The sequence below is a fragment of the Burkholderia sp. LAS2 genome (genome assembly GCF_018417615.1).
Classification (GTDB): Bacteria; Pseudomonadota; Gammaproteobacteria; order Burkholderiales; family Burkholderiaceae; genus Burkholderia; species Burkholderia sola.
On the sequence record NZ_CP071052.1, the window covers coordinates 4,388,435 to 4,444,269 of the forward strand.

Annotated in this window: 55 protein-coding genes (1 of these 55 cut by a window edge); 25 read left to right on the forward strand and 30 right to left on the reverse strand. The window is 68.4% G+C overall.

The features are described from left to right. Positions 1-39: 39 nt before the first annotated feature. A complete protein-coding gene (locus JYG37_RS20050) occupies positions 40-1,512 on the reverse strand; it encodes an efflux RND transporter periplasmic adaptor subunit (RefSeq protein ID WP_050014484.1) in 1,473 nt (490 codons plus the stop codon). A 34-nt stretch (positions 1,513-1,546) separates the two neighbouring features. Further along, entirely contained in the window at positions 1,547-2,857 is a 1,311-nt protein-coding gene (locus tag JYG37_RS20055) for a TolC family protein (RefSeq protein ID WP_050014482.1), read from the reverse strand. 358 nt (positions 2,858-3,215) lie between these two features. Here JYG37_RS20055 and JYG37_RS20060 point away from each other — a divergent pair, with 358 nt between their 5' ends. Next, on the forward strand, positions 3,216-3,686 hold the full coding sequence (locus JYG37_RS20060; RefSeq protein WP_080334287.1) for an OmpA family protein: 471 nt from the start codon (positions 3,216-3,218) through the stop codon (positions 3,684-3,686). A 163-nt stretch (positions 3,687-3,849) separates the two neighbouring features. On the opposite strand, the gene JYG37_RS20065 is transcribed toward JYG37_RS20060, so the two are convergent. The 6 genes from JYG37_RS20065 to JYG37_RS20090 form a co-directional block, all read right to left on the reverse strand. Beyond that, complete coding sequence (locus JYG37_RS20065; RefSeq protein ID WP_089489061.1) at positions 3,850-5,040, reverse strand: phosphotransferase enzyme family protein; 1,191 nt, start codon at positions 5,038-5,040, stop codon at positions 3,850-3,852. Positions 5,041-5,072: 32 nt separating this feature from the next. Continuing rightward, the gene (gene pnuC, locus JYG37_RS20070) at positions 5,073-5,705 is read right to left on the reverse strand and encodes a nicotinamide riboside transporter PnuC (protein WP_050014479.1); all 633 of its coding nucleotides are present in this window, start codon (positions 5,703-5,705) and stop codon (positions 5,073-5,075) included. A gap of 59 nt (positions 5,706-5,764) precedes the next feature. Beyond that, positions 5,765-7,996 (reverse strand): TonB-dependent siderophore receptor, encoded by a 2,232-nt coding sequence (locus JYG37_RS20075; RefSeq protein WP_213345765.1) that lies wholly within the window; start codon positions 7,994-7,996, stop codon positions 5,765-5,767. A 627-nt stretch (positions 7,997-8,623) separates the two neighbouring features. Continuing rightward, positions 8,624-8,827 (reverse strand): DUF2970 domain-containing protein, encoded by a 204-nt coding sequence (locus JYG37_RS20080; protein ID WP_050014477.1) that lies wholly within the window; start codon positions 8,825-8,827, stop codon positions 8,624-8,626. A 120-nt stretch (positions 8,828-8,947) separates the two neighbouring features. Beyond that, on the reverse strand, positions 8,948-11,011 hold the full coding sequence (locus JYG37_RS20085) for a pyridoxamine 5'-phosphate oxidase family protein (protein WP_213345766.1): 2,064 nt from the start codon (positions 11,009-11,011) through the stop codon (positions 8,948-8,950). 35 nt (positions 11,012-11,046) lie between these two features. Next, positions 11,047-11,691, reverse strand: a complete 645-nt coding sequence (locus JYG37_RS20090; RefSeq protein WP_023475046.1) for a glutathione S-transferase family protein — start codon at positions 11,689-11,691, stop codon at positions 11,047-11,049. Positions 11,692-11,817: 126 nt separating this feature from the next. Here JYG37_RS20090 and JYG37_RS20095 point away from each other — a divergent pair, with 126 nt between their 5' ends. Further along, positions 11,818-12,777 carry a LysR family transcriptional regulator gene (locus JYG37_RS20095; protein ID WP_124630827.1) on the forward strand — a complete coding sequence of 320 codons (960 nt, stop codon included), beginning with the start codon at positions 11,818-11,820 and terminating at the stop codon, positions 12,775-12,777. Positions 12,778-12,801: 24 nt separating this feature from the next. Here the strand turns inward: JYG37_RS20095 and JYG37_RS20100 are convergent, their stop codons facing one another. The 3 genes from JYG37_RS20100 to JYG37_RS20110 form a co-directional block, all read right to left on the reverse strand. Continuing rightward, positions 12,802-13,131, reverse strand: coding sequence for a type II toxin-antitoxin system RelE/ParE family toxin (locus tag JYG37_RS20100; RefSeq protein WP_050014473.1), 330 nt, complete (start codon positions 13,129-13,131; stop codon positions 12,802-12,804). Beyond that, positions 13,128-13,400 (reverse strand): type II toxin-antitoxin system Phd/YefM family antitoxin, encoded by a 273-nt coding sequence (locus JYG37_RS20105; protein ID WP_050014516.1) that lies wholly within the window; start codon positions 13,398-13,400, stop codon positions 13,128-13,130. The genes JYG37_RS20100 and JYG37_RS20105 overlap by 4 nt, the downstream gene beginning before the upstream one ends. 90 nt (positions 13,401-13,490) lie before the next feature. Further along, on the reverse strand, positions 13,491-14,147 hold the full coding sequence (locus JYG37_RS20110; protein ID WP_213345767.1) for a TetR/AcrR family transcriptional regulator: 657 nt from the start codon (positions 14,145-14,147) through the stop codon (positions 13,491-13,493). Positions 14,148-14,234: 87 nt separating this feature from the next. Between JYG37_RS20110 and JYG37_RS20115 the strand changes: the two genes are divergently transcribed. From JYG37_RS20115 to JYG37_RS20125, 3 genes are read left to right on the forward strand one after another with little or no spacing between them, the layout of a single operon-like run. Then, positions 14,235-15,137: an SDR family NAD(P)-dependent oxidoreductase gene (locus JYG37_RS20115; RefSeq protein WP_213345768.1), complete on the forward strand. Its 903-nt coding sequence runs from the start codon at positions 14,235-14,237 to the stop codon at positions 15,135-15,137. Next, positions 15,134-16,735, forward strand: coding sequence for a flavin-containing monooxygenase (locus JYG37_RS20120; RefSeq protein WP_089489055.1), 1,602 nt, complete (start codon positions 15,134-15,136; stop codon positions 16,733-16,735). Before JYG37_RS20115 ends, JYG37_RS20120 begins: the two co-directional genes overlap by 4 nt. Before the next feature lie 7 nt (positions 16,736-16,742). After that, positions 16,743-17,726: an alpha/beta fold hydrolase gene (locus JYG37_RS20125; protein WP_209933364.1), complete on the forward strand. Its 984-nt coding sequence runs from the start codon at positions 16,743-16,745 to the stop codon at positions 17,724-17,726. Positions 17,727-17,783: 57 nt separating this feature from the next. Here JYG37_RS20125 and JYG37_RS20130 read toward each other — a convergent pair whose 3' ends face one another. Then, positions 17,784-18,182: a carboxymuconolactone decarboxylase family protein gene (locus JYG37_RS20130; RefSeq protein ID WP_050014467.1), complete on the reverse strand. Its 399-nt coding sequence runs from the start codon at positions 18,180-18,182 to the stop codon at positions 17,784-17,786. 364 nt (positions 18,183-18,546) lie between these two features. Here JYG37_RS20130 and JYG37_RS20135 point away from each other — a divergent pair, with 364 nt between their 5' ends. Together JYG37_RS20135 and JYG37_RS20140 are read left to right on the forward strand one after the other, a co-directional pair. Further along, the gene (locus JYG37_RS20135) at positions 18,547-20,532 is read left to right on the forward strand and encodes a collagen-like triple helix repeat-containing protein (protein WP_080334286.1); all 1,986 of its coding nucleotides are present in this window, start codon (positions 18,547-18,549) and stop codon (positions 20,530-20,532) included. Positions 20,533-20,659: 127 nt separating this feature from the next. Beyond that, entirely contained in the window at positions 20,660-21,943 is a 1,284-nt protein-coding gene (locus JYG37_RS20140; protein WP_213345769.1) for an isoprenylcysteine carboxylmethyltransferase family protein, read from the forward strand. 327 nt (positions 21,944-22,270) lie between these two features. Here JYG37_RS20140 and JYG37_RS20145 read toward each other — a convergent pair whose 3' ends face one another. Next, positions 22,271-22,519 (reverse strand): hypothetical protein, encoded by a 249-nt coding sequence (locus JYG37_RS20145; RefSeq protein WP_162484454.1) that lies wholly within the window; start codon positions 22,517-22,519, stop codon positions 22,271-22,273. Here JYG37_RS20145 and JYG37_RS20150 point away from each other — a divergent pair. Together JYG37_RS20150 and JYG37_RS20155 are read left to right on the forward strand one after the other, a co-directional pair. Next, complete coding sequence (locus JYG37_RS20150) at positions 22,518-23,222, forward strand: histone acetyltransferase (RefSeq protein WP_213345770.1); 705 nt, start codon at positions 22,518-22,520, stop codon at positions 23,220-23,222. The genes JYG37_RS20145 and JYG37_RS20150 overlap by 2 nt on opposite strands. Positions 23,223-23,274: 52 nt before the next feature. Further along, complete coding sequence (locus JYG37_RS20155; RefSeq protein ID WP_050014460.1) at positions 23,275-23,847, forward strand: NADPH-dependent FMN reductase; 573 nt, start codon at positions 23,275-23,277, stop codon at positions 23,845-23,847. Positions 23,848-23,880: 33 nt separating this feature from the next. Here the strand turns inward: JYG37_RS20155 and JYG37_RS20160 are convergent, their stop codons facing one another. The 5 genes from JYG37_RS20160 to JYG37_RS20180 all read right to left on the reverse strand — a co-directional run bounded on the left by JYG37_RS20160 (position 23,881) and on the right by JYG37_RS20180 (position 29,832). Further along, positions 23,881-24,498: a DUF2894 domain-containing protein gene (locus JYG37_RS20160; protein WP_213345771.1), complete on the reverse strand. Its 618-nt coding sequence runs from the start codon at positions 24,496-24,498 to the stop codon at positions 23,881-23,883. Then, complete coding sequence (locus tag JYG37_RS20165; protein WP_050014458.1) at positions 24,495-25,139, reverse strand: OmpA family protein; 645 nt, start codon at positions 25,137-25,139, stop codon at positions 24,495-24,497. The genes JYG37_RS20160 and JYG37_RS20165 overlap by 4 nt, the downstream gene beginning before the upstream one ends. A gap of 3 nt (positions 25,140-25,142) precedes the next feature. After that, complete coding sequence (locus JYG37_RS20170; RefSeq protein WP_213345772.1) at positions 25,143-27,950, reverse strand: DUF802 domain-containing protein; 2,808 nt, start codon at positions 27,948-27,950, stop codon at positions 25,143-25,145. Positions 27,951-27,960: 10 nt separating this feature from the next. Next, entirely contained in the window at positions 27,961-28,767 is an 807-nt protein-coding gene (locus JYG37_RS20175) for a DUF3348 domain-containing protein (protein WP_213345773.1), read from the reverse strand. A gap of 426 nt (positions 28,768-29,193) precedes the next feature. Further along, positions 29,194-29,832, reverse strand: coding sequence for a LysE family translocator (locus JYG37_RS20180; protein WP_050014453.1), 639 nt, complete (start codon positions 29,830-29,832; stop codon positions 29,194-29,196). 114 nt (positions 29,833-29,946) lie between these two features. On the opposite strand from JYG37_RS20180, the gene JYG37_RS34830 reads away from it, so the two are divergent. The 3 genes from JYG37_RS34830 (at position 29,947) to JYG37_RS20195 (ending at position 32,332) form a co-directional block, all read left to right on the forward strand. Next, complete coding sequence (locus JYG37_RS34830) at positions 29,947-30,141, forward strand: hypothetical protein (RefSeq protein WP_235356239.1); 195 nt, start codon at positions 29,947-29,949, stop codon at positions 30,139-30,141. Positions 30,142-30,187: 46 nt separating this feature from the next. Beyond that, a complete protein-coding gene (locus tag JYG37_RS20190) occupies positions 30,188-30,766 on the forward strand; it encodes a hypothetical protein (protein WP_124554464.1) in 579 nt (192 codons plus the stop codon). Positions 30,767-30,952: 186 nt separating this feature from the next. Next, entirely contained in the window at positions 30,953-32,332 is a 1,380-nt protein-coding gene (locus JYG37_RS20195) for an FAD-containing oxidoreductase (RefSeq protein ID WP_050014451.1), read from the forward strand. Positions 32,333-32,413: 81 nt separating this feature from the next. On the opposite strand, the gene JYG37_RS20200 is transcribed toward JYG37_RS20195, so the two are convergent. After that, a complete protein-coding gene (locus JYG37_RS20200; protein WP_050014515.1) occupies positions 32,414-33,307 on the reverse strand; it encodes an SDR family oxidoreductase in 894 nt (297 codons plus the stop codon). Between the two features lie 95 nt (positions 33,308-33,402). On the opposite strand from JYG37_RS20200, the gene JYG37_RS20205 reads away from it, so the two are divergent. Next, a complete protein-coding gene (locus JYG37_RS20205) occupies positions 33,403-34,260 on the forward strand; it encodes a helix-turn-helix transcriptional regulator (RefSeq protein WP_050014450.1) in 858 nt (285 codons plus the stop codon). A gap of 166 nt (positions 34,261-34,426) precedes the next feature. Here the strand turns inward: JYG37_RS20205 and JYG37_RS20210 are convergent, their stop codons facing one another. Next, positions 34,427-34,810, reverse strand: coding sequence for a hypothetical protein (locus tag JYG37_RS20210; protein ID WP_050014449.1), 384 nt, complete (start codon positions 34,808-34,810; stop codon positions 34,427-34,429). A 359-nt stretch (positions 34,811-35,169) separates the two neighbouring features. On the opposite strand from JYG37_RS20210, the gene JYG37_RS20215 reads away from it, so the two are divergent. Both JYG37_RS20215 and JYG37_RS20220 read left to right on the forward strand, forming a co-directional pair. Next, on the forward strand, positions 35,170-35,691 hold the full coding sequence (locus tag JYG37_RS20215) for a GNAT family N-acetyltransferase (RefSeq protein ID WP_050014447.1): 522 nt from the start codon (positions 35,170-35,172) through the stop codon (positions 35,689-35,691). A gap of 161 nt (positions 35,692-35,852) precedes the next feature. Then, positions 35,853-36,800 (forward strand): GlxA family transcriptional regulator, encoded by a 948-nt coding sequence (locus JYG37_RS20220; RefSeq protein ID WP_050014446.1) that lies wholly within the window; start codon positions 35,853-35,855, stop codon positions 36,798-36,800. Between the two features lie 104 nt (positions 36,801-36,904). Here the strand turns inward: JYG37_RS20220 and JYG37_RS20225 are convergent, their stop codons facing one another. The 4 genes from JYG37_RS20225 to JYG37_RS20240 form a co-directional block, all read right to left on the reverse strand. Beyond that, positions 36,905-37,378, reverse strand: coding sequence for a YybH family protein (locus tag JYG37_RS20225; protein ID WP_050014445.1), 474 nt, complete (start codon positions 37,376-37,378; stop codon positions 36,905-36,907). A 67-nt stretch (positions 37,379-37,445) separates the two neighbouring features. Continuing rightward, a complete protein-coding gene (locus tag JYG37_RS20230; RefSeq protein WP_050014444.1) occupies positions 37,446-38,300 on the reverse strand; it encodes a DJ-1/PfpI family protein in 855 nt (284 codons plus the stop codon). 152 nt (positions 38,301-38,452) lie between these two features. Further along, the gene (locus JYG37_RS20235) at positions 38,453-39,199 is read right to left on the reverse strand and encodes an SDR family oxidoreductase (protein ID WP_050014443.1); all 747 of its coding nucleotides are present in this window, start codon (positions 39,197-39,199) and stop codon (positions 38,453-38,455) included. Between the two features lie 271 nt (positions 39,200-39,470). Next, positions 39,471-40,367 (reverse strand): IclR family transcriptional regulator, encoded by an 897-nt coding sequence (locus JYG37_RS20240; protein WP_050014441.1) that lies wholly within the window; start codon positions 40,365-40,367, stop codon positions 39,471-39,473. 294 nt (positions 40,368-40,661) lie between these two features. Between JYG37_RS20240 and JYG37_RS20245 the strand changes: the two genes are divergently transcribed. From JYG37_RS20245 to JYG37_RS20275, 7 genes are read left to right on the forward strand one after another with little or no spacing between them, the layout of a single operon-like run. After that, positions 40,662-41,744, forward strand: coding sequence for an ABC transporter ATP-binding protein (locus JYG37_RS20245; protein ID WP_050014439.1), 1,083 nt, complete (start codon positions 40,662-40,664; stop codon positions 41,742-41,744). Beyond that, positions 41,745-42,725, forward strand: a complete 981-nt coding sequence (locus JYG37_RS20250; RefSeq protein WP_050014438.1) for an ABC transporter permease — start codon at positions 41,745-41,747, stop codon at positions 42,723-42,725. Then, a complete protein-coding gene (locus JYG37_RS20255; RefSeq protein WP_050014437.1) occupies positions 42,722-43,516 on the forward strand; it encodes an ABC transporter permease in 795 nt (264 codons plus the stop codon). Before JYG37_RS20250 ends, JYG37_RS20255 begins: the two co-directional genes overlap by 4 nt. Next, positions 43,516-43,863: a (2Fe-2S)-binding protein gene (locus JYG37_RS20260; RefSeq protein ID WP_213345774.1), complete on the forward strand. Its 348-nt coding sequence runs from the start codon at positions 43,516-43,518 to the stop codon at positions 43,861-43,863. The genes JYG37_RS20255 and JYG37_RS20260 overlap by 1 nt, the downstream gene beginning before the upstream one ends. Continuing rightward, positions 43,860-45,302, forward strand: a complete 1,443-nt coding sequence (locus JYG37_RS20265; protein WP_213345775.1) for an FAD/NAD(P)-dependent oxidoreductase — start codon at positions 43,860-43,862, stop codon at positions 45,300-45,302. The genes JYG37_RS20260 and JYG37_RS20265 overlap by 4 nt, the downstream gene beginning before the upstream one ends. After that, on the forward strand, positions 45,295-46,446 hold the full coding sequence (locus JYG37_RS20270; RefSeq protein WP_213345776.1) for an NAD(P)/FAD-dependent oxidoreductase: 1,152 nt from the start codon (positions 45,295-45,297) through the stop codon (positions 46,444-46,446). The genes JYG37_RS20265 and JYG37_RS20270 overlap by 8 nt, the downstream gene beginning before the upstream one ends. After that, positions 46,443-47,489: an ABC transporter substrate-binding protein gene (locus tag JYG37_RS20275; RefSeq protein WP_124554454.1), complete on the forward strand. Its 1,047-nt coding sequence runs from the start codon at positions 46,443-46,445 to the stop codon at positions 47,487-47,489. The genes JYG37_RS20270 and JYG37_RS20275 overlap by 4 nt, the downstream gene beginning before the upstream one ends. A 148-nt stretch (positions 47,490-47,637) precedes the next feature. Here the strand turns inward: JYG37_RS20275 and JYG37_RS20280 are convergent, their stop codons facing one another. From JYG37_RS20280 to JYG37_RS20290, 3 genes are read right to left on the reverse strand one after another with little or no spacing between them, the layout of a single operon-like run. After that, positions 47,638-48,528, reverse strand: coding sequence for a hypothetical protein (locus JYG37_RS20280; protein ID WP_249746018.1), 891 nt, complete (start codon positions 48,526-48,528; stop codon positions 47,638-47,640). Beyond that, positions 48,494-48,805, reverse strand: a complete 312-nt coding sequence (locus tag JYG37_RS20285; RefSeq protein ID WP_089489708.1) for a hypothetical protein — start codon at positions 48,803-48,805, stop codon at positions 48,494-48,496. Before JYG37_RS20285 ends, JYG37_RS20280 begins: the two co-directional genes overlap by 35 nt. A 17-nt stretch (positions 48,806-48,822) precedes the next feature. Then, complete coding sequence (locus tag JYG37_RS20290) at positions 48,823-49,005, reverse strand: PAAR domain-containing protein (protein ID WP_239468954.1); 183 nt, start codon at positions 49,003-49,005, stop codon at positions 48,823-48,825. 235 nt (positions 49,006-49,240) lie between these two features. On the opposite strand from JYG37_RS20290, the gene JYG37_RS20295 reads away from it, so the two are divergent. Further along, positions 49,241-50,578, forward strand: a complete 1,338-nt coding sequence (locus tag JYG37_RS20295; protein ID WP_050014430.1) for an MFS transporter — start codon at positions 49,241-49,243, stop codon at positions 50,576-50,578. Positions 50,579-50,697: 119 nt separating this feature from the next. Here JYG37_RS20295 and JYG37_RS20300 read toward each other — a convergent pair whose 3' ends face one another. Beyond that, positions 50,698-51,708, reverse strand: a complete 1,011-nt coding sequence (locus JYG37_RS20300) for a 3-hydroxybutyryl-CoA dehydrogenase (protein ID WP_124594108.1) — start codon at positions 51,706-51,708, stop codon at positions 50,698-50,700. Next, positions 51,705-52,811 (reverse strand): NAD/NADP-dependent octopine/nopaline dehydrogenase family protein, encoded by a 1,107-nt coding sequence (locus JYG37_RS20305; RefSeq protein WP_050014428.1) that lies wholly within the window; start codon positions 52,809-52,811, stop codon positions 51,705-51,707. Before JYG37_RS20305 ends, JYG37_RS20300 begins: the two co-directional genes overlap by 4 nt. A gap of 149 nt (positions 52,812-52,960) precedes the next feature. Here JYG37_RS20305 and JYG37_RS20310 point away from each other — a divergent pair, with 149 nt between their 5' ends. Both JYG37_RS20310 and JYG37_RS20315 read left to right on the forward strand, forming a co-directional pair. Then, on the forward strand, positions 52,961-53,935 hold the full coding sequence (locus tag JYG37_RS20310; protein WP_050014427.1) for an AraC family transcriptional regulator: 975 nt from the start codon (positions 52,961-52,963) through the stop codon (positions 53,933-53,935). Next, positions 53,932-54,963: a LysR family transcriptional regulator gene (locus JYG37_RS20315; protein ID WP_050014426.1), complete on the forward strand. Its 1,032-nt coding sequence runs from the start codon at positions 53,932-53,934 to the stop codon at positions 54,961-54,963. The genes JYG37_RS20310 and JYG37_RS20315 overlap by 4 nt, the downstream gene beginning before the upstream one ends. A 38-nt stretch (positions 54,964-55,001) precedes the next feature. Here JYG37_RS20315 and JYG37_RS20320 read toward each other — a convergent pair whose 3' ends face one another. Next, positions 55,002-55,835 carry the 3' portion of a porin gene (locus JYG37_RS20320; protein ID WP_213345777.1) on the reverse strand. It continues 285 nt past the right edge of the window, so the window shows 834 of its 1,119 coding nt (coding positions 286-1,119); its start codon lies beyond the right edge, outside the window; its stop codon occupies positions 55,002-55,004.

Consider the following 55,835-nt stretch of genomic DNA (forward strand, 5'->3'; position numbering starts at 1 on the left):
CGGGCCGCCAGTCGCGCCACGGCGCACGCGTATTGCTGTTCATTCATGTTCAGCGCTCCCCTTGCCGAGTTCCGCCTTCAGCACGAAGCTGTTCGACGCCGCGTATTCCTGGCCGGGCTTGAGTCCCTTCAGCACTTCGGTCGCGCGTTCGTCGCGCCGCCCCGTTTCGACGGCCTGCGCGACGAAGCCCTTCGGCGAGCGCACGAACACCGACGGCGCACCATCGACGTCCTGCAGCGCGTCGCTCGCGACCGCGAGCAGCACGCGTTGCGTGCCCGCGTCGACCGACACGTTCACGAACATCCCCGGGCGCCACACGCGGTCGGGGTTCGGCAGCACGACGCGCGCCGGCGCGGTGCGCGTCTGCTCGCCGAGCAGCGAACCCACGTACGCGATCGGGCCGCTCGAACGCGATTCGAACGCGGTCGCGATGACCGTTGCATCGCGACCGACCCGCACATCGTTCAACCGCTGCGCCGGCACGGCCATCTCGGCCCATACCGTCGACAGGTCGGAGATCACGAACATGCTGGCGTCGGCGGCGATCGCTTCGCCCGGCGTCGCGTGCTTCTCGACGATCGTGCCCGCGAACGGCGCGCGCAGTTCGTAGCGATTCAGCGCGCCCCCGCCGACCGGCGCATTCAGCGCGGCGAGCTTCTGCCGCGCGTTCTGCACGGCGATCTCGGCTTCACGCAACTGCACCTGCGCCTGCTGGTAGTCCTGCTCGGCCGAGATGCGCTCCTGCCACAGCGTGCGTTCGCGCTCGTAGGTCGCGCGGGCGCCCGACAGCCGACGCTCGGCCGTCAGCAGCTCGCTGCGCCGGTCGGCGAGATCGGTGCTCGCGATCACGGCCAGCACCTGCCCCTTCGCAACGTTCTGCCCGAGCGACACCGATACCTGCTCGACGATGCCGGCCACGCGCGGCACCACGTGCGCGGTGCGATCCTCGTTGAACTTGATCTCGCCGGGGAGCTGGAACGGCGTCGCGATCTGCGCGGGGCCGGCCTTCGCCAGCGCGATCTTCGAGGTCGCCAGCTGCGCGTCGGTCAGCGCGATCGCGCCGTCGGCGCGGGCGAACGGGAACGACGCGGCTTCATTGCCCGCCTTCACGTCGATCGTCGCGTCGAACACGTGCGGCTTGCCGATCGACTGCGCGGACACGAACTTCTGGCCGGCCGCGTCGAAACGCAATGGTTCGTGCGTGCGGTCGTAGCGAACCAGCGTGCCGGACACGGTGACGCCCTTGTCGGCCGGCTTGCCGTCGACGAACGGATAGACGATGAGGCGCGCATCGCCGGGCTTCTCCGTCATCACGATCTCGACGGACAGCCTGCCGCGCTTGAGCACGACGCCGCCGCGCTCGCCGGCGGCTTCGGCGGACGAGGCGGCGGCAGCCGCCGATGCGGACGCGCCGTTGCCGCCGCCGTTGCGCGTGACGCCGAGTGCGCCGATGACGATCCCGGCACTGCCGAGCACGACCGCCGCGATGATCAGGATTCTGTTGCGTGACATGGTGATCCTTCAGGTAAAAGAGGCGTCCGTTGCGCTATTGCGCGACCGGTGCAAGCGATGCGAGCGGCGTGCCGACGAGCCGGCCGATGTCGGCGCGGGCTGCATGGGCGTCGGCGAGCGCACGCACGTATTGCGACTGACCCTGGAACAGCGTGCGCTGCGCGTCGAGCACGTCGAGGAAGTCGAACTTCCCGAGTTCGTAGCCGCGCGACATCGCATCGAGCGCGAGACGCGCGGCCGGCAGGATGTCGGACTTCAGCCGCTGCGCTTCCTGTTCGGCGGCCTCGAAATTCGCGTATGCCTGCGTCAGCTCCAGCCGCAAGCGCGTGCGTTCGCGATCGAGATCGGCGTTCGCGCGCGTGGCCTTGTGCGTCGCCTCGAGCAACGCACCCTTGTTCGTGTCGAACAGCGGGATCGGGATCGACACGCCGACCACCGCCTGGTTGTCAGGCACGCCGCCCGTGGTCACGCGCTTCACGCCCACGCTGACCGTCACGTCCGGCATGCGCCGCGCACGCTCCAGCGACACGGCCGCGTTCGAGCGCAGCATTTCGGCGCGCGCGACCCGCGCGAGCGGAGCATCGTCGAGCTGCGCGGTCAGCGCGGACAGCGGCTCGACCGGCGGCACGGTTTCCAGGTCGCCGCGCGCCGCGAGTCGGTCGTTGCGCGCTTCGCCCATCACCGCGTTCAGCTTTTCGCGCGCGACGTCGACACGGCCGCGCGCGGTCACGACTTCGATCTGCACGCCGGTCGCCGCCACCTGCGCCTTGGTCGCCTCGACGGGCGACACCTTGCCGGCCTGCGCGCGGCGTCCTGCAAGCTCCGCGGAGCGCGCGGCGATCGCGGCCGACTCCTCGGTCACCTGAAGCTGGCGCTGGGCGGCGAGCAGCCCGTAGAACGCGGCGATCACATCGGCGCGCACGGCCGCGCCCTGGTCGTCGAGCGATGCGTTGGCCGCCTCGCGGCCATACGATGCGACGTCGAGCCGCGCGCGGCGCTTGCCGCCCAGTTCGATGGTCTGGTTGATCAATGCGGTCGACGTGCGTTCCGCGCGGCTGAAACCTTCCTGCAGGAACGAGATTTCGGGATTGGGGCGCGCGCCGGCCTGCATCAGTGCGCCGGCCGATGCATCGACGTCCGCGCGCGCGCCGCGCAGCGCCGGATTGTTTTGCGCCGCGGCCGCGAGCGCCTCGGATAGCGTCAGTGACGATGCTGGAAGTGCGTCGGATGGCGGTGCGCCGATCGGCGCGGCGGCGGCAGCCGGAGCCGGCGACAGCGCGGGCTGCGCATGAGCCGTCGCGGCCATCGCAAAGACGATGGCCGCGGCGAGGTTGAGCTTGAGCATGTTCGGTTCTGCGGTAACGGTTCGCGACCGATGCTACGGACCGGCCGCAGTGCGAACATGAGGCGAAGATGATATTTCCGTCATGTTGGGCGCGGTGTATTCGCCGAACCGGCGTGCATATCCGCTCGGATGGTCACGTCAGCATAAAAAATATGCTTCGAAATTTAGAACTAGTTCTATAGACGTATTCGCTCGAAAAGATGACTGTTCAAGGTCCCGGCAACACGAACGAAATCATGCTGCTTTATGACCTCAAGGTCGTGCTGCCTCCTTGAAAACCTACGAATCGAGACTTTGAATCAATGAAAAACCTCTTCGATCACGACAAGTATGACTTTGACGCTGACGAAGACAAAGAATGGTTTCTCGTTCACTCCCCATGAGAATTTTTATTACTTCACTAACCGTAAATATCGCAGCGTCGCTCCTTTTCCCGGCAAGCTCTGCGGCGGAATGTCAGGGGTCACAAAATCTGCCGTCACAGCAATTTTTCGTAGCCTTCCCCCACAACAGCCACGAGATCTCCGAATCCGAGCAAATACGAATTGGACGATGGGTTTCGGCAATGAATTCCGATTATCCAATACAAAACTGGATCACTATAATTGGGAGCGCTTCCAAGATTGAGGCCGATCCGGAACGACTTGCAACGATGCGCGCTTCCGCGACGGCGAAAGTCGTCATCGACGACGGGCTGATAAACGCACCGTTTCAGATAAAAACGCAAATTTATCCAGCCAACAGTGCAGCCGGATCGACGTCGGAAACCCGTGAGGTCACCATTCAAGTGAGCCCCGGCTGCCTCGACAACTGCTGTACCGGCCATTGACATGAAGTCGGCTCATTTACCGCCGCCGCGCTTGCGTTGACCCGTGTACCTCCAACGCTCGCGCGCGACGGTCCATCGAATCCATCCGGACGAGAGTTCGATGTTCGATTCGAACGATATGTCAATCGCCGAACCCGGGAAACTATCCGCGTATTCTCGAAAATCAAACGCGCCCTTGCTTCCCCCGCCGCCGCTGCACGAGCCAGTCGAGCAGTTGCCGCCCGTCGCGTTCGCCGAACCAGCGAGCATGCCCGATCAGGTAACTGTCGTACGCGATATCGACGATCCCCGGCGCATCGATGATGCAGCCGAAATACGCAACCTCCGACAGCGCGAACTCCGTATGCACGATCGGCAGCAGCGCGACCAGCGCCGCATACGCATCATCGCTCAGCGGTTCGAGCGATTCGTAGCCGTCGAGCAGCGCGTCGATCTGGTCGTATTCCACGCGCCGCGCATCGGCCGGCGCCATCCAGTCGACCGTATTGCGCTCGATCGCCAGCGCGACGTCCATCACCGCGCAAGTGCGGTCCGACAAGCCGAAATCGAGCACCGTCCGCACCTGCGCACCAGGCCCCGCATCGGTCCACAGCAGGTTCGACGCATGCCAGTCGCCGTGCGTCCACAGCGGCGTCAACGTGGGCAGCAACGGCACGAGGCGCGCGTGATACGGCCCGATCGCGTCGGCCACATCGCCGCGCCAGTCACGCGAGCCGAGCGCGCGCACGAGCAACGGCTGCGCATCGACCCAGCGTTCGAGCGCACCCGCCAGATCGGCGGACGACAGCACGCGAAAACTCGACAGCAGCGTCCGCACCGGCCGCGCGGGCGCATCGTAGCCGGCCGCCGCGCGATGCAGTTCGGCCAGCGCGCGGCCGGCCGCGTACGCATGCGACGGATGCGTGAACGGCTGCCACGACATCACGCCGCGATACGGATCGACACCGGGCGCGAGCACATGCACCTCGTACGTCCACTCGTCGGATGCAAACGCGGTCGCACCGTGACGATCGGCCAGCACGTCCACCACCGGCATCCCGCGTTCGCGCAGATGCGCGATGAAACGATGCTCTTCCTCGAGCCCCTCGACATCGCGCAGGCTTGCGTGATGTCGCTTGACGAACAACCCGCGGCCGTCCGCCATCCGCACGAGCACCGCTGCCGCGAACTGCCGCGGGCTGTGCCACGTCAGCCGCACCGGCTCGCCCACGCCGTCGATCCGCGCGAGCACGGCCGCCACTTCGTCGTGCGTGATCAGCGGCCAGTCGCGTTCGGCTTGCTCGCCGTCCACGCCGAATTGCGGCGGCGCGACGTCGCGCGACAGGGCGCCGTCCGGCTCGAGGGGGAATGACATGAACGGCGTTGCTCCGTGGTTGAATCCGTGAATCAGCGTGTGCCGCCGCCCGACGCGAGCGGGCCGCCCGATGCTGCCCGCAACGCGGCGGCCGTCCGGCTCCAGTCGCGCCAGCCGACGACGGCCAGCCCGATGAACAGCGCATACAGGCCGGCCGTCAGATACAGTTCCTTGAACACGAACATCCCGACGTACACCACGTTCACGACGATCCACAGGCCCCACGACGCGATGTAACGCCGTGCGGTCCAGTATTGCGCGACGAGGCTGAACGCGGTCAGCGACGCATCGACGAACGGCAGCGCCGCATCGGTCCAGCGCGCCATCATCCCGCCGAGCAGCGCGCTGCCGATGACCGCCGCGATCAGGTCGGGCAGCATCGTGAGTGGCCGCACGCCGGTGACAGGCGCGACATCGCCGGCAGGCGCCGCCTCGCCGCCGGCCTCGCTCGCGCGCTGCGCGAGCCAGCGCTGCCAGCCGTACACCTGCAGCACCGCGAACGCGCCCTGCAGCAGCATGTCCGAGTACAGCTTCGCATCGAAGAAGATCCAGCCGTACAGCGCGACCGACGCGAGGCCGACCGGCCAGCACAGCATGCGCCGCTTCGCGGTCAGCCAGATCGCGAGCGCGCTGACGATCACGCCGGCGATTTCGAGTGGGGACATCGTCTGTGCTCTCCTGGTGGGCTGCCGGGGCCGCGCGTCACGCGGCCGGTTCCGGTCGGTCAGAAATCATAGGTCAACGATATGCGCGCGGTGCGCGGCGCACCCGGGAACAGGTATGCATCGCCCTGCTGCTCGCCTGCGTCGCGCCAGTAGAACTTGTTGAACAGATTGTCCACCGACACGCGCAACACCGTACGATGGCCGCCGATCTTCGTCGTATAACGCGCGCCGAGATTGAACACGAACCACGACGGCACGCGCGCTGTGCCTTCCTCGTTCGCGTTGCGCGCCGCGCTGTATTCCACGCCGCCGAGCACGTTCAGGCCCGCGACGCCCGGCACCGCGTAGTCCGCATACAGCGACGCGCGCAGCGCGGGCACGTTGATGATCTGGTGCCCTTCGTAGGCGGGCGACCCCGAATCGTAGGCCCGGGCGCGAATCGCCGCGACGCTGGCCGTGAGCCCCAATCGCTCGGTCACGCGCCCGGCCGCGCCGAGTTCGATCCCCTGGTGCCGCTGCGTGCCGCGCTGCACGAACGTGTACGACGTGCCCGACGCATCCGGGTCCGCGAACTGGAACGGCTTGCTGATCGAGAACACGGCGGCCGTGAGGCTCAACCGGTCGAGCCAGTCGTATTTCGCGCCGACCTCGATCTGGTGCGATTCGACGGGCGGCAGGAACGCATACGCGTTGGTCGCGCGCACCGGCGCCTGGTCGCCGAGCGACAGCGCCTTGCTGTACGACGCGTACAGCGACAGCACGTTCACCGGCTTGTAGACGAGCGCGACTTGCGGCAGGAACACCGAACGGTCGGTATGCGTCGTCTCGCCGTCGAGGCTGCTCCAGCTGCGCTGTCGCAGCAGCACTTCCTTGCCGCCCGCGAGCACCTGCCAGTGTTCGCCGAGGCTGATGCGGTCGAGCCCGAACACGCCGTACTGCCACGCATCGAGGCGCGGATACGACGACCCCGGCGCATTCTGCGACGGCGGGAAAGTCAGGTCCGGCCCGTAGATATTCTCGCTGCCCACATAGTCGTACACGGCGTCGGCCATGTGCACGACGCGGCGCTGCACGCTCACGCCGAGCGTCAGTTCGTGCCGCAGCGGCCCCGTCGCGAACTTGCCGGTCGCGACCGCGCGCAGATCGTCGTTGCGCCGGTATTCGCCGGGGCTGCGGAAGTCGTACACGTCGTAGTCGCCGTTCGCGCCGAAGAAGAACGGCGACGTCGCGCCGGCCGCGCAGCTCGCCGCGTACGAGCAGCCGTACGCGAACGCGCTGTTGTCGTCGATCATCGTGCGGCTGCGACCCGCGGCGATGTATGCCTTCCAGTCGTCGTTGAACTGGTAGTCGAAACGCGCGTTCAGGTTCAGCGCATCTGTCGTCACCGGTTTCGCCCACGGCTGCGTGCCGAGCGCCTTCGACGTCGTCTTCACCGACGGCACGACGGTGCCGCCGAGCAACTGGTAGCCGGGTGCGGAACGCTGGATCCACTGCTGGAATTCGGCGTTCAGCTGCAGGCTCGCGCGGGGGCTGATGTCCCAGTCGGCGGCGATCGAGCCGAACGTGCGTCGTCCGTTCGTGCCGTCGATATACGAGTGCATGTTCTCCTTCGCCGCATTGATCCGGAACCCGAACTGATTGTCCGGGCCGAAGCGGCGGCCGAGATCGACGGCCGCCGACGTCGAGCCGCGGCTGTCGACGCCGCCCGTCACGCTCGCGACGTTCGCGGAGCGCTTGGTCACGAAGTTGATCACGCCGCCCGGCGCGACGACGCCGCTGTCGATGCCCGCGAGCCCCTTCAGGATCTCGACGCGCTCCTTGTTCTCGAGCGGCACGTTCTGCTCGCCGGACACCGTCAGCCCGTCGATCCGGATTGCGCTCGCGAGATCGACCGGAAAGCCGCGGATCGCGAAGCCCTCGAAATAGCCGACCGGCGCATAGTCGTTGACGACCGACGCATCGTTGCGCACCACGTCGCTCAGCCGCTTCGCCTGCTGATCGTCGATCAGCGCGCGCGTGATGACGTTCACCGACGCCGGCGTGTCGCGCAGCGGCGCGTCGTCGAGCCCCGCGACCGACGCTTCGCGCGCGCGCAACGCGTGGCCGCGCTCGCCGCTCACCGTGATCGCGGGCAGCGTCGCGCTGCCGGTTGCATCGGCGCCTGACGCAGGTGTGTCGCCCTGAGCCGCTGCGGCCTGCGCCGCGAAAAGCGTGACGCCGAGACCGACACCGAGCCCGACCTTCGCGCGCCGCCGACGTGCGCGTGCCGCTGTTGTTCTATTCACCGTCATTGTTCTGGATGGAAAACTCGCCATTCGACCTGTCGAAACCCGAAACCCAAAACCCGTTAGGAAGCTGCGAAGCGCGCGTCAGCGAACGCCGCCGCGCCCGTCGCCGGACGCGTTCCGTCGACACGATATTCATCGGACGAACCCGACCCTGCGGCGTGCAAGCGGGCCGGCCGGTCGGGACAACGCAGGATGGGACATCGGATTCGGATGACGCGCCGCAAACCGATGCAGCGGCCGACGGGTTCGTCGGGTGCCTGTCGGGCGGCCGGCTGCGTCGCGCGGTCGTGTCATGCGGGGGACGCTTCGAACGCCCCGGTTCGGGCGGCGGGCAGTCGGGCCGGCCGTTCATCGGAACGGCGGCCTGTCCGTCGCGCGACATCGCGGCGTGGCGCGCATTTTACCCCGGGCGGGGCATAGAGCCGCGGAATCGGGCGGAACGGGAGATGGGGAAGGCGGGAACGGGGACGAACGGTGCGGGCGGCACGATAACGGCGGCGATGCCAACGATGCGGTCGCGATTCGCCTCGTGCGTGCCGGCCACTGAGGCCGGCGTCATCATGCGCCGGTCACGCGGCCTGGAACCGGAGCGGGAATGGCGGCCCCGCTACCGGTTCATCAGTCGCTCGCTCAAAACCCCTGCATCGTCACGGTCGGATCGACGACCAGATGCACGACGCCGTAAATCACCGCGCCGACCAGCAGCGCAAGCAGGAGCGCCACGAACGGCAACAGCGTGAAGTTGGCGTTCGCGAGATCGTTCGCGTGCGCCTTGCTGTTGCGTACGCCGAAAAAACTCCACAGGACCAGGCGAACCATGCCGAGCAGTTTCATGATGGGCTCCTTTATCGAATCGGTTGGCGCTATCGTCGATCCGGACGGCATTCGAAAAAAGCAGCAGTTGCGTGCGCTTTTCGCGCAGCAGGCCATCTGCGGCGGCATGTCGCACGCACGTCAGCGGTCGAGTACGAGCGGCTCCGTCGCCCCTTCTGCGGGCCGTGCGACGCACAGCAGCGCGCAGCCGGGTTCGATCGCCGCATCGGGCGTTTGCGCGTAGTCGACCGCGCCGGACAGCACGCGCGTCGCGCACGCGCCGCACGACCCGGAGCGGCATTCGAACGGCACGGCCACGCGCTGCCCTTCCGCGAATTCGAGCAGCGTGCCGTCGGCGGGCGTCCACGCGGCTTCGCGCGCCGTGCGCCGGAACACGACCGGCACGCTTTCCGTCGCAGGCTTGGCAGTTGCCCGGGTTGCACTGCGCGAAACGCTCGACGGCCCGAACGCCTCGAACCGGATGCGTTCGTCCGGCACGTTCAGCGCGCGCAGCCCGTCGTACAGGTCGCGCATGAATGCCGACGGCCCGCACAGATAGAAATCGTAATCGTCGAATGAAAGGGCCCGCTTCAATTGCCCGATGTCGATGCGACCGGCCCGCGCACCCGAGCCTTCTTGAGGATGACTGTCGAACCAGTGAAGCGACACGCGTGCATCGGTGGCCGCGATGCGCACCAGTTCCGCGTCGAACGGCCGGTCGGCCGCTTCGCGGGCGCCGTGCACGAACACGACACGACGCGACGGCGTGTCGTCGGCCAGTGCCCGGCGAAGCATCGCGACCATCGGCGTGATGCCGATGCCGGCCGACACGAGCACGGCCGGGCGCGGGCTTGCGAGATCGAACGTGAAGCGTCCGCGCGGCATCTGCGCGTCGAGCGTCATGCCGGCCTGCGCATGATCGTGCAGCCACGCCGATACGCGTCCTTCGCGCTTCACGGTGATCCGGTAGTGTGCGCCGCCCGGCGCGTCGGACAGCGTGTAGCTGCGCATCGTCGGCGCGTCGCTGCCCGGCAGCGCGATGCGCAACGTCAGGTGCTGACCGGCTTCGTACGCAGGCAATGTGCTGTCATCCGCCGGTTCGAAATGGAACGACCGGATCGCGCGCGCTTCGTCGACGATCTTCGCGATGCACAGCGACCGCCATGCGGGCGCCGATGCGGATGCGGGCGCGGACGGCGCAGATCCGGCCGTTGCCGCCACGCCACTCGACGCCGCCGCCATCGCCGCGAACTGCGGCGCGCGCTCGACGGCCGACCACCGGAACGGCAGCACCGCCCGCATGCGCCGCACTTCCCGCACGTGGAAACGCACGACGCGCTGCGCGCCGTCGAACGATGCGACGACCGGCCCGTCCCACACGATCTCCGCGTGCGCGGCGACATACAGCACATCGCCGGTGTCGAAATCGACGAACAGCAGCCCCGCTCGCGGATCGTGCCGCAAGTTGCCCAGCGTATTGAAGAACCGGTTGCCGCTGAAATCGGGCGTCGTCAGCGTGCGCGCATCGTCGACGCGCACGAAGCCAGGCATCCCGCCGCGATGCGACACGTCCGCGCCGCGCGCCGCGCCCGCCTCCGCCGACGTGTTCGCACTCGCGACGAAGAACGTATCGGCCTGCGCGAGCAGCGCGCGGTCCGCGTCGCTCAGCGCATCCGATACGTCCGGCGCGACGGACGCCCCGACGTCCCGCGCGACGAAAGTCGGCTTGCGGCCCTGAATGTACTTCGCACAATTGCCGAAGCTCTGCTCGACCGCGATCGTCAGCGCATCGCCGGCGACCGCGCGCACGACGCCGTTCACGCGATTGCGCCGCCGCGTATCGAATTCGATCCCGAGCCCGCCGAGCGGTGCGCCCGCCTGCCACGCGCCGGCCAGCGGATCGCCCGGCAGCGCGCGCGCCGCGATGCGCAGCGTGCGGGCGTCCGGCGACGTGACGAAACCCGGCGCACCGGCCCGCAGCGTCGCCCACGGCTGGCCGCTTGCATCGACGCCGCCGAGCACGAAGAACGGCAGTTGCGCGAAAAACGTCCGGTGCTGGTCCGGCATGAAGCGCCGGATCCCGCGCCGGCCGGCCGCGCCCGCCGCGTCCGTCACGCCTGCGCGCTGCTGCACGGCAAGCTCGCCCGCGTGAAACGGCGCGGTATCGAGTTCCCAGCCCGGTACGACGGCGGTCGGCGCATTCATCACGTTCTCCTGAACAAGCGCGGCGGCAGTGAGCGTCAAGCGGCGAGCAGGCCCGCGCGCGTCGTCGGCATCGCGACGAAGCCCGGCAACGCCTCGATACGGGCCAGCCAAGCACGCACGTGCGGATACGGTTCGAGCGACACGCCGCCTTCCGGCGCGTGCGCGATGTACGTGTACGCGGCGATGTCCGCGATGGTCGGCTGCGCGCCGGCCGCGAACGGCTTGCCGGCCAGTTCGCGATCGATCACGTCGAGCACCTTCGCGGCCGTGCGCTTGGCCGCTTCCGGGTCGAGCTGCGCGCCGAACACGGTCACGAGCCGCGCGGCCGCGGGGCCCGATGCGATCGGGCCGGCCGCGTACGACAGCCAGCGCTGCACGACGGCCGCGCCGACCGGGTCGTCCGGCAGCCAGTGCGCATCGCCGTAGCGCTTCGCGAGGTACACGAGGATCGCGTTCGAATCGGCGATCACGGTGCCGCCGTCGTCGATCACCGGCACCTGCCCGAGCGGATTCAACGCGAGAAACGCCGGTTCGCGCTGCGCGCCGGCCGCGAGATCGACGTCGATGGTCTTCGACGGCAAACCGAGCAGCGACAGGAACAACCGGACGCGGTGCGCGTGCCCGGACAGCAGGAACGAATAGACGCGAATGGGCGAAGCGGGCTTGCTGGCGGCAGACATGGAAACACTCCGGAATCTCGCGCCGCCGGGGATCGGCGACGAACGGCTCCAGCGTAGCGCTCGCCGTTCGTCGCCAGAAGACGGATAATCACGGAAACATCATCCTCTTCCATAGGACAATCGACGATGGCCGATCTGCGCGACGTGAACCTGAACCGGCTGGCGATCTTCGTCGCGGTGGTCGACGCCGGCTCGCTGACGGCCGCGGCCGAGCGGCTCGGCCTGGCGAAGACGGTCGTCAGCACGCACATGCAGCGCCTCGAATCCGAGGTCGGCGCGAACCTGCTGGTGCGCACGACGCGGCGGCTGAGCGTGACCGACGCCGGACGCGTGTTCTACGACGCGTGCCGCGACATCGTGCGCGCGACCGAAGCCGCGCTCGACGCTGTGTCGTCCGACGCGGGGCCGCTGCGCGGCACGCTGCGCGTGAGCGTGCCGATCGACTATGGCGCACTGATCGTCGCGCCGGCCGTCGTCGCGCTGCGCGACCGGCATCCGGCGCTCGCTGTCGAACTCGTCGCGAACGACCGCGTCGTCGATCTCGTCGCGGACAACCTCGACGTCGCGATCCGCATCGGCCGTCTCGCCGATTCCAACTATCGCGCGGTGCAGCTCGGCACGTACGAGAAATGGCTGGTCGCGAGCCCGGCGTTCGTCGCGCGACACGGGCTGCCGCGCGATCCCGATGCGCTCGCCGCGCTGCCGTTCGTGATGCTGTCGTCGCTGCCGCGCCCGCATACGCTCGAACTCGATAACGTGCGCGGCGGCCGCGCGTCGGTGCGCTGCGTCGCGCCGGTCGTGTCGAACACCGCGACCGCGTGCCGCGCGATCGTGCTCGCGGGCGGCGGCTTCGGATTGCTGACGGATTTCTCGAGCGCGGACGACGTCGCGGCCGGCCGGCTCGTGCGGCTGCTGCCGGGCTGGCATACGGCGCCGGCCGGGATTCACGCGGTGTATCCGTCGACGCGGCTGCCTTCGCCGAAGGTGCGGGCGTTCATCGATGCGATGAAGGCGAGGATCGGGGTGACGGCGGCGGCACCGATTACCCGGCGCGCAAGTTCGAAACCACGGAGGGCGGGATCGTGAAACGAGGAAGAATGGCGATCGCGCTCAATGAGCGACCACAAGCCGCCTCATCAGCAAGGACTTCAGATCCCTGCGCGTATCGCAAACGATATGCACGTGAATGGTGTCGCCTCGCACGTCATAAATGATGCGGTTCATTCCGGCAATGACTTCGCGATACTGACCGAGGCTGATATTCGCGAGTTCATCAGGAATCCTGCCGTGATTCGGAAAAGCGCGAATCGATGCAATGGCGTCCTTGATCTGCCGGTAGCTCGTTTGCCAGGTAGCCGAACCGAAATTCGATACGAGATAGCGCTTCAACCTCTTCAGATCTTCTTCCGCCGAACGAAGAACGACAACCCGCAGTGTCATTGATCGTCGTCCTTGTCGAGGTCCGCAAAGACATCCTCGACTGGACGGAAGTGGCCCTGCTCGATCTCCCGATTGCCGAGTGCAAGCAGCCGAAGAAGCGCAAGCGTCTCTTCATGCTCCTCATACGACTTGACGTCCATGACAACGAGCTTCGCCTCTCCGTTCTGGGTAATCAGCATCGGCTCGCGGCTTTCCGAGATGTCCCTGACGATATCGGCGGCGTGGCTCTTGAGATAGCTGATGGGCTTGACCTGGGTAGAGAATTTCATGGAACACGTCCTGTGCCAGTCCATAACAAGACTGATTATAGTCCGAATTTGGTCTCATCCGGCCAATGAGCCCCGTTTTCCCGCGCGTCCCTAGTCGCGCGCCTGCAACGTCCCCAGCAGCACCTTCCGGCAACTGGCCACCACCTGCTCCTCCGGATCGCGATAGTCGGTCAGCAGCCACGCCGCGCCGACGTTCGTCATCGCGCCCACCAGCGCGAGCCCGATCAGCCGCTGCTCGGTGCGCTCGGCAGGCGTCGCGGCCTCGCGCGGCGCGCCAATCGCCATGATCAGCTTGCCGAAGTCGATCAGCATGCGCTGATACGTCATGTCGGTATCCGCGCTCACGCCCATCACCTCGAGCAGCAGCACGCGCGCCGCGCACGGGTCGCGCAAAAACGCGAAGAACGCCGCGAGCCCCGCGTCGACGCGCTCCCGCAGATCGCCGCCGCGCGCGGCGACCGCCTGCGCGACCGCGTCATGCAACTGCTGCGCGTGATGCAGGTAGGTGCAGCGCAGCAAATCCTCGGTGCTGTCGAAGGCCGCATAGAAATAGCGATCGTTCAGCTTCGCTTCCTGGCAGATCGACCGCACGGTCGCCTTGCGAAAACCCACCGTGCCGAACACGCGCGTCGCCGCGCGGATCAACGCGTCGCGCCGCTCGGCGGCCCGCACCTCGGGTGCCACGCCGCCATACGACCGGCCCTTTTTTTCCGTTTCGAGTGCTTTCTCCATTCCGCTATTTGACATCAGGACACCCGAAAACTAAAGTGGTGACGATCAACACCACAATAGATGCGCCGCCGGTGCGGCGCAAGCGGAACGGGAGGACGACGAATGAAGGGGTTTTCCGGCAAGGTCGCCGCGATCACGGGCGCCGGTTCGGGCATGGGCCGCAGCCTCGCGGTCGAGCTTGCGCGGCGCGGCTGCGAGGTCGCGCTCGCCGACGTCAACGACGTCGGGCTCGCCGGCACGGCAGCCGCCTGCGCACGGCACGGCGTGCGCGTGAGCACGCGGCGGCTCGACGTCGCCGATCGCGATGCGGTGTTCGCGTGGGCCGATTTCGTGCGCGCCGAGCACGGCAAGATCAACCTGATCTTCAACAATGCGGGCGTGTCGCTGGCCGCCAGCGCCGAAACCGCGCGTCTCGTCGATCTCGAATGGATCGTCGGCATCAATTTCTGGGGCGTCGTGCACGGCACGCAGGCGTTCCTGCCGCATCTGCGCGCGTCGGGCGACGGCCACGTGGTGAACACGTCGAGCCTGTTCGGGCTCGTCGCGATGCCGACGCAAAGCGCGTACAACGCGACCAAGTTCGCGGTGCGCGGCTTCACCGAGGCGCTGCGGATGGAACTCGAACTCGACGGCGCGCCGGTGAGCGCGACCTGCGTGCATCCGGGCGGCGTCGCGACGAGCATCGTCGATGCGGGCCGCGTCGACACCAGCATCCACGCGCTGACGGGCCAGGACGAAGCGACCCATCGCCGTCAGGCCAACCGCCTGATCAACGCGACGACGGCCGACGAGGCCGCGCGGCAAATCCTCGCGGGCGTCGAGCGCAATGCGCGCCGCGTGCTGGTCGGCGCCGACGCGCGCCGGCTCGACCGGATCGCGCGGCTGCTCGGCGCCGGTTACCAGTGGCTGATGCTGCGCCACGTGCGCCGCGCCCGCGCACGCAACCTCGAACGCGCGCACGCGCCGGCCGCGCGCCCGACCACGCCGACCCAGGACCCCGCATGATCTCGACGACGACCGACCGGCGCGACGCGCCGCCCGCCTCCGACGCCCGCCGCGACAGTGGCGATAACCGCGACGATCGCGACCTTCGCGACCTCGACGTGCTGATCGTCGGCGCCGGCCTGTCCGGCATCGGCGCCGCGTATCACCTGAAGCAGCGCTGCCCGCATGCGAGCGTGGCGATCGTCGAGGCGCGCGACGCGATCGGCGGCACCTGGGACCTGTTCCGCTATCCGGGCGTTCGTTCGGATTCCGACATGTTCACGCTCGGCTACAGCTTCCGGCCGTGGCACAGCGACAAGGCGATCTCCGACGGCCAGACGATCCTCGACTACATCCGCGACACCGCGCGCACCTACGGCATCGACAAGACGATCCGCTACGGCCGGAAGGTCGTCGCGGCCGACTGGGATTCGAACCGCGCGCGCTGGACGGTCCGCGTCGAGCGCACGCGGGACGGCGCGACCGACACGCTGGTCTACACCTGCCGCTTCCTGTTCATGTGCAGCGGCTACTACGATTACGACGCCGGCTACCTGCCCGACTGGCGAGGCATGGACACGTTCGAGGGCAAGCTCGTGCATCCGCAGCACTGGCCGAAGGACCTGTCGTACGCGAACCGGCGCGTGGTCGTGATCGGCAGCGGCGCGACGGCCGTCACGCTGGTGCCGTCGATGGCGGCCGACGCGCGGCACGTGACGATGCTGCAGCGTTCGCCGACCTACATCGTGTCGCTGCCCGCGCGCGACAAGATCGCGAACGCGCTGCGCCGCGTGCTGCCGTCGCGGCTCGCGCACCGGCTCGTGCGCGTGAAGAACGTGCTGCTGACGATGTACCTGTACAACGTGTCGCGCCGCAAGCCCGACCGGACGAAGCAATTCATCATCCGCGCGGCCAGCCGGCAGCTCGGCCCCGACTTCGACGTCGCGAAGCACCTGACGCCGCGCTACATGCCGTGGGACCAGCGCGTGTGCCTCGTGCCGAACGGCGACCTGTTCAAGGCGATCCGCGCGGGCCGCGCATCGATCGTCACCGACGAGATCGAACGCTTCACGCCGACCGGCCTCCAGCTGAAGAGCGGCCAGCAGCTCGACGCGGACGTGATCGTCACCGCGACCGGGCTGAAGGTGAAGATGCTCGGCGGCGCGCGCGTGACGGTCGACGGCCGCGCGGTCGATTTGCCGGAGACGGTGTCGTACAAGGGGATGATGTACAGCGACGTGCCGAACCTCGCGTCGTCGTTCGGCTACACGAATGCGTCGTGGACGCTGAAGGCCGAGCTGATCGCACGCTACGTGTGCCGGCTGCTCAACCACATGCGCGCGAACGGCTACGACACGTGCGTGCCGCGGCTCGGCGCGGGCGATCTCGGCGACGTGCCGGCCGTCAACCTGAGCTCGGGCTACATCCAGCGCGCGGCCGGCATCCTGCCGAAACAGGGGCACCGCAAGCCGTGGAAATTTCATCAGAACTACGTGCTCGATCTCGCGTCGCTGAAGTTCAGCGCGCTCGCCGATTCCGCGATGCATTTCGAACGCCGCGCAAAAACCGGCCCGGCCGCCGCCGCGCCGGCAGCCGAACCCGCACTCGACACCCGCTGAGGCCGACATGACTCCTACGCTCCACCTGATCCAGAACGTGCTGCTCGGCGTCGTCGCGGTACTCGCCGCGCTCGCGCTGTTTTCCGGCTACGTGGCCCGTCGCGTGACGCGCGCGTTTCCGCCCGAAGGCCGCTTCGTCGACATCGACGGCGATCGTATCCACTACGTCGAATACGGCAACGGCCCGCCGATCGTGTTCGTCCACGGGCTCGCGGGGCAATGGCGCAATTTCGCGTACCTGCCGCTCACGCGGCTCGCGCAGCAGCATCGCGTGATCCTGATCGACCGCCCGGGCGCCGGCCGCTCGCTGCGCGGCGCGGCCTCGCAGGCGAACGTGTTCGCGCAGGCCCGCACGGTCGCCGCGTTCATCGACGCGCTGCAGCTCGACAAGCCCGTGCTGGTCGGCCACTCGCTCGGCGGCGCGATCGCGCTCGCGGTCGGCCTCAACCATGCGGACCGCGTGAGCCGGCTCGCGCTGATCGCGCCGCTGTCGCACGAGCAGACCGAGCCGCCCGCGCCGTTCAAGCCGCTGATGCTGCCGTCGCCGCTCGTGCGCCGTTTCGTGTCGTGGACCTTCGCGATCCCGCTGACGATCCTGACGGGCCGCCAGGCCGTGCGCCAGGTGTTCGCGCCGGAGGACGTGCCGCGCGACTTCCCGGTCAAGGGCGGCGGCCTGCTCGGGATGCGCCCGCACGTGTTCTACGCGACGGCGACGGACCTGCTGTCGGCGCCCGTCGACCTGCCCGCGATGACGCGCCGCTACGCGGAGCTAGCGCTGCCGGTCGACGTGCTGTACGGCCACGCCGATCCGATCCTGAACTGGCGCGAGCACGGCGATGCGCTCGCGAAGAAATCGGCGCGCGTGCGGCTGAAGGTGGTCGAAGGCGGGCACATGCTGCCCGTCACGATGCCCGAGGCGACGGCCGACTGGCTCCTCGAAGTCGCCGCCGCGCCAGTCGACGTGGCGGCGCAGCCCGTGCGCATCGCGTAGATCGCGGCGGCGAAGCGCGGCCCGATTCCGTGGCGGGCAGCCGACGCCGCGCTGGAATCAGGCTTCGTCGTCGGGTAGCGACAACCCGCGCTCCGACAGCACCTCGCGCGCGCTGCGAAACGCCTCGACCGCGGCCGGCGCGCCGGCATACAGCGCGCTGTGCAGCAATACCTCGCGGATCTCGACGAGGCTCGCGCCGTTGTTGAGCGCGCCGCGAATGTGCCCCTTCAGTTCCGTGCTGCGGCCGAGCGCCGCCAGCATCGCGCACGTGCACAGGCTGCGCGTCTTCAGGTCGATCCCGCCCCGCTGCCACGTGCTGCCCCACGCATGCTCGTTCAGCCAGTCCTGCAGCGGACGCGAGAATCCGTCGAGATCGCTCATCGCGCGCTCGACGAACGCCTCGCCCATCACGTCGATGCGCCGCGCCTTGCCGTATTCCCTGTCCTGTTCGCTCATGTCGGTGTCCTCGTGGTCTGGAGTCGTGGCCGCTGCGCCGCCGCCGGCGGCCGGGGGGTTTCGCGTCATGTTCGGCGGGACGACGCGTTTCGTCAAAGATGCGGGCCTCGGTTCCCGGCCGTGCGCGTCACGTGCGGTCGAACGCTACGTAACATCCCGTCGCGCGTTACGGCGCCTTACGGGAACATCGCAGCCGCGACGTTCGGGGATCACGCGCGCCTGTCGCGCGAAACCGCCATTCCTCCGTTTAAATCGCATCGATAGCCCCGATTCCCGCAACAAATCGCGACACCGTTTCGCGAAACACGCCGTGGCGCGGAATTTGCAGTGAAGGCTGGGACACACTTCCAATGTCGAGGCCAACATGCACATTCTCATCAAGAAGACGACGGTAACGATGGCCGTCTCGTCACTGCTCGCGCTGTACGGCTGCGGCTCGGTCGATGGGCCGACGACGCCGACCATCAAGCCGAGCACGTCCGGGACAAGCGGCACGTCGGGGACTTCCGGGACGTCGGGCGGCGGTTCGTCGGGGACGTCGGGCGGCGGTAGTTCGGGGTCGTCGGGTACTTCCGGTACGTCGGGTACTTCCGGTACGTCGGGTACTTCCGGCACCTCGGGCACCTCCGGTACGTCGGGTACTTCCGGCACCTCGGGTACCTCCGGCACCTCGGGCACCTCCGGTACGTCGGGTACTTCCGGCACCTCGGGTACTTCTGGCACGTCAGGTACTTCCGGTACGTCGGGTACCTCTGGCACCTCGGGTACTTCCGGCACCTCCGGCACCTCGGGCACCTCCGGTACGTCGGGTACTTCCGGCACCTCGGGTACTTCTGGCACGTCGGGTACTTCCGGTACGTCGGGTACCTCTGGCACCTCGGGTACTTCCGGCACCTCCGGCACGTCGGGCACCTCGGGCACTTCCGGCACGTCGGGCACTTCCGGCACCTCGGGTACGTCCGGCACCTCGGGTACGTCCGGCACCTCGGGTACGTCCGGCACTTCCGGCACCTCGGGCACCTCCGGCACCAGCGTCACCCCCCTCGGCAATGTCCTTCAGCAATCCGGCAACCTCGTGACGGCGCTCGGCACGACGGTCGTGAACGGCGGCAGTCAGATCGGCGGCGTGCAGATTCCCGGCACGAACGCGACGACGGTCAACAGCGTCGGCAACGCGGTCAGCAGCCTCGGCAACGGCGTGCAATCGCTCGGCAACGGCGTCGCGGCCGGCCTCGGTTCGATCGGCGTGTCGCCGAACCCGCTCGGGCCGACGCTCACGTCGACCACCGGCCTGCTGACCGGCGCCGGCGGCGCGGTCAACAGCCTCGGCAATGCCGTGACGAGCCTCGGCACCGGTCCGCTGTCGCCGCTCGCGCCGGCGACGACCCTCGTCGGCAGTCTCGTCAACACGGTCGGCACCGCGGTCAACTCGACCGCATCGGCGCTGAATACGGCGCTGAACAGCGCGCCGGTGCAGCAACTCGAGACGCAGCTCGGCAGCGTGATCAACCCGATCACGAACACGCTGACCGGCGGTGTCACGACGCCGGGCGTCACGCAGACGCTCGGCAACGCGACCCTGCTCGGCGCCCCGCTCAGCGGCTTGCTGAGCACGCTCGGCAGCGGCCTCGGCCTCGCCGGTTCGCAGGTCGGCGGCGCAACCGGCAATCCGGTCGGCACGAGCGCCGGCAGCAGCGTGTCCCAGCTCGGCAACACGGTGACATCGGCCGGCGGCCTGCTGTCCAGCGGCAGCTCCAGCAGCGGCACCAATCCGCTCGCGCCGATCACGGGCGTGCTCGGTTCGCTGACGGGCGCACTCGGCGGCGGCGGCAGCTCGAGCGGCTCAGGCGGCACGAGCGGTACCAGCGGCGGCCCCCTCGCGCCGATCACCGGCCTGCTCGGCACGGTGACGGGTGCGCTCGGCAGCATCGGCTCGAGCGGCACCGGCGGCACCAGCGGGACGAGTGGGACAAGCGGCGCAGGCGTCGGCGGCCTGCTCGCGCCGGTCACCAACCTCGTCAACTCGCTGACGCCGCTCGGCGCGAGCCTCACCGGCACCGTCACGACGCCGGGCGGCAACCTGTCCGGCACGGTCGGCGGCGTGCTGACGAGCGGCCCGGTCGGCACGCTCACGGGTGCGCTGGGCACGCCGGCCGGCTCGGCCGGCGCCATCGGCACGGTCAGCCCTGGCGGCGCAACGGGCACCGTGACGACGCCGGGCGGCAGCGGCTCCGTGGTGACCGGCCTGACCGGCGGCACGAGCGGCGGCACCGCAAGCGGCACCGGCAACCTGCTGTCGCCGGTGACGAACCTGCTCGGCGGTCTGCTGGGCGGCGTCACCAAGAAGTAAGCGTCAACGCAACACGTATCAGAACGACAGGCCAATGGCCGGGCGCGCATCCATAAACAGCCCGGCCGACGGCCGGCGTCACCCGCCAAGCGGGGGCGCCGGCCCTCATCCCTACGAGGATCCGATCATGAACTCCACGCTCGACGGCATCGTCGCTGCCCCGGACCGCCCACCCCGTTCCGCCACGCCGTTGCGCGCCGGCCTGCTCGGCATCGCGGCCGGACTCTTCGCGCTGTGGGTCACGCGCGACCACCCGGCCCTCGACGCGGCCACGCGCGCGGTCATCGCGAGCCTCGCGATCATCGGCACGATCGCGCTGCACGAACTCTTCATCTCGCGCGTCTACCTGCGCCCGAGCGCGGGGCTGTCGCGGCAGGCCGTCCGGCCGCTCGGCATCGCGCGCGTGGCGACGCGGCTCGGCGCGCTGACGTCGATCTACGCAGGTATCGGCGCGATCTACTGGCTGCTGCCCGAATACCACGGCGCGTTCTACCTGCCGTTCTGGTCGCTGCTGCGCTCGCTCGCGCCGTACGTGATCGTCGCCGCGCCGTTCTACTTCGCGTGGATGGACCGCCACCAGCGCGAGACCGACGACGCATATCTGCTGTGGGGCCGCTTCCTGTTTCTCCGCGAGCGGCCCGCGAGCTGGAAGCCGGTGCGCGAGATGCTGGCCGGCTGGGGCGTGAAGGCGTTCTTCCTGCCGCTGATGACCGTCTACCTGTCGAAGGATGCCGATCACCTGAGCGCGTCGCTCGCGAACGCGATCCATGCGCCGATGACGATCGCGACCTTCGTGTTCATGTACGACCTGTCGTTCACGATGGACCTGATGTTCGGCACCGTCGGCTACCTGTGCACGTTCCGCATCCTCGACAGCCACGTGCGCACCGTCGAGCCGACGACGCTCGGCTGGGTCGCCGCGCTGATCTGCTACCAGCCGTTCTGGTCGCTGATCTCGAACAACTACATCCGCTACGAAGGCTCGCTGTTCTGGGACAACTGGCTGCTGTCGGCGCCGACGCTGCGCGTGATCTGGGGCACGACGATCATCCTGCTGCTGCTGACCTACGCGCTGTGCACGATCTCGTTCGGGCTGCGGTTCTCGAACCTCACCAACCGCGGGATCATCACGTCGGGCCCGTACCGCTTCACGAAGCATCCGGCGTACATCACGAAGAACCTGTCGTACTGGATGGTGTCGGTGCCGTTCGTCGAACCGCTCGGCTGGCAGATCGGGCTCATGCACTGCGCGGGGCTCGTCGCAGTCAACCTGATCTACTACACGCGCGCGAAGACGGAAGAGCGTCACCTGATGCGCGATCCCGACTATCGCGCTTATGCGGAGTGGATCGCGCAACACGGGTTGTTCGCGCGAATCCGGCGCGCGTTCGGCGGGCGGCTGGCGGTGTGACGCGTCAACCGGGGCGGTCGTCCACGCCGCTCCTGTCCTCGCGAGGATGTCGACCTGTCGCGGCGTTCGCCCCCGCAACGACACGTTTGCACGTACGCGCGCTGCCGGTTGACGATGCGCTTTCGCGTGGATCTCCGGACGTTTCAACGCGCCCCATGCGGCCAATTGTCGCGAAACACCGCGATTCGTCGCGTTTCATCGCTTTTCTCCGCCAGTCCGATTGCCCGCTCGTTGCCCGTCGCGTATGGTGCTGACCGTCCGCGTGCGCCCGTCGCCCGGACGCCGACCGTCGTCCCGCACGACGGCCGTGCGGGCCGTGCCCGCCGCTCACCGTCTCCGCGACACCGCCCGTCGGCGCCGCGCATTCAAGAGGAAAGAGGCGTGATCCACAAAGTCCTGATCCTGTTCGCACTCTGCATCGCGGGCCTCGCCGCGATCACCGCCGGTTTCCAGCACATTCCCAGCTGATTCGCGGCCCCGGCTCGCTTCGCCGAGCCCGGGGGCCGCTTCCATTTCTATTTCCCCATTGTCATGAACCCCTTTCTCGATGCGCCCGAGACGGGCGCCTTTTGCCATGCGTATCGACGTACAGCATTCCCAACACGACATCGACGACGAACTCGACACCCTTTATGACCGCCTGCATCAGCCGCGCCATCGCCTGTACGGACTGCCGGCCGTCGCGCTCGGCCGCTCGGGCCTGGTCGTCCGCCACCGCGAAGCGGACGGCGAATACTTCCTTTACGTCGAGGATCCGGCGGCCCGCCAGCTCGCCGGCTATACCGTGTTCAACCGGCTTCCCGAACTCCCGCGCCGCGCCGACCGCTACCTGCGCGCGCCGCATACGCGGCTGCGCGGGTCTGCCCAGCGCAAGGGCCTTGCGACGACGCTGTATCGATGGGGGCTCGACGCGGGCCTGTGTCTGATCAGCGGTGCGCGCCAGTCGGTCGGCGCCGCGCAGTTGTGGACGGCGCTCGCGCGGGATTACGCGCATGGCTTCGTCGATGTCGAAGGTCGCGCGCTGCGTTATCTCGGCGAAACCGTCGCCGACGACGTGCACGGTGCGCTGCATACGCGGCGGCTGTTGCTCGGGAATGGGTGGGGAATCGGAGAATTCGCGCGTGCGGTCGGGATGACCGGCGTCGATGCCGCCGAATATGCGAACGCGAATGTGCGGCGCAGCGAACACGAACGACATCCCGTGCGGAGCGTCGGCCACGCGTGGCTCGTCGCTCACGCGGCTCACGTGACTCATGTGGCTCACGCACCGATGCGATAATTCGCCGGAGCCGCGCGCCGCCGCCGCGCGAGCCACCTACCCACGTTCCGCGATGGCCAACGAAACCCGAACCGCTTCCCAGCGCCGCATCGACATCGTCGCGCTATGCGGCAGCCTGCGCGCACAGTCGTACAACGCCGCATTGCTCGACGCAGCCGCGCGCGTCGCACCGCACGGCATGCGCATCACGCGCTTCGATCGTCTCGGCGAATTCCCGCTGTTCAATCCCGATGCCGAATACCCGACGCCCGTCGCGGTGCGCGATCTGATCGACCGCCTGAACGCGGCCGACGGCATCCTGATCGCCAGCCCCGAATACGCGCACGGTGTGACGGGCGTGATGAAAAACGCGCTGGACTGGGTCGTGGGATGCGAGGCCGTCGTGGACAAGCCGGTCGCGGTATTGAACGCGTCGCCGCGCGCGACGCATGCGGACGCGGCGCTGCGCGAAACGCTGTCGGTGATGTCGGCGCGCATCGTCGAGCCCGCATCGATCGCGCTGCCGATCCTCGGCAGCCAGCTCGACGCGGCGGGCATCGCCGCACATCCGCCGTTCGCGTCGGCACTCGTCGAAGCATTGCACGCGCTGCGCACGGCGATCGACGACCCGACTGCCGACCAATAAGCGATCCACACGCTGAACGCGTGCGCCGTGGCGTTATCGCGCCTTCGCGCGCGTCGTCTTTCTCGCCGGTTTGGCCGCCTTCGCGCGCGGCGCTTCCTTCTCGGGCTGCGCGCCGCCGCCCGCGAGATCCTCGAGCCAGGCGAGCGCATCGACGTACGACAGGAACTGCTGCAGGTATTCCGGCGACAGCTCGCGCATCGCCGCGAGCGACCGGTGCACGAGGCTGTTCGAATTGAGCGGCCCCGCGTTGCGCGGCACCTGGTCGAGCGACTGGCGATACTGCTGCTCAGTGCGGACCTTCGACCACATCGCGCGGAAGTAGTCGACCAGTTCGGGATCGAGCCCGCGCCGGTCGGCCTGCGCATCGCGGCCGAGCCCTGCGACGAGCGCGGCAAGCGCGCCGCGCGCAGGCGCACCTGCCGACGTCTCACACGTGGCTTCGGCTTCACCGGCGCGCGCGACGATCTCCGCAAACCCTTCGATCAGCGTTGCAAGTCGCGCATCGAGCAACGCACGCGCGTCGCCATCGAGCACGGCCGCGCGCTTCTCGAGCGCGTCGATCCGGTGAAAGCGCACCGGATCGAGCCGGTCTGCGCCCTGCTCGCGCCATGCGTCGAGCGTCGCGCGCGCGTGCGTCGCTTCGCCCGTCACTTGGCCTTTCCTCCGTTCGACGCCGACTTGCGCGGCACCGGCGCGATCTCCACGCGGCGGTTCTTCGCGCGGCCTTCATCGTCCGCATTCGAGCTGACCGGCTGTTCGGAACCGAACGCGGCCGCAAACACCGACGAGGCCGGCACGCCGGCATCGATCATCGCGCGCGTGACCGTCAACGCGCGCTTGGCCGACAGTTCCCAATTGTCCGCGAACAGGCGGTTGCCGGCGTGCACCTGCTGGTCGTCCGCGAAGCCGCTGATCATCAGGATCTCGTCGCGCGTCTTCAGGTAGGTGGCGAGCGGTACCGCCAGCGTCTTCAGCAGGTCGCGGCCCGCGGGCTGCAACTGGTCGGAGTTCAGTGCGAACAGCACGTTGCCGCTGATGCCGATGCGCCCGTTCACGAGCGTCACGCGGCCGGCCGCGAGCGGCCCGGCGAGCGCCTGTTCGAGCGACTTGCGCTGCTGCGCCTCGAGCTGGCGCGCGCGCACCGCTTCCTCGAGCTTCGACGTGAGCTGGAGCTGCATGCCGATCACGCCGACGAGGATCAGCACGAACGCGCCGAGCAACACCGACATCAGGTCGGCGAACGCGGGCCACACCGGCGCCGATTGCGCGCCGCCGTCGATTTCGTCGTGCATGCGTTACGCTCCGACGGGCGCTCGCCGGCCGGCGAGCTGCTGCAGGTCTTCGACGATCTGCTTCTGCGACATCACGCTCAGGTCGATCACCTCACGCGCCTGCGCGACGTAGTACTCGAGCTGTTCGTCGCTGCGCGCGAGCGATTTCTCCAGCGCGGCCTCGATGCGCTGCAGATGCGTCAGCAGCTTGTCGTTCGATTCGCCGAACACCTGCACCGCCATCCCGAACGCATCGCCGAGGCTCGCCACTTCGACGGCGCCCGCCGTGACCTGCGCGGCCACCGAATCGAGCTTGCGGGTTTCGGCGTCGACGGTGTCGTTGAAGCGCGCGCCGACGCGGTCGAGCAGATCGGCCGACGTGCTGACGAGCGCGTCGATCGCGGTGCGTTGTTCGGTCGACGCGTGGTTGACCGCGCCGAGCAGCGTTTCGAGCGTCGCGAGCAGGCGGCTGCGTTCGTCGAGCATCGCGGTGTCGCGCACCATGCTGTCGGACAGGCGCTGGCGCAGCTCGGCGACGACGTCGGCCGCGGCCTTCGGCGCTTCCGACGCGGCCTGCACGAGGCGCGAGATTTCGTTGATCGTGTCGCTCGCATGCACCTGCGCCTGCGCGGTGATGGCGTTCGCGGTGCGGGTCAGCGTGTCGCAGATGTCCTGCTGGCGCGCGGCGGCTTGCGCGCTCGTCTGCGCCCATTCGTCGCGCAGCGCGGCGGCCATCGCGGTGAGCGAATCGTTCCATGCCGACAGACGTTCTTCGTCGCGTGCAGCCAGTTGCGATTGCAGGCCCGTATGCGAATCGCGAATCGTCGACAGCAAATCGTTCGAGCGTTGTTCGAACGTCGACGCCTGTGCGGCGAGATCGCGCGTCGTTTGCGCGAGCGCGTCGCAGATTTCCTGCTGACGGCCGGCACTGTGCACGCCTGCGCGCTGCCATTCTTCGCCGAGCTTCGCGGCCATCGCGGCGAGCGAATCGCTCCATGCCGACAGACGTTCTTCGTCGCGTGCAGCCAGTTGCGATTGCAGGCCCGTATGCGAATCGCGAATCGTCGACAGCAAATCGTTCGAGCGTTGTTCGAACGTCGACGCTTGTGCGGCGAGATCGCGCGTCGTTTGCGCGAGCGCGTCGCAGATTTCCTGCTGACGGCCGGCACTGTGCACGCCTGCGCGCTGCCATTCTTCGCCGAGCTTCGCGGCCATCGCGGCGAGCGAATCGCTCCATGCCGACAGACGTTCTTCGTCGCGTGCAGCCAGTTGCGATTGCAGACCGGTGTGCGACTCGCGAATCGTCGACAGCAGGTCGTTCGAGCGTTGTTCGAACGTCGACGCCTGTGCAGCAAGGTCACGCGTCGTTTGCGCAAGCGCGTCGCAGATTTCCTGCTGACGGCCCGCGCTATGCGCGCCCGCACGCTGCCATTCTTCGCCGAGCTTCGCGGCCATCGCAGCCAGCGAATCGTTCCACGCGGACAGACGTTCTTCGTCGCGTGCCGCCAGTTGCGATTGCAAGCCGGCATGCGACTCCTGCATCGCGGCGAGCGTCGCGGCCGAATGGCGTTCGAACGTCGCGGCGGCCTCACCCAGCGCGCGCGCATGCTGGCCGGCCAGCGTCTCGCCGACCTGCTCCTGGCGCGCCAGCGCGTCGCGCCATGCGTCCGACAGGCGGCCTTCGGTCGATTCGAGACGCATCGCGACGCCGTCGAGCAGATCCGACGAACGCTGCGCGAACGTGTCGGTGAACTGGCCGAGCGTCGTCTGCAACTGCTGCGCGACGGCGTTGCCCGCCTGACGTTGTTCGTCGATCGCACGGTTCCAGACAGCCGTCACGTGGCCGGTGGTCTTCTCGAAGCCTTCGGTCAGCCCGTCGAGCTGACGCTGCACCGCGCCCGTCACGGTATCGCGCAACGCGGCCATCTCCTGCGCGAGCCCCGTCATCGTCGCGGCGACGACCGGCTGCAACGCGGCGCCGGCCACCCGCGCGCTTTCGGCGGCGCTTTCCTTCAGCGCGTCGCCGACGTTCGACGCCAAGTCCGCATAGGCACGCTCGGTCCGGTCGAAAAACGCCTGCTGGCTTTCGAGCTGACGATCGTGCAACGCGACGCTGCGCGCCTCGAGCGTCGTCATCATCGTCTGCAACCGGTCGACCAGCGCCGGCATCACGTCGGCCTGGCGCTGCAGCAGCCGGAACGATTCGTCGCGCCGATGTGCGGACGAATGCACGCGCAGCGTCGTCGCGATCTTCGCGTCGAGCTGCTGGGCCGCGTCGATCCGCTCGCGGCGCACGAGCGCGGACAACAGCCCGAGCATCGCGGACGTCGCGACACCGGCGATCGACGTGCCGAATGCAAACCCGAGCCCCTTCACCGGCGCGATCAGCGACGCGCGGATCGCATCGAGATCGGTCGCGCTTTCGAGCGCGGCGCCCGTGCCCTTCAGCGTGACAACCATCCCGAGCAGCGTGCCGAGCATGCCGAGCAGCACCAGCAGGCCGACGAGGTAAGGCGTGAGCGCCGGCCCCGGCAGCGCGACGCGCGCGCCTTCGACCCGTGCGCGCACCGCGCCGCGCAGGCCCGGATGCAGCGTGTCGAGCCACGTGTCGAGCTTCGCCGGCGGCTCGGTCAGACCGGCGACCGCGCGCGACAGCGTGGCGGTCGCCTGCCGGAAGCGCAGCAGCTCCCATGCGCCGGCGACGTAGCACGCGCCGATCAGCAGCGTGACGGCCGCCGCCGGCGGGTTCGACGCGACATAGCCGGCACCGATCCAGCCCACTGCGAGCAGACCGGCGACGAAGACAACGAGATCAAGGCGAATTCTGGACATAGCGTGTTGATTAGCAGGTGCGAAGGGCCGCGAGCAGCCCGTCTACCGTTTGAAACCGGACTTCGAGTTCGGCAAGCAGGATGCTTTGCATCTCGTCGCGAAACGTATCGAGCCATGCGCCGGGCACGATCGCCGCGACGGTCGGGGTGTCGGCCACCGCGCCTTCATCGGCCGGAGCGGACGCGTCGGCGGCGTCGGGCGCAGCGTCGGGCGCAGCGGGGGCCGCGGCCACGGCGTCAGCCTCGGCCAGCGCCTGCCGCTCCGCGTCGCGCAGCCGCGCGAAGCGCGTGCCGAGCAGCGCGGGCACGGCCGACAGCAGGCTGCGCTCGCGCGCGCCGAGCACGCGCTCCATGATCGTGTCGAGCGTCGCGAGCCGCGCCATTCCGGACGAGCGCGCGGCGAGCGCGACCCGCAGGCGGCCGCGCAATTGGCCGATCGCCGTTTCCATGTCCTGCTGCAGGGTCAGATACCGTTGGCGAAAGTCCGCGAAATCGGCCGTGTCGGCGGCCGGCGGCGGCAAGTCGCCGGGCCGGCGCCGCGCCCGCAGCCGGTTGGTGGCCGTGATCGCCTGCGCGAGGTCGTGGCGCACGCGCGCGCAGTCGCGCTCGGCGTCGTAGCCGCGCACGCCGGCCGCGACGCCCGGCGGGCTCGCATTCAGCGCGGACGACAGCGTGATCGCGTCGGTCCAGCCGAGCCACTGGCTCAGCCGGTCGGACAGCGTCTGCCGGGATTCCGCGACGTCGGCATCGGCCAGGCGCGCGAGCAGCCGGACGAGCGTCGGACCGCTCAACGCCGGGCGCGGAGATGCTTGCACCATGCTGCAAACCGTCAAAAAAGGCAGCAGTTTACACGTCGTCGGGCGCTCGACCGCCAGAATCGGGGAAGCGGCGCGGTTCGGCGTGCTGGGCGACACACGGGAACGCCCGCGGGGCAAGGCTCGGCGGGCGGTGGTGAGGGGCGAGAAACACGGTCGGCGGCGGCCGGCGAGCGGCCGCGCCATCGGGAAGTCATGCGTTGTGTGTGGCGTGCCAGCCCGGCATGAATGATGAACGGGCCGAGCCGCCGCGACGGGTGCGGGCGTTCCGCAAGCCACGCGTGACCATGGCCTAACGATGAATCGGTAATCTTGGAATTCGGGATGCCGACGCGCGCTGGGGCGAGCGGCCCGAGCGGGCCGGCCGATTCCCGCCGCTTCCCGACGACGGCCATGGCCGGTCGCCGCCACGTGCCGATAAAGAAGCGCTCAGATCCCCGCTTTCGGCGCATTCAGGATCAGCCGCAGCCCGAGCAGCGTGATCGCGCCGGCCGCGATGCGATCGACCCATTTCTTCGCGCGCAGGTAGAGTTCGCGCGGCCGGCGCGTCGAGAAGCACAGCGCGACGAGCGTGTACCAGCCGAATTCGACCGCGAACACGAGCGGCGGCAGCACGAGGTAGCACCACAGCGGCGGATGCTGCGGGAGCAGCGCCGCGAAGATGCTGCCGTACCAGATCGCCGTCTTCGGGTTGCTGAGCTGGGTCGTGAGGCCGGTCCAGAACGACTTGCGCGCGCTGCCGCCCGCCATTGCCTGCGGATCGTCCATCGCGATCGGCCGGTCGGCGCCGCGCCAGATCTTCGACGCCATGTAGATCAGGTACATGCCGCCCGCGACCTTGAGGCCCACATACAGCCATTCGACGGCCTGCAGGAGCGTGTAGAGCCCGGCCAGCGCGACGCCGCCGAACACGATGCCGCCGATGCCCATGCCGAGCGCGGTGGCCAGCCCGTCGCGACGCGACAGCCCGATCGAATTGCGCGCCACCAGCACGAAGCTCGGGCCCGGAATCATCGCGCCGAGGAACAGCGCAGCCAGGATGGCGAGTACGGCAGCCGATGCGGTCATCGAAGTCTCCTTGGTCAGCGACGCCGCTGCGCCGGCGCCTGCGTGTCGTTTCCGACGGTCGAGCCGTCGATTCTGGCACGCTTCGCGCCTGGCCGAAAGCGGCGGTGCGCTGCTATGCTGGCCCTCTTTCCCGTCATCCCGCGCCGCCCCATGATCGAGATCCGCGTCGCCCGCTATCCCGACGGTGCCGCCGCCGTCGAAGCGATCTTTCGCGAGTACGTCGTGGGCCCGACCGCCAGCGTCGAATTCCAGGACGATGCGCGCCGAAATCCGGCGTCTGGCGCCGAGTTTCCCGGGCGCAATCTGTAACGCCGCGCGGCTCATCCCCTTCATCCTTTCGATCAAACCGCCCGCCATGCGCGCTCTTCGCCTTTCCGCCCTGCTGCTACCGCTACTCGCCGCCCTCTCGTTCGGCGTCCACGCCGACACCCTGCCGAAGTCGATCGCCGCGCAACTGCCGGCCGGCTACCAACCGCTGATCGCGCACGCCGGCCCCGATCTCGACAACGGGCGGCACAGCTTTCTCGTCGTCGTGCATCGCGCGATCGATACGCGCGAGCAGCCGTCGCCGCGCCCGCTGCTGATCTACGAGGAACAGGCCGACCACACCTACCGGCTCGCCGCCCGCAACGACCAGGTCGTACTGCGCGCGAACGAAGGCGGCCAGTGCGACCCTTTCGATCCTGAAGACGCGGCCGACAATGGCTTGTCGGTGAAAGGCCGCTATTTCACCGTGCAGAACTTCGTCGCGTGCGGGCAGCACTGGACCGACTACATCACGTTTCGCTACGACCCGCGCACGCACGGCTGGCTGTTTTCGAGCCAGATCGTCACCGAATCGTTTCCGCTCGACGACAAGCCCGACCACGTCACCGTCACGCGCGCCGACGCGCACCGGCCGGTGTCGTTCGGGCAGTGGAAACGCAAGGACTAGCCTCCCGGTACGCATCCACGCCCGCGGCGGCGCCGTTTTTCAATGCGACGCGCCGCATCGCCCGCCCGCCGCTCGCGGCCCCCGGCCAACAGGTCTACCATAGGCGCTCGTCGCCCGCGCGACCGCCGGCACGGCATGCGGCTTGCGCCTGCCCCTTTCCTCGTTGCCCCCGCACAGGAGGACGTCATGACGCAACACTTCGATGCGATCGTCATCGGCACCGGCCAGGCCGGGCCGCCGCTCGCCGCACGGCTCGCCGGCGCCGGCATGAAAGTCGCGATCGTCGAGCGCGGTCGCTTCGGCGGCACCTGCGTGAACACCGGCTGCATCCCGACCAAGACGCTGATCGCGAGCGCGTACGCCGCGCAGCTCGCACGGCGCGCCAGCGAATACGGCGTGTCGGTCGGCGGCCCCGTCACCGTCGACATGAAAGCGGTGAAGGCGCGCAAGGACCAGATCTCGGGCCGCTCGAACCACGGCGTCGAGCAATGGGTGCGCGGCCTCGACCACGCGACCGTCTTTCAGGGTCATGCCCGCTTCGAACGCGCGAACGCGGTGCGCGTGGGCGATGACGTGCTCGAAGCCGAACGCATCTTCATCAACGTCGGCGGACGCGCGCAGGTGCCCGCGATGCCGGGCCTCGACTCGGTGCCGTACCTGACCAACTCGACGATGATGGACGTCGACTTCCTGCCCGACCATCTCGTGATCGTCGGCGGCAGCTACGTCGGGCTCGAATTCGGCCAGATGTACCGCCGCTTCGGCTCGAAGGTCACGATCGTCGAGAAGGGTTCGCGCCTGATTCGCCGCGAGGACGAAGACGTGTCGCAGGCCGTGCGCGAGATCCTCGAAAAGGAAGGGATCGACGTGCAGCTCGACGCGAACTGCCTGAGCGCGCGCCGCGACGGCGACGGCATCGTCGTCGGCCTCGACTGCGCGGGCGGCGGCCGCGAGGTCGCGGGCTCGCACCTGCTGCTCGCGGTCGGGCGCGTGCCGAACACCGACGATCTGGGGCTCGACCGCGCGGGCATCGACACCGACGCGCGCGGCTACATCACCGTCGACGAGCAGTTGCGCACGAACGTGCCCGGCGTCTGGGCGCTCGGCGACTGCAACGGGCGCGGCGCGTTCACGCACACCGCGTACAACGACTACGAGATCGTCGCGGCGAACCTGCTCGACGACGATCCGCGCAAGGTGTCCGACCGCATCATGGCCTATGCGATGTACATCGATCCGCCGCTCGGCCGCGTCGGCATGACGCTCGCGGAAGCGAAGCAGACGGGCCGCCGGCTGCTGGTCGGCACGCGCCCGATGACGCGCGTCGGCCGGGCGGTCGAGAAAGGCGAGAGCCAGGGCTTCATGAAGGTAATCGTCGACGCGGACAACCACGCGATTCTCGGCGCGTCGATCCTGGGCGTGACCGGCGACGAGGTCGTGCACGGGATTCTCGACGTGATGGCCGCCGGCGCGCCGTACACGACGATCAGCCGTGCGATGCATATCCATCCGACCGTGTCGGAGCTGCTGCCGACGCTGCTGCAGGACCTGCATCCGGTCGAGTGACGCACGGCAGGCGGGCGGCCGCGACGTGAATGGGGTTCGTCGCGGCCCGAGCCGCGCATGCTGCGCGCCGCGCGCCGTCCGTCAGCTTTCGAAATACCGCGGCCGGTCGATATCGGCCAGCAGCCGCGGCTGCGTCGGCGCCCAGTCGAGCGATGCTCGCGTGCGCTCGCTGGTTGCGGGCGCATCCATCCCCGCAAACATCGCGAACCAGCCGAAGTGCTCGCCGGCCTCCGCCACCGACTTCGCGACGACCGGCACGTTCAGCCGCCGGCCGATCACGTCGGCGATCTCGCGGAACGGCACGCCCGTATCGTCGACCGCGTGATAGCGCGCGCCGGCCGTGCCGCGTTCGATCGCGAGCCGGTACACGCGCGCCGCGTCGAGCCGGTGCACGGCCGGCCAGCGGTTCGCGCCGTCGCCGACGAACGCCGATGCGCCCTTCTCCCTCGCGAACGCAATCAGGCGCGGCACGAAGCCGTGATCGCCGTCGCCGTGCACGGACGGCGGCAGGCGCACGACCGACGCATGCACGCCGCGCGCTTCGAGCGCGACCGCGGTCGCTTCGGACGCACGCGGATAGTGGGCCGACACCGGCACGTGCGGATCGTCCTCGGTCGCCGCGCGACCGGGCGCCACGAGCGCGAGGCCCGACGTGACGACCAGCGGCCGCGCCGAGCCGGCGAGCACAGCACCGATCGTGTCGATCGCACGGCGGTCGAGTTCGCAGTTCTGCGCGAAGCGCGAGAAATCGTGATTGAATCCCGTGTGGATCACCGCGTCGGCGGCTTCGGCGCCGCGCGTCAGGCTGTCGAGATCTTCCAGCGACCCGCGATGGACGTCCGCGCCGGCTGCGGCAACCGCTGCCGCGGCCGCATCGGACCGCGCGAGCCCGAGCACCGAGTGCCCGGCGGCCACGAGTTCGGCGACGACGGCCGAGCCGACGAATCCCGACGCTCCCGTAACAAAGACACGCATGTTCAGCACCTCCGGATGAAATGGAGGCTTACTATCGGTCGATGGCCGCTCGCGGTGAAGCCGTGACGGTTTACTGGTAAACGAACTAACAGGATATGGCTGACGCCTCCGACAACCTGCTCGGCGCGTACCTGCGGGACCGCCGCGAGAAGCTCGACCCGGCCGCGCTCGGGCTGCCGGCCACGCGCCGCCGCACGCCGGGCCTGCGGCGCGAGGAAGTCGCGCAGCGCGCGCACGTGAGCGCCGCGTGGTACACGTGGCTCGAACAGGGCCGCGGCGGCGCACCGTCGGCCGACGTGCTCGACCGGCTCGCCCGCGCGCTGATGCTCAACGACGCCGAACGCGAACACCTGTTCCTGCTCGGCGTCGGCCATCCGCCCGAAGTGCGCTATCACGCGCCGGCCAGCGTGACGCCGCGCCTGCAGCACGTGCTCGATTCGCTCGACGCGAGCCCCGCGATCGTCCGCACCGCGACGTGGGACGTCGCCGCGTGGAATGACGCGGCGGCCGCGACGCTCACCGACTATGCGACGCTGCCGCCGGCCGCGCGCAACATCCTGCGGCTGATCTTCGTCGACGCGGGTGTCCGTTACGCGCAGCCTAACTGGGAGCGCGTCGCGCGGTTCGCGGTCGGCGCGTTTCGTGCGGACGTCGCGCGCAGCGGCGCGACGCAGAGCGTGCAGGCGTTCGTCGACGAGATGCGCGCGACGAGCGCCGAATTCGATGCGATGTGGCGCGACCACGATATCCGTACGCACGACGAAGGCACGAAGGAGATTCGCCATCCGCAAGCCGGCCGGATCGCGCTTGAATACTCGGCGTTCTCGGTCACCGGCAGCCCGGACCTGAGCCTCGTGATCTTCACGCCGGTCACGCCGGCCGACCGTGCGCGGATCCGGGAACTCGTCGCGGCCCGCGAACAGGCACGCGCGGTGCAGGCGCCGGCTGCGTGACCTTACGCGGCTTTCTCGCACGCCGGATTCAGAGCGGCACGTCTCAGCGGATCGGGAAGCCATCCTTCTCGTTCGATGTCGACCACTGACGAACGCGCGCGGAAATCGCAAAGGGGCGTCGCGCACTAATGCGCGACGCCCCTTGTTCGTTCACGGACACTGCCGACTATGCCACGCGCTGCAGCAAATCCGTCGCGAAAGACTTCGCATGCGCGACGGCTTCCTGCGCGTCGCCGAATACGCCGAGCTGATCCCAGTGCTCTTCGGCCGCGTAGGTGCCTTTCACGGCGAGCGCCCGCTGGACGCTCAATTGCGCCGCGTATCGGCCGTCATCCAGCGGTCGGGCCGTCGCGACGACCCTGTGCGGTGGGCTGGCCCGCTCCGGCTGAACCAGCTCGACGGGGCCGCTGACCGTGCCGACATTCATCAACTCGTTTCGGGTGTTGCAGTCCGGGCAGTAGAAGCACCAGCCCGCCCCCTCCTGATGGTGCCTGACCTGTCCGCGAGCCAGCACGGCACGACATTCGACGTTTTCGCAGATGAACGGCATCGCAGTCTCCGGAGTTGTTTGACGGAAATCCTAGCATGTCCCACGGCGGTCAACCATCGGCATCCGCATGATTGCCGCACCGGCGGTTTCGGCTGGTTACGCGTGCGCGGCAGGGGTAAGCGTCGCCGCGTTTCGCTGCGCTGCAAAATTGGCGCTTTCCCGCCGAATCGTGAAGCCGACTGCGCGACCATGCGCAGCATCGCGCTCGAACCGGAAGCGATCGCGCAACCTGCGAATCTCCCCATGAACGAGATCGTCGCGCGTCCGACTGCAAGGTCGCCGGTTAGCACGTGACGACGCGTCTGTTCGACATCGCCCGCGATAAACTGACGGCCCGACACCGAACCGAGAAAAGCTCAATGTTGATCCGCGTTGCGACCCTGGCCGATGCCGTCCCGCTTGCCGAATTGAAGCGCGATACGTTTCGCGAAACCTTTCTGCAGGACGGATTCGGCATCGACTACCCGCCGGACGATCTGGCCGAGTACGAAGCCCGTACCTACTCGGTGGCCGCGATCACCGGGCAGCTCGGCGACCCGCGGTGCCGCACGTGGGTCGCGGAAGGCGACGACGGCACGCTGGTCGGGTATGCGCACGCGGGGCCGTGCAAACTGCCGCACCCGGAAGTCGCGGACGGTTCGGGCGAGATCCATCAGATCTACCTGCGCCGCGGCACGCAGGGCACCGGCGCCGGACGCGCGTTGTTCGACACCGCGCTCGCGTATCTCGCCGCGACGCGCCCCGGCCCGGTATGGCTGGGCGTGTGGTCGGGCAATGCGAAGGCCATCGCGTTCTACGAGAAGGCAGGCTTCAAGCGTGTCGGTACGTACGATTTCAAGGTCGGCGAATCGACCGATCTGGAGTTCATCTACCGTCGCTGAGCGTCGCTTTCTGTCGGCATCGCATCGATGCGACGCAAACGAATACAGTTGATTGATGACGGCGTAAACGACGTTTTTCCCTCGTTTCGCGTCAAACGACACATTTCGAGGGGCCCCCGGTAAAATCCGCCATTCCGGGGTTATCGATCAATTGCTTCGTCATGCATCGAATTGGATTCTTCGTTTGCCGCGGCTATGATGCGCTCGATCTTGGCGGCCCATTGTCGGCCTTCAATCAAGTCGCCACGGCCGCCGGCCACACGCCCTACGATCTTCACGTCATCTCGCCGTCCGGCGGCCCGATTCCCGGCAATACCGGCCTTTCGATCGACACGAAGCCGGTCGGAAGGCGTGCGTTCGACACCGTCGTGTTCGTCGGCGGCGATATCGCGCCGATGCAGACATCGGACAATATCGCCGCAGCCAGCAAACTGGCCGCCAAGGCGTCGCGCGTCGCCAGCGTGTGTACGGGCGCATTTCTGCTTGCGGAAACCGGCTCGCTCGACGGGTTGAGAGCGGCAACGCACTGGCGCTACGCCGCGCAATTGCAGTCGCGCTTCCCTCGCACGCGGGTCGACGGCGACAGTATCTATGTCGTCGACGGCCGCGTCTGGACGTCGGCGGGCATCGCGTCCGGCATCGATCTCGCGCTCGGCATGATCGAACGCGACATGAGCACGGAGATTGCGCGCGAGGTCTCGCGGCTGCTGGTTGTTCCGTATCGTCGGCCCGGCGGGCAGTCGCAGTTCTCCGCGATGTCGCAGATGGAGCCGGAATCGGATCGCATCCGCATCGCGCTGAATTTCGCGCGCGAACATCTTGCCGAGGCGTTGCCGGTCGAGCGGCTCGCCGATGCGGCGAGCTTGAGTGTGCGGCAGTTCGGGCGCGCCTTTCGCCGGGAAACCGGTGAAACACCCGCGAGGGCCGTCGAGCGCTTGCGCGTCGAAGCCGCGAGGCTGCGCCTGCAGGGCGGCAGCGAACCGATCGAGCAGATTGCGCTGGCGGTCGGCTTCACCGATCCGGAACGGATGCGCCGAGCCTTCATCAAGCTGCTCGGACACCCACCGCAAGCGGTTCGACGCGAGAGCAGGTCGAAGGCAGCGCGCTGATCGACCGCCTGCCGATCGGCGCGCCGCGTGGTTGACGTCTTGCCAACGGGTGAGTGGCGCGTGGGTACACAACGCGCCGTTTCTCCGGACGTCGATAACCGTCGTCAATCCTTGACGGGCGGATAAGCGTTCCACATGTCGCGATGCAGCTTCCACGTACCGCCCTGCTTCAGGAAGACGAGCGTCTGCTTCGCGCGGACCTTGAGCTTTCCGTCGTGATCGCGAACCTCCGCATCCGATACCTCCGTCACGACCCGGTCGTTACCGTAGAACTCATAGTTGCTGAACGATACGGTGCCGGGCTTCGATCCCGCATATCCGTTGATGAAGTAGTCGGTGATCGCGCGGCGCCCGGTGACTTTGTCGCCCCCCGGCGGCAAGAGCGTGCCGTCGTCGGTATAGAGGCGGCCGATCGCGTCGTAGTCGCCTCGCGCAAAGGCATCCGCCCATCGCGCGTTTTCGGCCTTGATGGCCGCTTCGGGCAGGCGTTGCGCGCCACCGGCGACAGCCGGCGCCGTGAATGCAAAAAAGGACACGCACGCTGCAAGCGCAGCCGTACAAAGATGAATCTGTCGCATCGAATGATTTCCGAATCGGGTTTGAATTGAAGAGGCGGCGACGCTGCACGCGTCGCCGGCAAGCGTGTCAGCGGACGCCGGGAACGCGTGCGAGTCCCTTTGATGCGCCGGGCAGCTTCTTGTCGACCAACGCGACGAGTTCGGGTCGTGCATCTCTCGGATGACCGGAGTGGAACGGCGGGTCGGGATCGTATTCGACGACGAGCTGCGTGTACTCGGCCGCCTGCCGGCCGCGCAGCTTCGACGCCACGCGCAGCGCGAAGTCGATGCCCGCCGTCACGCCGCCGCCGCTCATGAAGCGGCCATTGTCGTCTTCGACGAAGCGATCGGGAACGGGAATCGCGCCGTATTCGGCCAGCTTGTTGACGAACGCCCAATGGCACGCGCTGCGCTTGCCGTTGAGCACGCCCGTCGCGGCGAGCACGAGCGAGCCGTTGCACACCGACGTCACGTGTTTCGCGCTTTCCGCGAGACGCCGGATCTGCGCCTGATACGCCGGCCGCATCGGCGCCGACAAATCGGAGCCGCCCGGCACGAGGATCACGTCGGTCTTGTCGATATCGGCCAGCCGTTCGGTCTTGCCGTACACGACGCCGAATTCGAGCGTCACGTTGCCGCCATCGAGGCTCGCGTAGCGAACGTTCGTATTCGGCAGCCGGTGGAAAATCTCGCTGGGGCCCGCGAAGTCGAGCAGCGTGCCGCCGTCGTAGTTGACGATCAGGATGTCGAGCGGCGCGTTCGGCGCGAGCAGCCCTGCGCGGCTCGTTTGCGCCGGCGCAGGCGTCGCGTGCCCGAGCAACGCGCCGCCGCCCAGCACGGCGCCGAGCGTGGCGGCGCTGCCGAACTTCAGGACATCGCGGCGCGAACGGCCTGCCCGCGTGAGTTGTCCGGCGGACACATGGTTATCGCTACTGTCGGTCAAGATGATTGCTCCTTGCACTTCGGCCCATGGGCGAGTGCAACCCCGCCGGGCCGGATCGAATAACCGCCACCGCGAACGGCGTGGCGGACGTGAAATCGGGATGGGGATGAGCCGGGATGGCGTGCCGGGCTCGGGAAGCGTGACGCGCCGGCTTAAAGCTGCGACGCACCGCCATCGACGACCAGTTCAGTGCCGACGACGTACGACGATTCGTCGCTGGCGAGATAAAGCACCGCGTACGCGATATCGTCGGCCGTGCCCATGCGGCCCGCCGGATTCGCTTCCGCGAATTCGGCCTTGCGCTCGCGCACCCATTCGTCGGGCTTGCCCCACCTGGAGAGCAGCGGCGTATCGATCGGGCCGGGCGCGATCGCGTTGAACCGGATTTTCCGGTCGAGAAATTCGTACGACCAGCTGCGGGCCAGCGATCGCACGGCGGCCTTCGCCGCCGCGGTCAACGAGATGCCATGCTTGCCGGTCTGATCGACGAACGAGGTATTGAGGACCACCGACGAACCTTCGCGCAAGTACGGCAGCGCTGCTTGAAGCGTGACCACCACGCCCTTGACGTTGACGTCCATGATGTCGTTGTAGAGCGTGTCGTCGATGTCGTTGACGGCGGACGGGAAAGCCCAGCCCGCGTTGGCGAACACGACGTCCAGGCCGTCGAACGTCTCGTCGACCTCGGCGGCAATCGCGCGCATGTCGTCGAGCGACCGTACGTCGCCCTTGAGCACGACCGCACGCTCGCCGAGCGCTGCCCTCACGCGCTGGAATACCGCCTCGTCGCGCCCCGTCACGGCGACGCGCGCGCCTTCTGCAATGAACAGCTTCGCGGTGGCCAGACCGATGCCGCTGGTGCCGCCCGTGATCAGCGCCGATTTACCCTTGAGTCGCATCTTCCGTTCCTTTTCATGTGGTGAGTGACCAGGCCGGATACGCGACACGCGAGGGTGGTTGCGTGCTTGTTCCGGCTCGATCGTTCACGTGAAGTATGGAGCGGGAGGTAGAGGGCTCAAAGGTCGTATAACCCTCGAAAAACGTCATTCAGGGTGCGCAGCGACGCCGCTAAAAAACAAAAGCGCGCAGGTCCGCTGGACCCTGCGCGCGTCGATCGGACGTGAATGGTTTGCTCGAGTAAGCCGATGAAACGGCAACGCGCGACGCGCGCTAGATGGTTTTCCCCGATAACCCGTGCATCGGCCGCCGCAACGCGGCGTCGAACGGATTGGTGCGCGGCCCGATCGCATCGGCCTGCCGCCGCAGCAGTTCGACGACCATCGGCATCCGATCGTCGCCGAGCCGCGACGCGAGCGTGCCGACGCTCAGCGCGCCGACCGGATAGCCGGTGCGATCGAGGATCGGCACCGCGACGCCGGCCATCCCGTCGAGCACGCCGCTGTTGCGGCCCGCGTAGCCGAGTTGCCGCACGCGTTCGATCTCGGTGCGCAGATACACCTCGTCGAGCACGCCGTAGCCGCGGATGCGCGGCACGTTGAAGCGGATCACCTCCTCGCGTTCGGCCTCGGGCAGGAACGCGAGGATCGCGAGGCTGCCCTGCCCGACACCGAGCGCGATGCGCCCGCCGATGTCGCCGGTAAACGAGCGGATCGGAAACGGCCCTTCGCACAGGTCGAGACACACGGCGTCGAAGCCGCTCTTCACGAGCAGGAAGATGGTTTCGCCGAGGCTCGCGCACAGTCGCAGCAGCGCGGGCCGGCACAGCGTGCGCATGCTGCTCGGGTTGCCGGCCAGCGCGGCGAGCGCGAAGAAGTCGACGCTCAGCCGGTACAGCTTCGACTGCTCGTCCTGTTCGACCATCCCTTCGGCGATCAACGATTGCAGGATCCGGTGCGCGGTGCCCTGCGTGAGGCCGACGGCTTTCGCCAGATGCGTGACGCGCACGCCGTCCTGCTGCATGCCGGCCAGCGCGCGCAGGATCGCGAACGCACGCTGCAGCATGCCGGTGCCCGGCGCGCCGGCCGCATCGGCCGGGTCGACGGCGTCCTCGTCCGGGCGCGGCGTCCGGGCTGCCGGCGACGTTCCGGTCGAATGGGGTTCCTGCATGCCGGCTCTCCTCGACGATTTCATTGAACGGAATACGCTAGCCGCCATTGTCGTCCGGTCGAAAATCCGCGGGCATCCGGGTGTGCACGGGATTGACGCGCACGTTTTGCGGCTCGGCCGCCCCTCACCCACCGGAATGATTCGCAGGCGATTTTCGCATTCGTTCCATTCAATGGAATTTTTCAGAAATTCATCCCGTTCAGCAGAATTCGAAATTGACGCTCCCAAATATGGCTGGCTAGAGTCCGCGTCATCGGCGCACCGGCCATGCGGTGTGCGAACCCGGAGCTCCCCATGTCGTTTCTCACGCTTACGGATCTGACGAAAACCTTCGGCGAACTCACCGCCGTCGCGGGCGTCAACCTGTCGGTCGAACAAGGCGAATTCGTGTCGCTGCTCGGGCCGTCCGGCTGTGGCAAGACCACCACGCTGCAGATGATCGCCGGCTTCGTCGACGTCACGCGCGGCCGCATCGCGCTCGACGGGCAGGACATCACGCACCTGAAGCCGAACCGCCGTGGGCTCGGCATCGTGTTCCAGAGCTATGCGCTGTTTCCGCACATGAGCGTCGCGGAGAACGTCGGCTTCGGCCTCGACATGCGCGGCGTCGACAAGGCCGAGCGCACGGAGCGCATCCGCGCGGCGCTCGCGCTCGTGCGCCTCGACGCGCTCGCACACCGCTTTCCGCGCGAGCTGTCGGGCGGCCAACGGCAGCGCGTGGCGATCGCGCGTGCGGTCGTGATCGAGCCGCCGGTGCTGCTGCTCGACGAACCGATGTCGAACCTCGACGCGAAGCTGCGCGAGGACATGCAGTTCGAGCTGCGCGCGATCCAGCGCAAGATCGGCACGACGACGATCATGGTCACGCATGATCAGTCGGAAGCGCTGTCGATCAGCGACCGCGTGGTCGTAATGGAAGCCGGCCGCATCACGCAGACCGATACGCCGTACCGCGCGTACGAACGCCCGGAGAATCATTTCGTGTCGCAGTTCATCGGCAAGGCGAACCTGCTGCCCGGCACGATCGTCGCACACGACGGCGACGCGATCCGCATCGACCTCGGACACGATCTCGCCGAGACCGGCCGCACCGCGCACCTGCCGCCGCGCGAACGCGACGTGCGCGTGGGCGACGCGGTGTCGGTCTGCATCCGCCCCGAGAAGCTGCGGCTGTGCGCGCCCGACGCCGGCCGCTTCGCCGCGACCGTCACGAGCCGATTCTTCCTCGGCAGTCAGTGGCTCTACCGCGTCGACAGCGCGCTCGGCGAAGTGCTCGTGTGCTGCCAGAACGAAGGCGCGGAGCCGCTCGAGGAAGGCGCGCCGGTCGGCATCGACTGGCACAGCGATGCCGTGCGCGTGATGCGCCGGGAGGCCTGAATGGGACAGCCTTCCCGCCCGCTCTCGACCGACGGCGCGCCGGCCGGGCTCGCGGCCGCCCCGGCCGCCGCCGATGCGGTATCGCTCCGCACCGTCGGCGGTAACGCGCCGCGTGCGAGCTGGCGCGCCCACGCGCCGCTGTGGCTGATGTGCGCGCCGGCCTTCGCGCTGTTCGCCGCGCTCGTGCTCGCGCCGCTCGCGATGACGTTCGTGCTGACGTTCTACCGGTTCGACCCGGCCACCGGCCCGATCGCCGCGTTCCAGTTCGGCAACTACGCGGAAGTGCTCGGCTCGTCGTACTTCCACACGATCTTCGCGCGCACGTTCGGCATCGCCGCGCTGACGACCGCGATCTGCGTCGCGATCGGCACGCCGGAAGCGTACGTGCTGTCGAAGATGCGCGACCCGTGGCGTTCGCTGTTCCTGCTCGCGATCCTCGCGCCGCTGCTCGTGTCGGTGGTCGTGCGCGCGTTCGGCTGGAGCATGCTGCTGAACACGAGCGGCCTCGTGAACCAGGCGCTCGGGCTCGTCGGGCTCGGGCCGTACAAGCTCGAATACACGACGTTCGCGATCGTGGTCGCGCTGGTGCACGTGATGCTGCCGTTCATGGTGATTCCCGTGTGGACCGCGCTGCAGCGGCTCGATCCGCAGACCGAACACGCGGCACTGTCGCTCGGCGCGTCGCCGTTCACGACGCTGCGCCGCATCGTCGTGCCGCAACTGATGCCCGGCGTGCTGTCGGGCAGCCTGATGGTGTTCGGGCTGTCGGCGAGCGCGTTCGCGATTCCGGGCCTGCTCGGCGGACGCCGGCTGAAGGTCGCGGCCACGGCCGTCTACGACGAATTCCTCGGCTCGCTGAACTGGCCGCTCGGCGCGACGATCGCGGTGCTGCTGCTCGCCGCGAACCTCGTCGTGATGCTCACCTACTACCGCGTGCTCGAACGCCGCTACGCGCGCAGCCTCGGAGGCGCATCGCGATGAGAAAGAACGGCCCCTTCGCCCTTGCCTTCCACACGCTCGTGATCCTGTTCGTGCTCGCGCCGCTCGCGATCGTCGTGCTGGTCGCGTTCACGCCCAGCGAAACGCTGACGCTGCCGACCCGCGGCGTGTCGCTGCGCTGGTTCCGCGCGATCCTCGACTATCCCGACTTCGTCACCGCGTTCGTCAACAGCGTGAAGCTCGCGTTCGCGTCGGCAACACTGTCGCTCGCGATCGCGTTGCCGGCCGGCCTCGCGATCGGCCGCGCGACGTTTCCCGGCCGCGCATTCCTGAACGGGCTGCTGCTGTCGCCGCTCGTGATTCCCGGTCTCGTGCTCGGCATCGCGCTGCTGCGCTTCTTCGCGCTGATCGGCGCGACCGGCTCGTTCGCGTGGCTGGTGCTCGCGCACATGATCGTCATCACGCCGTTCGTGATGCGGCTCGTGCTCGCGTCCGTCGCGGGCCTCGACCGCAGCATCGAGCAGGCCGCGTGCTCGCTCGGCGCGGACCCGTGGACGACGTTCCGCCGGATCACGCTGCCGATGATCGTGCCGGGCATCACCGGCGGCTGGCTGCTCGCGTTCATCAACAGCTTCGACGAGCTGACGATGTCGATCTTCGTCACGTCGCCGCAGACGGTCACGCTGCCCGTACGCATGTACATGTACGCGACCGAATCGATCGATCCGATGATGGCGTCGGTATCGGCGCTCGTCATCTTCATCACCGCCGGCGCGATGCTGCTGCTCGATCGCGTGTACGGCCTGAACCGCATCCTGATCGGCCAACATTGATGACGACTCCCGTTTCCCGTTCCCCCGGCATCGCGGACGACGGCGCGCAGTTCGTGCGCGTCGCCGAACGCGAGCGCGCCGCCGTCGCGTTCATGCTCGACGGCCGGCCTGCGCACGCGCTTGCCGGCGACACCGTGCTCACCGCGATCCTCGTCGCGCAGCGCCGCGTGCGCGCCAGCGAATTCAGCGGCCTGCCGCGCGCGGGGTTCTGCCTGATCGGCGCCTGCCAGGACTGTTGGGTGCGCACCGAAGCCGGCGCACGCGTGCGCGCGTGCTCGACGCCGATCGCCGAAGGCATGCGGATTCTCACGGCCGCCCGGCCGGCCGCGACCGGAGACGCATCGTGAGCGCCGCACTGCAACCGGTGATCGTCGGCGCGGGGCCGGCCGGCGTGCGCGCGGCCGAGGCACTCGTCGACGCCGGGCTGCGCCCGGTCGTGATCGACGAGAACGCGCGCTGGGGCGGACAGATCTATCGTCAACCGCCGGCCGACGCCGCGTTCGTGCGCGGCAAGCGCACGCTGTACGGCTTCGAGGCCGCGAAGGCCGACGCGGTGCACCGGACGATGGCCGCGCTGCTGCCGCACGTCGACTATCGGCCGAACACGCTGGCGTGGTCGTGCGGCGCGGGCCGCGTCGACACGCTGCAGGACGGCCGCGAAGTGACGGTGCCGTACTCGCACCTGATCGTCGCGAGCGGCGCGACCGACCGCATGCTGCCCGTGCCGGGCTGGACGCTCGCGGGCGTCTATACGCTCGGCGGCGCGCAGGTCGCGCTGAAGGCGCAGGGCTGCGCGATCGGCCGACGCATCGTGTTCGCGGGCACCGGGCCGCTGCTTTACCTCGTCGCTTACCAGTATGCGAAGGCCGGCGCACACGTCGCGGCCGTACTCGACACGAGCCCGCTGCGCCGCCAGGCCGCCGCCGCGCCCGCGCTGCTGCGCATGCCGTCGATCTTCGCGAAAGGGCTCTACTACAACGGCTGGCTGCGTGCGCATGGTGTCGCGATCGAAACGGGTGTCACGTTCGAACGCGTGCTCGGCGACCAGCACGTGACGGGGCTCGCATGGCGCGCCGCCGGAGACGACGCGCAGCCCACGCCACCGCGCGTGCTCGACTGCGATGCGCTCGGCCTCGGCTTCGGCCTGCGCGCCGAAACGCAGCTCGCCGATCTCGCCGGCTGCCGGTTCGAATTCGACCCGCTCAATCGCGCGTGGCTGCCCGAACGCGACGCGGCCGGTCGCACGTCGGTACGTGGCGTCTACGTCGCCGGCGACGGCGCGGGCATCGCAGGCGCCGACGCGGCCGAAGCGTCGGGCCGGCGTGCGGCGCTCGCGCTGCTCGACGATGCCGGCGTCGCATCGCGCTCGCCGCCCGGCCAGCCCGACGCGGCGGCGCTCGAGCGCACGCTCGCCCGCATCGGCGCATTCCGCGCGGGCCTCGAGGCGGCGTTCGCGCCGCCGGCCGAACAGGTTGCCCGCTGCCCCGACGACACGATCGTGTGCCGCTGCGAGGAGATCGACGCGGGCACGCTGCGCCGCTGCGTGCGCGAAGGCGCGGCGACCGAATTGAACCGGCTGAAGGCGCTGACCCGCGTCGGCATGGGCCGCTGCCAGGGCCGCATGTGCGGCGACGCGGCCGCGCTCGTGCTGGCCGCCGAAACCGGCCGGCCGCTCGCCGACGTCGGGCGGTTGCGTGCGCAACCACCCGTGAAGCCGTTCCCGATCTCGGCCGCGCTCGCGGGCGACGACGTCGCGGCGATTCCCGACGAGGCGCGCGATGAGTGAGATCCGGCATTACGACGTCGCGATCGTCGGCGGCGGCCTCGTCGGCGCGTCGGCCGCACTTGCGCTCACGCACCGCGGACTGCGCGTCGGGCTGTTCGAGCGGCGCGACTGCGGCGCGCAGGCGAGCGGCGTGAACTACGGCGGCGTGCGCTGCCAGGGCCGCCCGGCCGAGCAATTGCCGCTCGCGCTGCGGGCGCGGCGCATCTGGAATCACCTGCCCGAACTGATCGGCATCGACGGCGAATTCGTCGTGTCCGGCCACTTGCGGCTCGCGCGCAGCGATGCCGATCTCGACGCGCTCGACGCATACGCCGTGCTCGCCGGCGAACACGGCTTGCCGCTGCAGGTAATGCGCGGCGACGCGTTCCGCCGCCGCTACCCGTGGCTCGGCCGCGCGGCGCTCGGCGGCTCGCTGTGCGAGACCGACGGCCATGCGAACCCGCGCCTCGTGTCGCCCGCGTTCGCGCACGCGGCCCGCGCAGCGGGCGCCGACGTGTTCGAGCACACGCCTGTCGACGCGGTTCATCACGATGGCGCACGTTTTCACTTGCAGGCGGGCGGTCGCGCGCACACCGCGACGTGGCTGATCAATTCGGCCGGCGCATGGGCGAACACGATCGCCGAACGCTTCGGCGAAGCTGTCCCGATGGAGCCGATTTATCCGAACATGTGGGTGACCGAGCCGCTACCGCCGTTCATCGCGCACAACCTCGGCGTGTATGGCGGCGGCGTGTACGCCCGCCAGGTCGCGCGCGGCAACTGCGTGATCGGCGGCGGCCGCGGCCGCGGCGACGGCGAGTTCGGCCAGCCGTCGGTCGACACGACGCGCGCGGTGATGCGCGACGCCTGCGCATTGCTGCCCGCATTGCGCGACGCGCTGCTGATCCGCACGTGGAGCGGCGTCGAAGGCTGTACGCCCGACCACAACCCGATCATCGGCGCGAGCCGTACCACGCCGAACCTGCTGCATGCGTTCGGCTTTTCCGGCGGCGGCTTCCTGCTCGCGCCGGGCGTCGGCGACGTGCTCGCCGATCTCGTCACCACCGGCGAAACCGCCACGCCACTCGATGCATTCTCGATCGGCCGCTTCTTCCCCCAAGCCATGCCGGCCGCCCCTTTCCGTCAAGAGGAAACACAAAGATGAAACTGCTCGGAACGATCGCGGCCGCCGCCGCCCTCTGCATCGCAGGCGTCGGCGCGCCCGCGTACGCGCAAACGAAGACGATCTACGTCGGCATGAACGGCGGGCCGATGGAAAAGGCCTATACGAGCCAGGTGCTGCCCGACTTCGAGAAGGCGAACAACGTAAAGGTGGTGATCGTGCCCGGCACGTCGTCGGACGTGCTCGCGAAGCTGCTCGCGAACCGCAACAAGCCGCAGATCCACGTCGCGTTCCTCGACGACGGCGTGATGGCGCGCGCGGTGAGCCTTGGCGTGTGCCAGAAGCTCGACGATTCGCCGGTGCTGAAGGAGCTGTACCCGTTCGCGCGGATGAAGGACGACGTCGGCGCGGGCGTGCAGCTCGGGATGACCGGCATCGCCTACAACAAGAAGCTGTTCGCCGAGAAAGGCTGGGCGCCGCCGACGTCGTGGATGGATTTCGCCGATCCGAAATACAAGGGCAAGGTCGTGTTCCAGTCGGCGTCTAGCAGCACGTTCGGGCTGCACGGCTTCCTCGCGATCAACCGGCTGCTCGGCGGCAACGAACAGAACGTCGAGCCCGGCTTCGGCAAGTGGGCGAGCACGGTCGGGCCGAACGTCGTCGAGTACATCCCGAACTCGGCGAAGATCTCGGAGATGGTGCAGACCGGCGAGGCCGGCCTGTTCCCGCTGACGCCGACCGGCGTCGGCGACCTGCAGGACAAGGGCATCCCGGTCGCGTATGCGAACCCGAAGGAAGGTCCGGTGCTGCTGCTCGTCGACCTGTGCGTGGTCGCGAACAATCCCGACCCGCAACTCGCGCAGAAGCTCGCTCAGTTCCTGCTGTCCGCGCCCGCGCAGACGAAGGCGGCCGAGGCCGGCAAGCAGATCCCGACCAACCGTCTCGCGAAGATGCCGGCCGCGATGCAGCAGAGTCTCGGCAACGTCGACGACCTGGTGCGCAAGGTGACGGTGGTCGACTGGACCGCGATCAACGCGCGCCGTGCGCAGTGGGATACGCGGTGGAACCGGCAGATCGAGCGGTAACGGGGGACGGCGTACGGGCGACGTGGCGCTGAGCGCGCCATGCCACGTCGCATGAAGGCCAGAATCGATACACCGGGATGCGGGCGGGGACGTCCCGCAACGCGAGATTGTTGTCGGAAGCCCCGCCGCCCGTGCTGCAATTTTCAGGTCAGCCTTCCTTCATCCACTCCGGCTCCACATATTCCTTTACCCACATCCACTGACCCGGCTCAAACAAGTTCGTGTATTGCTTCCGTTCCGCTTGCTCCCGAGGGGTCAGCGTGCGGACATCGGGGAATTCATGTCCCTTCCGGATCATATGAATATCCGAACTGGAAGTCTTCGTGTATCCCTGCCAGATCCCCGTTTCAGGACACAGCATCCCCGTACACAGATTCATCAACCCGTATTTGTGGCGCTTCGCTTGTTGCTCTTCCAAGCGGCGCTGTTCGCGTTCCTCCGGTGTCAAAATCCTGTATATGCGGCTTATCTCAACTATCCACAGTCGATGCGGAAAGGATCCATCCACCGGGTTGATGTAACCAAGATCGACATCGATAGGAAATTTGCTCCCGGCGACGTCTTTTGAGCGATAGCGAAAGGACTGCAAGTTGGGGGCATCTGGGGTGCGCGTCGTTATTTCATTCCCATACCGACGATTCCCTCGAGAGTCAATCCAATAGTCCTCTAACTGGAGGAGTGATTTGATTTCCGTATCAGGCAGATTGGCAACCCTTGCGTCAACGACAATTCTTACCCCAGCCGGAACGATTTTCACTTTATCGCGATCCTCACTGTAGTCCTCCGGATCATCGCCAGTGGAAAATTCAATCTTCGTACCCCACAGCGCACGATTTTTGTATTTATAAAGAAGCCCTTTTGCCGGAGGGTGCGTCCACGTCGTGTAGTTTGTCCCAAAGATAATATTCTTCGGATCGTATGACGCATCATCGCGCAGGATTGCCATTGCTGTTTTAAGGATGGTGCGCAGCGCAACGCGCTGCTCTTCGTCGGTCGCCTGCATTTCAAATCCCTCCCCCAATGGCGTCAAGTGAAGCATCGTATCCTCCTGTGCATGTACCGGGGTTACGCACGAAAGCACGATCAGGGCGGTCCCAATAGGCTTGCACCACTTCCGCACACGCATAAGCATCTTCTTCATGTAACTGGCTCCGGTATCCCTCTTCGAAACTCACCATCTTGGCCGCCGTTTCCGGTGACGCTCTCAACAGCTTGCACACCTCGGCCTGTGCGATCGGCACAGCGGGTTTCATATAGGCTCCGCCCATCTGATTTTGCATGTGCGAAATCATCCAGTAATAATGGAAAATCAACATGCGATGTAGCCCCGCCATCACACGCGTGTCATCTGGGATAACGGAAAAACACCGCCGCATTTCCGACAACGAACACTATGGCCGTCAAGCGCCACGCCGACTCCGAGATGTTTCAGGTCGTTCGCGCATTCGATGACTTCGCCACCATGATCGGTGGCGTCTCCCAGGCGAACCATTTCGTGGCCTTGTGCATTCTTCATCAGCGATCTCACATCTCACGTGGATCGAGATTGATAATGTGGAAATGCTGTGTCGCCTATAGGATGAATACGATTTTTCCGGTCCTGATCGCACGGCTGGTACGCACCCATCATTTGCCGGAGTGATGACACTCCCCTTTTTCTGCGGATTTGACCGGGGCCGGCGGGGCCGACAACACTAGCCCGCAGTGCCGCACAAGACGGCACGCGCCTGCCTCCCCCTTCAGAGTCCGCCATGTACCCGACCGACACCGTGCAATCCCCGAGCGCCGCCCGGCCGCTCGCCGACCGGCAGCTACGCCGGATCGTCATCGCCTCCGTCGCCGGCAACGCGATGGAATGGTATGACTTTTTCGTGTACGGCACGGCCGCGGCGCTCGTGTTCGGCCACGTGTTCTTTCCGCCCGGCGCATCGCCGCTCGCCGGCAGTCTCGCCGCGTTCGCGGCGTTCGCGCTCGGCTTCGTCGCGCGGCCGCTCGGCGGGATCGTGTTCGGCCACGTCGGCGATCGCTACGGGCGCAAGGCGTCGCTCGTATGGACGCTGCTGATCATGGGTGCGTCGACGTTCGCGATCGGCCTGCTGCCGACCTATGCGCAGGTCGGCTTGTGGGCGCCGGCCGCACTCGTCGTGCTGCGCCTGCTGCAGGGCATCGCGTCCGGAGGAGAATGGGGCGGCGGCGTGCTGATGATCAGCGAGAACGCGCCGCCCGAGCAGCGCGGCTACTACGCGGCGTGGAGCCAGCTCGGCGTGGGCGGCGGCTTCGTGCTGTCGTCGGCCGCGTTTCTCGCCGCGCAGGCGCTGCCGGACGACGCGTTCCGCACGTGGGGCTGGCGGCTGCCGTTCCTCGCGAGCATCGCGATCTTCGCGATCGGCATCTATATCCGCCGCCATCTGCCGGAAAGCCGCGACTTCGAGCAGGCCGGCAAGCGCGGCGCACACACGCACTTGCCGATCGTCGAGTGCATCCGCCGTCATCCGAAGGAAATCCTGCTCGCGATGGGGCTGCGCGTGGCCGAGAACGGCGGCGCCTACATCTTCCTCGCGTTCTCGCTCGTCTATGGAAAATACGTCGGGATTCCGAACGGCACGATGCTGACCGGCGTGATGATCGCGATGATCGTCGAGATGGGCGCGATGCTCGCATGGGGCCGGCTGTCCGACCGGATCGGCCGCAAGCCCGTGTACCTGATCGGCGCGCTGAGTCTCGTCGCATGCGCGTTTCCGTTCTTCTGGCTGCTCGACACGCGCGTGACGCCGCTCGTGTGGCTCGCGCTGACGGTCGGCACGGCGGTGAGCCACGGCGCGATGATCGGCACGCTGCCGGCACTCGTCGGCGAACTGTTCAGCACCGAAGTACGCTACTCGGGCGTCGCGCTCGGTCATGAGGTCGCGTCGATCTTCGCGGGCGGGATGTCGCCGCTGATTGCGACCGCGCTGCTCGCGCGCTATCACGCGTCGTGGCCCGTGTCGCTGTTCCTCATTGCGCTCGGCCTCGTCACGGTCGCGACGCTGTGCGTGATGCGCGAGACGCGTGCCGTGCCGGCAGCCGGCACGCGCGGCGACACGGCATGAGCGCGCGGCCCGCGCCGGCCGCCGCACCCGCGTTGCCGGTGGGCGATTGGCGCACCGGTCCACGGCGCCACGTGCGCGCTTGCGCGGCGCCGCAAGCGCACGCAGCCGCAATGTTCAGGCTACGCGTCCCGGCCGCGCCGCGCGCTGTCGAACGCCGGCGCCAGCCCGAGATGGTCGAGCAGCCGCGCGAATTCGCCGAGCCGCTGGCGCATGTACGCGGGCACGTCGACCGCCGCATAGTCGTGGAAACCGGCGCCCGTGCGCACGCCGTCGCGCCCGGTTTCCATGTTGCGCACGACGCTCGCGGCCGGCGCGAAGCGCGGGCCGATCTCGCCGGCCAGGTACTGCGACGCGTAGTACAGGATGTCGCAGCCGCCCCAGTCGATGAATTCGAGCAGCCCGAGCACCGCGAAGCGCGGACCGAAGCCGGTGCGGATCGCGATATCGATGTCCTCGGCGCTGGCCACGCCTTCCTCGACCATCCGCGCGGCCTCGTTCATCGCGAGCGCCTGAATGCGCGGCACGATGTAGCCGGGCGCCGGCCCGCAGATCACCGGCTTCTTGCCCACGCGTTCGAGCAGCGCTGCGACGGTGTCGACAACGGCCTGATCGGTCGCGTCGCTGCGGCTGACCTCGACGAGCGGCATCAGCAGCGCGGGATTCAGCCAGTGTGCGTTCAGCATTCGTGCCGGGTGCGCAACGTGGCGCTGCAATTCGGTGACGACGAACGTCGACGTGGTCGACGCGATCGTTGCGTGCGCATCGACGTGTTCGCCGAGCCACCGCAGCGCGTCGACCTTTGCATCGAGCACTTCGGGCAGTGCTTCGAACACGATATCGGCATCGCGCACCGCGTCGGCCGCGCCGTCCCGCGCCACCAGTGCGATGCGCGCGACGACGGCGTCGGCCTGTGCGGCATCGATGCGGCCGAGCGCGAGCTGCGCATGCAGCGGCCGGGCGATCTCGTCGCGCGTGCGCGCGTCGAACGCGCGACGGCCAGCCGCATCGCGCGGCTTGAAGTCGATCAGCGTCACGTCGAGGCCGGCAAACGCGAACACGAGCGCGATGCCCTGCCCCATCCGTCCCGCGCCGAGCACGTGGATGCGCGTCACATCGTCGGCCGCCTTCATGCCGCGTACCCCGCATCGACCAGCGCGCGCAGCGCGTCCTTCGACAGCGCCGCGAGCCCGAGCCGCTCCAGCGTGCGGCCCTCCGCATACAGGTCGCGCCCCGCGACCGCGCTCGCGATGCTCAGCAGCCCCTGCGCGACGGGCGTCGGCACGCCGGCCCAGCGCCCGCACGACACGATGAACGACAGCCCGAGCCGGGTATCCTCGAGCATGTAGCGATGCGTGCGCAGATCGATCTTCTCGCGCCAGTCGCCGCTATCGGTCAGCTTGCCGTGCGCGCCGCGCCCGTACATCCACTCGTCGCCGTCGATCGCGTAGTGATCGGCGAGCGGGAAATGCGGCGCGCGATAGCCGAGCGCTTCGCGCACCGCGATGCGTTCGGCATCGAGCGCGTTCGTCACGCGGCGGATCGACGGCTGCGTGCCTTCGTTGTGGATGTCCCACGCGTCGAAGTGTTCGAGCGGTCCGGCGTTCATCAGGATCAGCGGCGGATGGATCACCGGGCCCGCATTCATCAGCGCGCCGGACAACGCATCCTCGACCGGCTCGACCGACGGATAGCCGGCGCGCAACACGTCGAACGCCCAGCCGGCTGCATTCACCGGCCACACGCCGGTCGGCAGGCGCGTCGCGTACGCGCTGATCACGACGTCGTTGTCGCGATACTTGCGCACCAGGTACGGCAGCGTGCCCGTTTCGGCGAACGCGACGCGCGAACGGTTGCCGGCATCGGCCGCCGCGCGGGCGAACACGGCGCTGCCGAACGTGCCGGGCGGCAGGAACACGACCTGGCCGTCCTCCAGCAGCGGCGCGACCTGCGCGGCAAGCGCGTCGTGCGACGTGGCCGGCAACGGCACCACGACGAGTTGCGCGCCGTGCAGCGCGGCGGCCAGATCGTCGGTCAGGCGGATCGCGCCCGGCGCATCGCCGAGCGGCACCGCGCGCTTGCCGCGATAGTCGGTGACGTTCAACACGCCAAGCGCGCGCAGCCGCGCGTGCGGCTCGCGATCGCGCCGCCACCACGTCACGTCGTGACCTTTTTCGAGCAGGTCGATGGCCGCCGCATGGCAGCCGTGGCCGCCGCCCAGAACACATACCTTCATCGTCTTCTCCTGGTGATCGAGTACGCCCGAGACTACGCGGCCGCCTGCGCCGCGTCGCTTCAAAACACGCAACGACGCGCCCGTTCGCGCAACGCATTCGCGACGCTGCGCAAGCCGACGCGCCCCTGCATCCGCTACGAGGTCTATCAATGGACATCGCCCTTTCCCGCCATGCACCGAACCGGCTCGGCACGCTGCACGCCCCCGACGAAGTCGAACGCGCGGTCGCGCATCGGCTCGGACCGCACCGGATGGCCGCGTCCGGCCGCGATCCGTTTCGCGCGGAGCTGTACGAGGTGCCACTGCATCACGGCGCGCTGCTCGAACTCAGCTACGGACGCGAAACGCGCATCGAGTTCGGCGAAGACGCCGATCACTTCCTGTTCCGGCTGACGCTCGCCGGTGCGTGCGAGCTGCAGGCCGGCAACGTCGTCGCGTACGCCGGCCCCGGCGCGCTGACCGTGTCGTCGCCCGCGCTCGCGAGCCGCCTGCGCACGAGCCCCGATTGCCGCAATCTCGTGCTGCGGCTCGAACGCGGCGCGCTCGAACGCAAGCTGCAGGACATGCTTCGCGCGCCGCTCGCGCGCCCGCTGCAATTCGACGTGGCGGCCGGCGGCGCCGGCACGGGCGCCGCGCTCGTGCTGCCGACCTTCGAGTACCTGTGCCGGATCGGCGCGCAGCCGGGCATCGGCATCGCGTCGCCGGTGTTCGGCACCGACCTCACCGCGTGGCTGATGTCGCTGCTGCTCACGCACCTGCCGCATTCGTACAGCGACACGCTGCTGCGCGGCACGCCGCCGCTGCCGGCCCATGTGCGGCGTGCGTGCGCTCACGTCGATGCGCACCTCGACGAACCGCTCGCGCTCGCCGCGCTGGCGGCCGTCGCGGGCGTCGCGCCGCGCACGCTGCAGCATGCATTCCGCGCGTTCCTGCACACCACGCCGGCCGCGTACGTGCGCGAGCGCCGGCTCGCCGCCGTGCACGCGGCGCTGCAACGCGGCGACGCGCGCAGCGTGACCGACGTGCTGCTCGCGCACGGCATCCATGGCTTCGGCCATTTCGCGAAGGCGTATGCGCGGCGTTACGGCCACGCGCCTTCCGTCACCGCGAGGCAAGCTCGATGACGCACTCCGCCCCCGGTCGGCCGACGGCCCGCCCCGAACCCGCGCCGCACGACAGCGACGCCGCCGACGGCCTGCGTGTGCAGGATCTCGATCTCAACCTGTTGAAGACGTTTCGCGCGGTGTATGAAGAGCGGCACGTCGGCCGCGCGGCGCTGCGGCTCGGCGTCACGCAGCCGTCCGTCAGCTATGCACTCGGCCGGCTGCGGCTGATGTTTCGCGACGCGCTGTTCGTGCGCACCGGCACCGGCGTCGAGCCGACCCCGCGCGCGCAACGGCTCGCGATCTCGGTCGACAAGGCGCTCGCGATCCTGCAGCACGTGCTCGACGAAGGCTCGCGCTTCACGCCCGACAGCACGCAGCGCGTGTTCCGTCTGCACATGAGCGATTTCGCGGCGAGCGCGTTCCTGCCGACGCTGCTCGCCGCATTCGACCGGCGTGCGCCGGGCGCGGTGATCGAGACGCTGCACGTCGACGAGTGCCAGCTCAACGTCGCGCTCGAATCCGGGCGCATCGACTTCGCGCTCGGGCATTTCGCCGATGCGTCGAGCCACTTCCAGCGCACCGCGCTGCTGCACGAGCGCTGCGTGCTGTTGATGCCGCGTCGCACCGCCCAACGCGTCGGGCTGCCTGACGATTTCGTGCTCGACGGCACGGCGCCCGACGCGCTGCGCTTCGTCGCGGTCACGTCGCATCGGCAGTCGATGCAACTGCTCGAACGGCACGAACTGATGCCGCGCGTGCGCGCCGCGCTGCCCGATTTCATGGTGGTGCCCGCGTTGCTGCAGGACGGCGATTACGCGCTGATCCTGCCGGAGACGATCGCGATCACGTTCGCGGCGCGCCAGCCGTGCGTGCTGTACGAGATCGCCGGCGCCGGCGAATGGGCCGTCAACGCGTACTGGCATCGGCGCTTCGATGCGGACCCCGGCCATCGCTGGCTGCGTGCGCTGCTGCTCGAACTGTTCAATATCGGCGAGCAGGCGCCGTTCGATGCATGGCTCGCGCCGCAGCCGCCTGCTTGCGCGTAGCGGCTCGAGCGAGCATGGGCACGGGCCCGCCGGCACGCTCAGAACGACGTGAGGATGCCCGCGACGAGCGAACTCGCGGTCGCGCCCAGCTTCGCCACCGCGACGCCGCCGCCCGCCGCGCCGTTGACGACGAAGCGCGCATGCGCGCCGTTGCGCACCATCGCGGCGCCCGAGTACAGCACCGTGCGCTTCGACAGCGGATAGTCGAAGCGGATGCCGTACGAATCGGCGTTGCCGTCGCTGTCGGCGACCTTCCGGTAATGGCCGACACTAAGCAGCAGCGACGCGCGCCCGATCGGCACCGTCGCGCTGAGCTCCATGATGTCGCTGTGCGGATACGCGCTCTGGCTGTCGATCGCGGTCGCGACGTCGGGACCGCCGCGATGACGCAGGTACAGCGCGGCCACCTTCACGACGCTGAAGTCGTACGAAATCGCGCCGAGCGTGTAGTTGCCGTTCGCGGCCGTGCTCGTGGCACCGAGCGTCGATGCGGCGACCGGGCTGAACTTCTGCTGCATGATGTCGACGTCGACCGACAATCCGCCGCGCACGTAGTTGATGCCGGCGCCATACGTATCGCCGAGCGTCGCCGGCTGCCCGGCCGCGCCGTTGGCGCCGCGCGCGGCCATCGCGCGCAACAGGAAGCCCGCGTAGCGCGGCGACGTGTAGCGCATCGAGTTGCGCACGCGCAGGAACGCGGGCCCGACGAAGTTGTTGGTCGCGTTGCCCCATGCGAGCCCTGCGCCGAGGCCGGGCAGGCTGTACGTGACGAGCGTCGTATGCAGGATCGTGTAGAGCTCGCCGAACTGCACGCCGCCGAACGGCCCCGTGATGCCGACCCACGCTTCGCGGCCGAACAGCGCGCTGCTGTT

Coding starts and splice junctions, on each gene's coding strand:
- JYG37_RS20220 (WP_050014446.1), top strand. CDS start 35,853: ATGCATCGAATTGGATTCTTCGTTTGCCGCGGCTATGATGCGCTCGAT.
- JYG37_RS20065 (WP_089489061.1), bottom strand. CDS start 5,040: ATGTCATTCCCCCTCGAGCCGGACGGCGCCCTGTCGCGCGACGTCGCG.
- JYG37_RS20150 (WP_213345770.1), top strand. CDS start 22,518: ATGCGTATCGACGTACAGCATTCCCAACACGACATCGACGACGAACTC.
- JYG37_RS20130 (WP_050014467.1), bottom strand. CDS start 18,182: ATGAGCGAACAGGACAGGGAATACGGCAAGGCGCGGCGCATCGACGTG.
- JYG37_RS20155 (WP_050014460.1), top strand. CDS start 23,275: ATGGCCAACGAAACCCGAACCGCTTCCCAGCGCCGCATCGACATCGTC.
- JYG37_RS20115 (WP_213345768.1), top strand. CDS start 14,235: ATGAAGGGGTTTTCCGGCAAGGTCGCCGCGATCACGGGCGCCGGTTCG.
- JYG37_RS20175 (WP_213345773.1), bottom strand. CDS start 28,767: ATGGTGCAAGCATCTCCGCGCCCGGCGTTGAGCGGTCCGACGCTCGTC.
- JYG37_RS20085 (WP_213345766.1), bottom strand. CDS start 11,011: ATGAATGCGCCGACCGCCGTCGTACCGGGCTGGGAACTCGATACCGCG.
- JYG37_RS20050 (WP_050014484.1), bottom strand. CDS start 1,512: ATGTCACGCAACAGAATCCTGATCATCGCGGCGGTCGTGCTCGGCAGT.
- JYG37_RS20090 (WP_023475046.1), bottom strand. CDS start 11,691: ATGTCTGCCGCCAGCAAGCCCGCTTCGCCCATTCGCGTCTATTCGTTC.
- JYG37_RS20315 (WP_050014426.1), top strand. CDS start 53,932: ATGACGCACTCCGCCCCCGGTCGGCCGACGGCCCGCCCCGAACCCGCG.
- JYG37_RS20240 (WP_050014441.1), bottom strand. CDS start 40,367: ATGCAGGAACCCCATTCGACCGGAACGTCGCCGGCAGCCCGGACGCCG.
- JYG37_RS20270 (WP_213345776.1), top strand. CDS start 45,295: ATGAGTGAGATCCGGCATTACGACGTCGCGATCGTCGGCGGCGGCCTC.
- JYG37_RS20075 (WP_213345765.1), bottom strand. CDS start 7,996: ATGACGGTGAATAGAACAACAGCGGCACGCGCACGTCGGCGGCGCGCG.
- pnuC (WP_050014479.1), bottom strand. CDS start 5,705: ATGTCCCCACTCGAAATCGCCGGCGTGATCGTCAGCGCGCTCGCGATC.
- JYG37_RS20110 (WP_213345767.1), bottom strand. CDS start 14,147: ATGTCAAATAGCGGAATGGAGAAAGCACTCGAAACGGAAAAAAAGGGC.
- JYG37_RS20170 (WP_213345772.1), bottom strand. CDS start 27,950: ATGTCCAGAATTCGCCTTGATCTCGTTGTCTTCGTCGCCGGTCTGCTC.
- JYG37_RS20215 (WP_050014447.1), top strand. CDS start 35,170: ATGTTGATCCGCGTTGCGACCCTGGCCGATGCCGTCCCGCTTGCCGAA.
- JYG37_RS20080 (WP_050014477.1), bottom strand. CDS start 8,827: ATGAAACTGCTCGGCATGGTTCGCCTGGTCCTGTGGAGTTTTTTCGGC.
- JYG37_RS20200 (WP_050014515.1), bottom strand. CDS start 33,307: ATGCGTGTCTTTGTTACGGGAGCGTCGGGATTCGTCGGCTCGGCCGTC.
- JYG37_RS20100 (WP_050014473.1), bottom strand. CDS start 13,131: ATGACACTGCGGGTTGTCGTTCTTCGTTCGGCGGAAGAAGATCTGAAG.
- JYG37_RS20105 (WP_050014516.1), bottom strand. CDS start 13,400: ATGAAATTCTCTACCCAGGTCAAGCCCATCAGCTATCTCAAGAGCCAC.
- JYG37_RS20290 (WP_239468954.1), bottom strand. CDS start 49,005: ATGAAGAATGCACAAGGCCACGAAATGGTTCGCCTGGGAGACGCCACC.
- JYG37_RS20165 (WP_050014458.1), bottom strand. CDS start 25,139: ATGCACGACGAAATCGACGGCGGCGCGCAATCGGCGCCGGTGTGGCCC.
- JYG37_RS20210 (WP_050014449.1), bottom strand. CDS start 34,810: ATGCCGTTCATCTGCGAAAACGTCGAATGTCGTGCCGTGCTGGCTCGC.
- JYG37_RS34830 (WP_235356239.1), top strand. CDS start 29,947: ATGCTGGCCCTCTTTCCCGTCATCCCGCGCCGCCCCATGATCGAGATC.
- JYG37_RS20145 (WP_162484454.1), bottom strand. CDS start 22,519: ATGGCAAAAGGCGCCCGTCTCGGGCGCATCGAGAAAGGGGTTCATGAC.
- JYG37_RS20060 (WP_080334287.1), top strand. CDS start 3,216: ATGGTTTCTCGTTCACTCCCCATGAGAATTTTTATTACTTCACTAACC.
- JYG37_RS20125 (WP_209933364.1), top strand. CDS start 16,743: ATGACTCCTACGCTCCACCTGATCCAGAACGTGCTGCTCGGCGTCGTC.
- JYG37_RS20305 (WP_050014428.1), bottom strand. CDS start 52,811: ATGAAGGTATGTGTTCTGGGCGGCGGCCACGGCTGCCATGCGGCGGCC.
- JYG37_RS20235 (WP_050014443.1), bottom strand. CDS start 39,199: ATGCGACTCAAGGGTAAATCGGCGCTGATCACGGGCGGCACCAGCGGC.
- JYG37_RS20140 (WP_213345769.1), top strand. CDS start 20,660: ATGAACTCCACGCTCGACGGCATCGTCGCTGCCCCGGACCGCCCACCC.
- JYG37_RS20205 (WP_050014450.1), top strand. CDS start 33,403: ATGGCTGACGCCTCCGACAACCTGCTCGGCGCGTACCTGCGGGACCGC.
- JYG37_RS20295 (WP_050014430.1), top strand. CDS start 49,241: ATGTACCCGACCGACACCGTGCAATCCCCGAGCGCCGCCCGGCCGCTC.
- JYG37_RS20135 (WP_080334286.1), top strand. CDS start 18,547: ATGCACATTCTCATCAAGAAGACGACGGTAACGATGGCCGTCTCGTCA.
- JYG37_RS20285 (WP_089489708.1), bottom strand. CDS start 48,805: ATGTTGATTTTCCATTATTACTGGATGATTTCGCACATGCAAAATCAG.
- JYG37_RS20310 (WP_050014427.1), top strand. CDS start 52,961: ATGGACATCGCCCTTTCCCGCCATGCACCGAACCGGCTCGGCACGCTG.
- JYG37_RS20190 (WP_124554464.1), top strand. CDS start 30,188: ATGCGCGCTCTTCGCCTTTCCGCCCTGCTGCTACCGCTACTCGCCGCC.
- JYG37_RS20245 (WP_050014439.1), top strand. CDS start 40,662: ATGTCGTTTCTCACGCTTACGGATCTGACGAAAACCTTCGGCGAACTC.
- JYG37_RS20280 (WP_249746018.1), bottom strand. CDS start 48,528: ATGCTTCACTTGACGCCATTGGGGGAGGGATTTGAAATGCAGGCGACC.
- JYG37_RS20180 (WP_050014453.1), bottom strand. CDS start 29,832: ATGACCGCATCGGCTGCCGTACTCGCCATCCTGGCTGCGCTGTTCCTC.
- JYG37_RS20095 (WP_124630827.1), top strand. CDS start 11,818: ATGGCCGATCTGCGCGACGTGAACCTGAACCGGCTGGCGATCTTCGTC.
- JYG37_RS20225 (WP_050014445.1), bottom strand. CDS start 37,378: ATGCGACAGATTCATCTTTGTACGGCTGCGCTTGCAGCGTGCGTGTCC.
- JYG37_RS20260 (WP_213345774.1), top strand. CDS start 43,516: ATGACGACTCCCGTTTCCCGTTCCCCCGGCATCGCGGACGACGGCGCG.
- JYG37_RS20255 (WP_050014437.1), top strand. CDS start 42,722: ATGAGAAAGAACGGCCCCTTCGCCCTTGCCTTCCACACGCTCGTGATC.
- JYG37_RS20195 (WP_050014451.1), top strand. CDS start 30,953: ATGACGCAACACTTCGATGCGATCGTCATCGGCACCGGCCAGGCCGGG.
- JYG37_RS20275 (WP_124554454.1), top strand. CDS start 46,443: ATGAAACTGCTCGGAACGATCGCGGCCGCCGCCGCCCTCTGCATCGCA.
- JYG37_RS20300 (WP_124594108.1), bottom strand. CDS start 51,708: ATGAAGGCGGCCGACGATGTGACGCGCATCCACGTGCTCGGCGCGGGA.
- JYG37_RS20055 (WP_050014482.1), bottom strand. CDS start 2,857: ATGCTCAAGCTCAACCTCGCCGCGGCCATCGTCTTTGCGATGGCCGCG.
- JYG37_RS20250 (WP_050014438.1), top strand. CDS start 41,745: ATGGGACAGCCTTCCCGCCCGCTCTCGACCGACGGCGCGCCGGCCGGG.
- JYG37_RS20120 (WP_089489055.1), top strand. CDS start 15,134: ATGATCTCGACGACGACCGACCGGCGCGACGCGCCGCCCGCCTCCGAC.